Here is a 43,882-nt window from a genome sequence, read left to right on the forward strand (position 1 = left end):
ATTGTAATACCACGCTCACGCTCTTCAGGAGCATTATCGATTTGTGCGAAATCTTTAACTTCACCACCGTGTACTTTAGTTAATACTGCAGAGATAGCAGCTGTTAAAGTAGTTTTACCGTGATCAACGTGTCCGATAGTACCAACGTTTACATGCGGTTTTAAACGTTCAAATTTTGCTTTAGCCATTATGTAATGCCTCTGAGATAAATTAACAAAAATAAAATAAATTTAGTGAGATAGAAATCTTAAGGAATGGTGCTGATAGGCAGATTCGAACTGCCGACCTCACCCTTACCAAGGGTGCGCTCTACCAACTGAGCCATATCAGCAATCACTTAAAGATGGAGCGGACGGCGAGAATCGAACTCGCAGCTTTAGCTTGGAAGGCTAAGGTATTACCACTATACGACGTCCGCTTTTCTATCTTCATTATTGCAAAGTGGTGGAGGGAGGTGGATTCGAACCACCGAAGGCTGAGCCGTCAGATTTACAATCTGATCCCTTTGGCCACTCGGGAACCCCTCCAATACTTTTACAACAATTTTATTAATGGTGCCGACTGCCGGAGTCGAACTGGCGACCTACTGATTACAAGTCAGTTGCTCTACCAACTGAGCTAAGTCGGCACTACATTAAGTGGTGCGAATTCTAGTGGAATGTTTTCTCCCTTGCAAGCGTAAAAACAAAAAAAAACCATGTTTTTAACCATTTGATGTTTTTTTAATCGCCTAACGTTAAATGTTGCCACAAACTGGCGATATAAATTGCCATAAGCGAATTAGAATCGTTGCATGCCGATAAAGACTAGCTCATCAATAATGCAATGTTGCCTGTTTAATAAAGCCGCTATTTTTTTAGCATTACCGCCAGTAAGTAATACTTTATCTAATGAGACTTGTTTATTAGCTTGTTTGATACCTTGTTCAATAAAACCAAGTGTTGCTGCCCAGCAAGCATTATTGACACCGTCAGAGGTACTTTTACCAAAAGAAATATTGGCCTGATGCTCTTGAGTTGCCAGTACTTTTGAAGTATTTGATAAAAGACTATTAAATAATATATCAATACCTGGCAAAATCCACCCACCTAAATGTATGCCCTGACTATCGAGTAAGTCTATGGTTGTCGCTGTTCCCGCGTCAATAATAAGGACATTCTCATCTGGGTACAAAATATTAGCCGCCAGTAACGTCAACCATCGATCAATACCTAACGTTGTCGGTTGTTGATAGCTTGAAGTAACGCCAAAGCGTTTGCTTTCACTGTTTACTATGTGCAGTTCAATATTATGCTGCTGAGCATAGGCTATAAAGACCTCTATAATATAAGCTTCGCTAACACTCGCAACGACGATAGATATCACTGATTCAGTGATACTTGATAGCCACTTTTCATTAATGGTTTCATTTCTTTCACTTTGAATGATTGATAATTCACCTTGCTGCTCAAAAGTGTATTTGGTGCGAGTATTGCCAATATCAACTAATAATCTCATGTGTCAGCCCTCAAGCTAACTTCACCACCATAAATAGGACTAATTTGGCCATCAACTTCTAACAATAAAGCTCCTTGGTTATTAATGCCTCGACAAATACCTTTCTTTTCACGCGTGCCGGTGATTAGCCTTATCGGTTTATTGATATAATAATCTTGTTTGGCCCACTCATTGGCCATAGACAGCAACCCTTCATGTTGATGCTGCTGAAGCCTTAATGAGAGTTTAGAAATTAACGTTGCAGCCAAATCACTTCGGTCAATCGTATTAACCGCGTTATTTCCATGCTCGTTTGTACTTTGCATCATAGCTGTTTGTAAATCTGTCCAAGGTTGGTCGACTTGTTCTGCACTTTTTTGGGGCATATTAATATTTAAACCAATACCAATAACACAGTGACACGGTTCAAGAGCTTGCCCATCCAAATCAATAAGGATACCAGCAAGCTTAACCCCTCCAAAATAAATGTCATTGGGCCACTTTAACTGCACATCAATTTGATAAAGTTCTTTTACTGCATCGCTAACCGCTAGAGCCGACACGACACTTAATCCCATAGCTGCCGCCATACCTTGTTCTAAATACCAATACATCGACATATATATATGTGAACCAAAGGGTGAGATCCACTTACGACCGCGCCGACCGCGCCCTGCATCTTGATATTCAGCTAAACAGACTTGCAAATTATGATTTTGATTGGGTAAGCGACGCAATAAATAACTATTGGTTGAGTCAATAATATTATGCACTTCGACTTTGTTTTTCTGACCCAATGCGCTTAACTTATATTGAATTTCTTTTTCATCTAATAATGTTAACGGTTCAGATAATTTATAGCCTTTGCCGGTAACACTATAAATATCAAGCCCCATTTCAATTAGCGAGGCGATATGATTAGATATTGCTGCGCGACTGACTCCTAGCTGCTCACCTAACCATTGCCCAGAAACAAATTGTCCATCGGCTAAATATTGTATTAATTGCTCTCGTATTGCTTTGGCCATGATCAGCTTATAGCTCCTAAGGTAACTTCGCCCTGCTCACTGAGCATTCTTACTTCTGGTTGTAGCATAATGGCAAATAATGCTAATACGGTTTGTTGTACATGTAGGGCTAAATTTTTGATATCTGCCCCGCAGGCCGAATCAATATTGGTTAGCACTAGCGCTTGCTTATTATGCACAGCTGCACCGTTGAGTTGATAACCTTTCAGCCCTGCTCTTTCAATTAACCAACCTGCTGCTAGCTTAACAGTGCCATTATCTTGTTGAAAAGCGGCAATTTCTGGATAGTTATTTTTTAATAATAAAAACTGCTCAGCGCTAACCACAGGATTTTTAAAGAAGCTACCAGCGTTTGGGATAACCTTGGGATCAGGTAACTTAGCATTTCGTATGGCAATCACGGTATCCATAATAACCCTAGCATGACTATTTGGGGGCAAGGTGTTTAATCCTTGGTAATTCAGCTTAGCCTGCCAGTTTTTTGGAAAGCGTAAAGTAATATCCGTGATGATACCTTTATTTTTTAAAGCATTTTTAAAAATACTATCGCGATAATCAAATTGACATTGCGCCTGCGTTAACTGCTGTGATTTATTTTTAGCAAAATCAAACCAAGTTACACTTTCAATAAAATCAGCAATCTCAACGCCATAAGCACCAATGTTTTGTACTGGAGCAGCGCCAACACTGCCAGGAATAAGTGCTAAGTTTTCTAGACCGTTAATGCCTTCATCAATACAAAAGCATACCAAGTCATGCCAATTTTCACCACAAGCGGCATTGACCTGATAATATTCTTCTGTTTCATTAACATTAATCCCTAAGAACTCCGGCTTAATAATTACCGGTGTAACACCCTCGACAAAAAGCGTATTACTGCCCGCGCCTAAAATATAAAAAGGTGCGCTAGTCACCGCTGCTAATAATTGCAGATCTTGTTCACTATTTGGATAATAAATAATGGGTGTCGTTGCATAAACTGCAAAACTGTTATTTTTTTGTAGGGAAAATTGTTGGCGTGATTTCATATTATAAGCAGAAGTACTAGCTGGTAAAAACTTACTCTTATTCTACCGCAGTTTTCAATAAGCGGAAGAGGTTAATATTGAGAAAAATACTAACCTTGTTTGCGTACGAGTAGTTTTACAATATTATTAGCGCGTTCGTTGTAGTACTTGTTTTGGTATTTATCAGCATCAATGCTTTGGCTGTGGTTGATTATGATGCCCTCGAATATTGGCTGCATTGACTACTGACTGTGTTGACTGTGTTGACTGCGGATAGATAGAAGAACATTAACCTTGTTTACGTAACGGTAATTTAACAATGTTTTTTAACCCTGCTTGCGTACCGGAAGTTTAACAATGTTATTAGCACGTTCGTTGTAATACTTGTTTTGGTATCTATCAGCATCAATACTTTGGCTGTGGTCGATTATGATGCCTTCGAATATTGGCTGCATTGACTATTGATAGATAGAAGAACACTAACCTTGTTTACGTACAGGTAGTTTAACAATGTTATTAGCACGTTCGTTGTAATACTTGTTTTGGTATTTATCAGCATCAATACTTTGGCTGTGGTTAATTATGATGCCTTCAATGGGTGCATTGACTTGCTTTAGCATACGTAGACCTGTAGTAATTTGCTCTCGTTTCGTTTTTTCACCATGAACAACATACAAAACCGTTTCAACTAATTTAGAAATAATAGCAGCATCACTCACAGCATTTACCGGTGGTGTCTCAATAATAATTCGGTCATAAAAATTACCAAAAACTTTAATGAGCATATTAAGGCGCTTCATTGATAAAAAAACTAGCGGATTAGCCGGAGAAATACCCGAGGTTAAAATATCTAACTTTAAGTTTTTATCGCGGATAATACATTCATTAATTTGATGTGTTTTCGCTAATAAATTTGATAATCCTGGGCGATGTGGACTTAAATTCATATTTTTTGCTACGGTCGGATGTCGCATATCCGCTTCAATAAGCAAAACCTTTTCCATTTCACTAAACGAACGGGCTAAATGTAGTGCTATAGTCGACTTTCCTTCATTTGGCACCGAGGATGTTATCGCAATCACTTTAGCTGGCTTACTTTCGCCATTAAACAATAAAGAGGTTCTTAACGTGCGCACCGCTTCTGTAAAGCGATTATCTGTGTGATAGGGATCACTCTTTTTTTCAGCACTTGGCGCTTGAAATTTTGGTAAAATAGCGAGAACAGGTGCTTCTGTAAAGCTATCAAGTTTTCTACGTGAATTTAACGTATCCATTGATATCTCACGCATAATAATAATAATAGCAATAATCGCAAACGATAACATAAAACTCATAATCACTATGAGGGCTTTTTTGGGTGCGAACCTATCCGTGGGCATAATCGCTTTATCAATAAAGCGCACGTAAAAGTTTGCTTTATAATTACCCATAGCGTCAGTCTCTTTTAAACGGACTAAATAGTTATTATAAAGTTCTTTATTGGTATCAACTTCGCGTTGCAATTGTGAAAATTTATTTTGTAAACGGCTCAAGCGTAAGTAATCGACTTTCGCAATTGCCAAACGATTATTCGTTGCTTTAACTTTTTCAGAAGAGTTTAGGTAATCTTTTTCAATAGAGATTACAATTTCATCAACGAGCTCTACGATGCCTTTTTGCAATGACTCTAGCTCTGCTTGCACCGCTATACGTTTGGGGTGTTTGGGCCCGTAACGCTTAGAAAGCTCAAATATCTTACGCGCTGCTTTCTCATCGGCACGCCTTAATTGTACAAGGTCACTTTGCTGACTGATTTCCTGAAGTTCCAGAAGTTGCGTGGTATTTTTTCGACGTTTTTGCATACTTTGGTAGGTTACTTCTAAGTCATCTTTGATTTTTTCAGCTCGTATTGCTGAAGAAGTTAACTCGGTTAACTCAGAGCTCACTAAGCCAGCAACCCCTAAAATATCAACAATACCTTCCGCTTCACGGTATTCTTGTAGCGCTTGTTCTGATGTTTCAAGCTTTTTCTCTAACTCTTCAAGTTGGTCAACAAGCCACTGCGATGTTGACTCCTTTGACGCGCTATGAATTTCATCTTGGTATTGAAGATACGTGAGACCGATTTGATTAGCGACTTTTTGTGCTAATAGAGGTGAGTGAGCAGCAAAACTTATTTTAACAAGTTCGGTGCTCGCTATCGGAGCGATAGTTAAACGACTTTCAAAGATTGATATTAAGCTACTAACTGTTGGTCTACTAATCCGCTTTCCTATGTTAGCGAAGTAGCTTATTTTATCATTGTATTTACCACTATTAAATTCCTGGTGTTCAACCAAATTCAAACTAATAATAACGCGCTCAGCAAATTTTCGAGACTTTAATAATTCGTACTGAGTTTTAACTTGCTCTTTACTGGCGCTAGATTCATTAAAGGCGTCATTAATCGATAAAGTATTAGCGGGTTTATTACTACCTATTTGTAAAATAGCCGTAGCTTTAAAGGAAGGTTTGAGCAACGAAACATAAAAATAAACCATCAGTGAAACGAATAAAGTAAAAAAAACAATCTGCCATCGTCGAGACCAAAGCGGTCTTAAGACCTCTTTTAAATCTATCTCTTGGTTTGGGGCATTAAAATTTACGCTTTGATTATCGTTTAACATTACTGCTCATTATTATTTGCAAAACCACATATAAATACGGCTAATAAAATTTGTCAAAAATCCCTTCTCAGTTTTTATTTTTATTTTTATTTTAAAAAAAACTTTGTTCTATTTTTATAATATCATCAGGGTGGATCTCAGTAGCAATGTTCCCCTCTAACGTCACTTTAACACCGTTGACTAGTCGTGTAATTTTCCAATCGGAAGTCGACGCCCTATTAGATAATCCTCCAGCGATTGCGATGGCTTTATCCAAGGTCAAATAATCTTGATAAGGGTAACCTCCTGGTCGTGTAACTTGTCCGTGGATAAAAAACGGCCGATAAATAGACACAGAAACAGATACTTGTGGGTCAACAATATAATCTCCAAGTAAGCCTCTTCTTATCGTGGTTTCAAGTTTTTTAGTCGATAAACCTATTACCTGTATATCAGCTAAAAACGGAAAAGATATAAAACCCGATTTATCAATTTTCACATCAGTTGTTAAATCGTCTTCACCATAAACAACAATATGTATTTGATCGCCCGGACCCAGTAAATAATCACTTGCCTCACAAAAAAAACTACAGAGCACTAAAATTAGTGACAAAACATAGTAACGCATATTTTTTATCCAATACTAAATATTAACATTAAAGCCTAACGATAAGCTATTGCCTTGGTTGTTTAGCCTATCATCACTTGCTGTTAGTTCTTTAAAAGTAAAACCTGCAAATACAGTCAGCCAATCATTACGTTGATAATTCAACCTAACCTCTGAGTACAAATAATCTTCATTGATCGTTTGCTCAAGGTAAACGACCTTTTCTTGCTTATACCCAACAACCGCAGATGTCTGAAAATAATCAGTCAGTTGATGAGTAAGTTGTAAATTAGTACTGTCAACAACGCGATAGCTATCGACAATTCTGTTGGTTGTTTCATAATTTCGTTGGGTGTTTATATTCATTTGCATAAAATTCGTTGGCTGCCAATTAATATCAACTCGCCATTTAAAGCGAGTATCGCTGGCAAACAATGTTTCTTCAAAAGTTAATCTTTGATAACCAATTAATGCTTGCAGTTGAGTTATAGCCGTCGATTGCCACTTCATACCGACTAATAACGCATATATGTCTTTATTTAATGGGCTATTATTTTGAAAGTTTGATTGGGTATAAGCTAAATCTGTAGCAAAATATGTCTTTTCTGACAGTAAATAATCAAAACTAGCCGCAACACTTTGATCAACACGGTCGAGTGCCTTATTTTCGGCTCGTCTTGTTTTATAGCGAAAGTCTTCTTGACCGATTGAAAGTTTTAATTTCGCCACTGAATCAATTTGGCCATATAAATAGCCTATATTAGCGGCAAGCGATTTTTTATCATCTCCGCTTGTTATTGATTCTGCATTGCCTAAAGATAAGCCAGTACCGCGATATTCATAACTTTCCTGTAACTTAATATCTGCAAACAGTGTTTTGTTATGATCAAGCTTAAAGAAATAGCTTGGCTTAAATAATAAATTATTATGATCGTCTTCACTAAAGTTATTAAATTGGTAATGACTGACCTTTGTCGCTAATTGTATTAAATGTCGCGATAACTGTGTTTGAATAAAGACAGACGGTTCAATTTTTATGTAGCTGGTACTTTTTTCATCACTTCCTTGATTAAGAAAGTTACTTATTTGACCATATTCAGATAACAGTGTTGCTGTAAATTGATCTCCACTTTCTAGCGCGAAATCAGTTTCTGCTTTGAGTGCAAAAGAAGTCAGTAAAGTCATTGCAAAAGCAATGAGAAGAATGACAAAAAGTCTAAATATGACCATTAAAAAGTATAAACCTTACAAACAAATAACAAGCGCGACACACAATATGCCCTAAAAATAACGAATATGAAACATTACTGTTACATAAGTGCACAATTTTTGTGAATAAATGCTTTTATATTTACTTTGTTGCATATATAAACAAAAACAAATATTTAAAGCCCAGCTTAAAAACAAAAATGCCGCTTTTAAAAGCGGCATTTATTCTTATAAATAAACGTTGAATTGATAACAGCAAGACCTATTCACTAAATATGTTTGATGTATACCTTAGATTTTCGTTGGAAGTTATACAGCTGTTTTTTACCTTCAGGTAAATCTTCCATTGAACTCTCGATAAAACCTTGCTCTCGAAACCAATGACCACTGACCGTTGTTAAGACAAATAATGAGGTTAAGTGTTGATCAAAAGCTTTTACTTCTAAGGCATTCATTAAGCGCTCGCCTCTATTTCCATTGCGATAATCAGGATGAATTGCCACACAGGCTATTTCTCCTGAACTTGCTTCGGGATAAGGATACAAAGCAGCACAAGCAATAATAACATCTTCCTTTTTAAGTACCGTAAAGCGATCAATTTCAACCTCAAGTAGTTCTCTTGAGCGCTTCACCAGAATACCTTCCTCTTCTAAGGGGGCAATCAGTTCTAAAATACCACCGACATCATCGATGCTAGCGGTACAAACTTCTTCTTTATGATCTTTTGCAATTAAAGTGCCTGCACCATCGCGGGTAAATAACTCTTGTAGTAGAGCACTATCACTTTGGTAGCTCACGCAATGGCAACGCTCTATACCATTTTCTCCACTCTCGATTATCGCTCTTAATAATAATTGGCGAACATGACAGTCTTTATCATCCAATAATGTTTTTACTCGCCGTACACTACAGCTACGAATAAGCTCACCAGATTCATCAATTAAACCATCCTCTTGAGTAAAGGTAATTAATTTATCAGCTTTAAGGGCGAGTGCTGTTTTAGTCGCGACATCTTCAAGTGCTAAGTTAAACACTTCACCGGTAGAAGAGTAGCCAATCGGCGATAATACGACTATCGAGCCATAATCAAGCTGGGTATGAATACCGACCGCATCGATTCGTCTTACGCTACCGGTATATTTATAATCGACGCCATCACGTACCCCTATCGGTTTAGCAATGACAAAATTCCCGGTGCTAACACGAATTCGCGAACCATGCATAGGCGAGTTAACTAGGCCCATAGTGAGCAAAGCTTCGATATGTAAGCGCAATGAACCCGTAGCATCCTTTACTGCAACCAAAGTTTCAGCATCGGTTACTCTAATATTATTTTCGATATGGCGAGTAATGTTACGCTGATCCATACGCTCTTCTATCTGTGGTCTAGCGCCATGAACTAAAACGAGCTTAACACCCAAGCTACGCAACAAAGCAATATCATGAATAATATTGGCAAAATTTGGGTGAAGCACGGCTTCGCCACCAAACATAAGCACCACTGTTTTTCCACGGTGCGCATTAATATAGGGCGCTGCATTTCTAAACCATTTAACATAATTTTGTTCGTTATTACTGATGCTATCCATTTTCTAAGTTGTAACTACCTATTTGTTTACCCCAAACGCTAAGCGCTTAGGATCTTAATTAAAGTAAATATCTTGTCTAAATCAGTTATAAATGACTACTGAAATTATGCCTGTTGAGGCTGACTAAGTATGTATTCCATAGCGACTTCATCAGCAGGGTCTTTATGTGGGCTGGGTTCGCTATCTTCAATAATATTATCGGCTAGTGAACTTTTATCAATTAAGTTAAAACCAAGCTGCTGAAAATATTTTGGAATATAAGTTAAAACAATAATTTGCTCTAACTCCATTTGATAGGCAAACTCTAACAAATACTGAATAAGTGCTTTGCCTTGACCTTGCTGTTGAGCATCATCTTGTAAAACAACCGAGCGTATTTCAGCTAAACCTGTTTGATAGATATAAAGTGATGCACTGCCAACAACCTTACCGTCAAGCTCGGCAACAACAAAATTCTGAATATCATGAATAATATTGTCACGTGACCGCGGCAGTATTTCCCCTTTATCGGCCCAAAAGTTGGTCAGTTGATAAATACTGTCAACATCAGACATTCTTGCTCGACGAACGGACATAGCAGCAGCACGTTGCGCATTTAAACGCTGTTTTACTTGCTTTAATGCCCTTTGAATTCTTTGTTTGCCTGGCGCACCAACAACTTGCTCATTTAAGATAGCTTCATTGCCAGACTGAGTAGTCGCCAGCGCTTTTTCAACTTGTGAACGAGAAGTACCGCCGAGCGCTTCACGCTTATTAAGTGTCGATTCAATAGAAAGGTGCTGATAAACATCTTGCTCAATTCTATCACTGAATTCTTGTAGTTGGCTTATCGTTAAATCCTCTAAAGGTACACCTTTGTCAATAGCGGCTAAGACGACTTCACCGACAATATGATGTGCTTCACGAAACGGAATATCTTTACCGACTAAATAGTCAGCAAGTTCAGTGGCATTCGCATAGCCTTGTTGGGCCGCGGCTAATGTCCGAGAGCGATTTACTTTCAGACCATCAGCAACGAGTACTGCCATTTCCATACATTCTTGCCACGTATCAAGCGCATCAAATAAACCTTCTTTGTCTTCTTGCATATCTTTATTGTAAGCAAGTGCCAACGCTTTCATTGTGGTTAACATCCCCGTCAAGGCGCCAAAAACACGACCTGACTTACCGCGGATTAATTCACAGGCATCAGGGTTTTTCTTTTGTGGCATTAATGATGAACCAGAACTGACCAGATCACTCATTTCAACAAAGCCTGCTTCTCCTGAATTGTAGAAAATTAAATCTTCGGCAAAACGTGATAAATGCATCATTGAAATACTGGCTGAAGCCAACAATTCAATGACGTGATCGCGGTCAGAAACAGCATCAAGACTGTTCATGGTGGCGGTTCTGAAACCTAAGCGACTCGCCAGTGCATTTCTGTCAATAGGATAAGCGGTACCTGCTAAAGCGCCTGACCCCAATGGCGAAACATCTAAACGATAAAGCGCATCTTTTAAACGGCCAATATCACGGTTAAACATTTCTACATACGCTAAACACCAATGGCCAAAAGTTATTGGTTGCGCTCTTTGTAAATGGGTATAGCCTGGTAGTACCGTATCTTTTTCACGTTCCGCTAAATTCATCATCGCTTGTTGTAAATTAACAAGAGCAAACAGTAAATCACCGCCCTTTTCTTTACACCATAGCTTTAAATCAGTTGCGACTTGGTCATTACGGCTGCGCCCTGTATGAAGCTTCTTACCTAAGTCACCCGTTTTTTCAATTAGCTGGATCTCTACCCAACTATGAATATCTTCCGCATCAGACAACAATATTTGTTGAGGATTTTCTTCTACCGACGCTTTTAATTCTTGCAATGCTGCCGTTAAGCGAACCAGTTCATCTTCATTTATAACGCCTACTTCATGAATAGCTTGCGCCCAAGCTATTGAACCAACAATGTCTTGCACTGCCATGCGGTAATCTACCGGCAATGAGTCATTGAACTTCTTAAATTGTAAACTCGCCTTTTCTTTAAAACGTCCGCCCCATAAAGCCATGACTATTTTTCCTTATGCTTTAGCACAGTATCTTTTTGAGAAAGTGCAGTGATCCTGCTCGATAAGCTAAATAAACGAATAAATCCTTCGGCGTGTTTTTGGTCATAAACATCGTCAGCACCAAATGTAGCAAATGCCTCAGAATACAAACTATTTGGCGAACGACGTTGTATGACTTGCGCCATACCTTTATACAATTTAACAACGACATCACCGGTTAGTTTTTCGGCAAATGAGGCAGCAGAAGCCAATTGAGCCTTAGCAAGCGGAGTAAACCAGCGACCATCATAAATAACATGAGAAAATTCAAGGCCAATAGATTCGCGATATTTAAGTGACTCTTTGTCAAGAATAAGTGACTCTAAACCTTTATAAGCCGCCATCAAAATAGTACCGCCTGGCGTTTCATAGCAACCACGAGACTTCATACCAACCAAGCGGTTTTCGACAATATCGATTCTACCAACACCGTGGGCAGCCCCTTTAGCATTTAAGTACATTAACGCTTGATAAGCACCGGCACTATTTTCCTGGCCATTACCAGAGAAGTCTATACCATCAATAGCAACAAGCTCACCGTCAGCAAAGCTTAATTGTACTTTTTCAGGCTCATCAGGGGCATCAATAGGATCCACTGTCATAGTCCATACTTCTTTTGATGGCTCACACCAAGGGTCTTCTAGCTCACCACCTTCATGAGAAATATGCCAAGCATTAGCATCTCGACTGTAGATTTTAGTTAATGAAGCCGCACAAGGAATGTTACGTTCGGCAAGATAATCTAATAAGTCTTCACGCGAAACCATGTCCCATTCACGCCATGGGGCGATAACAGTAAGCTCAGGCGCTAGTGCAGCAAAACAAGATTCAAAACGAACTTGGTCGTTACCTTTACCGGTACAACCATGACACACCGCATCAGCACCCACTTTAAGAGCGATTTCTATGTGCGCTTTAGCAATAATAGGTCGTGCCATTGACGTACCTAATAAATACTGACCTTCGTATACCGCACCAGTTTTTAAAATGGGGTAAACATACTCTTTTATGTATTCTTCTTTAAGATCAACTACATAACATTCAGATGCCCCTGAAGCAATCGCTTTCTCTTTAACACCTTCAAGCTCTTCATCACCTTGGCCGACATCAGCACAAAACGCGATAACCTCACAGCCTTGATAATTTTCTTTTAACCACGGAATAATCGCTGAGGTATCTAATCCACCAGAATATGCTAATACTACTTTTTTGATTTGTTTTTTTGCTAAAGCCATTGTCTTATTCCTAACTAATCTTGATAAATTGTCATGCTGAATGTAAATCAGCTGCTGACCCATTAATTTCTACACTATTATTTAGCTAATAGCGTAACGAGTACGGCATTTTGCGCCCACATTCTATTTTCTGCTGCTTGGAAAACTACCGACATTTCACTGTCAAAAAGTGCGGTTGTTATTTCTTCCTCTAAGTGCGCTGGTTGGCAATGCATCACAATACTGGCGCCGCTGTCTTTCATCATTTGATGGTTCACTTGATAAGGGGCAAACGCCTCTAAGAGTGCAGCTTTTTTACTGGCATCTTCAAAGCCCATTGATACCCATGTATCGGTATAAATAGCATCTTGCTGTCCTAAAGCCTCAACATCTGATGTAAGTACCAACTTACTCCCTGACTTTTCTGCAAAAGCTTTCGCTTTACTAAATAATTGTGCTTCTGGTTCATGCCCCGCTGGACAAACCAAGGTAAAATCGACCCCTAGTATTGCAGCCATAAACATCAACGAATTAGACACATTGTTACCATCGCCTATATAAGCAAGTTTAACCTTGGTTAAATCTATACCTTTACCTATAACAAAATATTCTTGTAGAGTAACAAAATCAGCTAGTGCTTGGCACGGATGATATATATCACACAGTGCATTAATCACTGGAATAGTTGCGTGCTCAGCTAAACCTTCAATAGCGCTGTTTTCAAAAACACGCGCAACGATAGCGTCAGCATAGCAAGAAAGGTTTTTAGCGTAATCACTAACTCGTTCTCGCTCACCTAGTTTGCCATTTTGTTGGCCTAAATATAGCGCATGGCCGCCTAATTTGTTAATACCCATATCAAAACTAACGTGTGTTCTTAATGAAGGTTTCTCAAAAATCATCACTACAGATTTACCCGCTAAAGCTTCACTATAGTCGCTAGGATGGTTTTTAATCTTTATTGCTAAAGCAATCAGATCAATTATTTGTGTTTTAGTCAGTTGATCATCTGCTAAAAAGTTTTCTAATCTTGTGTGTGTCGGTGACATGATAAGTCCTATCCGAAAAATCGTTAAATTAAGTGTGACTTAACTGTGTTAATGTGGCTGAATGCGTGTGCCAATTGCATCACCCTTTATTAAATTGATGATTTGCTCAGGCGACTGCCAACTGGCAACCGCGATACTTCGTCGCAATTGGCTTGCTGCATGCAAAGCGGCATTAACTTTGGCGGTCATCCCGCCAGCAATAACACCTTGCTCTATTAAGGAATTTGCCTGAGCTTTACTTAGTGAAGCAATATATCCACCACGCGCATCTTTTACACCATTAACATCGGTTAGCAATAACAATTCGGCATTTAGTAACTGACAAATTGCGACAGCTGCATCATCCGCATTAACATTCACTAACTCACCATTGGCTAATGAACCGATAGAAGAGATAACCGGTAAAAAGTTTGCACTTAAAAGTGTATCGAGTAACTTACTATTATTTGCACTAGGCTCACCCACCATACCCAGGCCTTTATCGCTTAACTGACACGAAACCATATCACCATCGACCAGTGACAATCCAACGGCTTGCATGTGTAAACTTGCTGCAGTGGCAACAATCGTTTTATTAACACTACCTGCTAATGCACCCGCAATAAGGGGCATTTGCTCTTGAGGTGTAACACGTAAACCCTGTTTTTTCTCTGAAGTAAAACCAGCTTGGCTGAGTATTTCATCAACAACACAGCCGCCGCCATGCACTAGCACCACGGCTTGATTTTTTAATGTCGCGATAATTTTTAATAAATCAGCTAAAGCATCTTTTTTTTCAAGAATAGCGCCGCCAATTTTGATCACTAATGGCTTGTTAGTTTTAGACGTTACTGATGTGTTTATTGTCTTAGTCATTAACTCTTTCCCAAAGTTACATTGTGCAACAAACTATATTCACTCGCTAAACCCAGAGAAATATTCGCACATTGCACCGCTTGTGAAGCAGCACCTTTTAATAAATTATCGATAGCACAACTGACCACAACAACTTGTTTTTCTTCATCGACTTGCCAATGTAAATCAGCAAATGGTGTATTAGCTACATTGTCTATTTTCGGCCAAGCGCCGGTTAAGCGCACCAAGGGCTTATCTTGATAAGCGTTTAAAAAAGCTTCGTTAATATGTTTTGTCGTAATACCTGCTTTGATTTGCAAAGTGACCGTTGCCAATAATCCTCTTTTATAAGGTGCAAGGTGAGGATTAAAAATAACCGCGGCATTAGCTTCTTGGCTTATCTCGGGTTGATGCCTGTGCTGTAAAATATTGTAAGGTGTTAAGCTGACTTCATAAAAGCTTGTCGCTAATAAGGCTTTTCTACCCGCACCGCTGACGCCGCTGATCCCATTGACAACAATGAGAGAGTTTTCAAGATGGTAGTTATTTACGGTAATTGGCTTAAGTGATAATAAACTTGCTGTTGGGTAACAGCCAGGTACAGCAACTAATTGTGTATTAGCAATATCATCTTGTTGCCATTCGGCTAAACCATAAGTTGCTTGGGCAAGCGCCGATAAGTTTTTATGTTCAAAGCCATAGAATATTGGGTAATCTTCGCTATTTTTTAAACGAAAACCACCAGAGAGATCAAAAACCTTAACACCTTTCTCAACAAAAGCTTGTGCCCAGTCAGCACTAAACTCATGCGGAGTAGCAAAGAATACCGCATCAAGCTTTTGTACCGTATCATCGAACCAACCCTGTGAAAAACAGACTAAAGGTAAATCACATACGCCTAAGTAACGCGGATGTAATTGCGAAAAGGTCATATCTGCCGAGCTACTGTTTTCTGACACCAGTAAATATTCAATGGAAATTTTATCGTGCGCAGACAATAAATTAATCAGCTCTGCCCCCACATATCCACTTGCTCCAATAACCGCGACTTTCATACAACCTCATCTATTAATTTTTTTATTGACCTAAGGAAAGCAGAAAACAAATTATTTTCAATAGCCTTCTATATTTAGGTTATTTACACTAGAATAGGAAAATAACACCCAATGACTCGTTATGCAACAAATAAGCATAATTACCCATGGTTTTTTTATTTATTCATTTTTAACTGTGAGCCACTATGAAAAATTTGCCCAACTTTACTGATTCATTAACACAACTGATTGCCAGTGCTTCTATTAGCTCGACACAAGCGAGCTGGGATCAAGGAAATTTAGCGGTTATTCAACTATTGGCAAGTTGGTTTGAACAACTCGGTTTTAGTATCGACATTCAAGCGGTACCAGAAACGCGCAATAAATATAACTTGTTAGCAAAACTCGGTAGTGGAACAGGAGGATTGTTACTTGCAGGTCATAGTGATACCGTACCTTTTGATGAAAATCGTTGGCAGTCAGACCCGTTCAAAATTGTCGATAAAGATAATAAGTTTTATGGTTTAGGGACGTGTGATATGAAAGGTTTTTTTGCTTTTATTTTACAAGTTTGTAAAGGGTTAACCGCGCAACAGTTAAAAAAACCACTTTACATTTTAGCCACCGCAGATGAAGAAACCACCATGGCTGGCGCACGTTTTTTCACCAAAAACCAACAGATAAAACCCGATGTTGCTATTATTGGTGAGCCAACAAATTTGGTCCCTGTCATCATGCATAAAGGTCATATGTCCCATCGCATAACTATTCAAGGTCAATCAGGGCACTCAAGCAAGCCAAGTTTAGGCGTGAATGCGATAGAAATTATCCATCAAGTGATTGGCCAATTAATGCAACTCAAAGAAAAATTGGCTCTCAATTATAGTAATCAAGCCTTTGATGTAAAGGAGCCAACCCTTAATTTTGGCGCAATACACGGCGGCGACAATGCCAATAGAATTTGTGGTCACTGCGAGTTAGACATCGATATGCGTGCCCTACCCGGTATGACTGACAGCGAACTTATCTTATTACTCAGTGAAGCGTTAGAACCGTTAGCTGAAAAATACCCTAATAGAATTTCATTTAGTGAATTGGATCCAAGTTCACCCAGCTTTGAACAAAGCAAAAACAGTGACTTTATCACTATAGCCGAAGAAATAAGTGGTCATTCATGTTGTGCGGTAAACTATGCGACCGAAGCACCTTTCATTCAACAACTGGGTTGTCAAACTATCGTTTTAGGTCCTGGTTCAATTGATCAAGCACACCAGCCTAATGAATTTCTAGCGCATAGCGAAATTGATAAAACTGAACAACTATTACTGAAGATGATCGAAAGGTACTGTTTATAAAGGTAAAAAAAAGCAAAGCGATAATGCTTTGCTCTTTCATTTTTACTTAATTTAACCTTACAAAGGCTTAAGTGATGACTACACCATATCCGCAAACGGATTTTTACTGGGTAAGGCAATATTATTAGTAAAGCCGGTCATTGAGATATTTTCAGTGTTAATTTCAATATCATCATCACCTAAGACACCCACACCAAATTTATAAATTAATTCAAACTGTCCATTGTTGGCTTTTTCTTGATAGATACCTTGTTTCTCTTCAACCGCAGATAACTTTTCTTGGTAACGGGTCATTTCTGCTATGCTATATCGTTTTTTCAGCATAGAGAGCGTTACGTCAGGTGAAAGTAAAGTAGCCGTGGCATTATTACCGCCAAAACCTTTTGAATTGATGAAAGCAACATCCATCGCTTCACACTGCCAGTGATCAAGTGCAATATTTAAGCGCTCATTATGTACATCATCGGCAATCGATTTAATGGTCGTAATACCCGGCATAATATTATGAGCAAAAACACCTAGCGCCATAGTGATTTGGTCACCACTTGCTGGTGCTATAGTATGGCCAACATAAGCTTTAGGCGCCGCTACCGGCCAATTATGAATATCAAAAGTTTCTGCCAAACGGTGATAAATTAACGACTCGGTGATACGGTTTTGTGGGGTACTTGAACCATGAGCTAATATAAAGCTACGCTTTTGTACCGACTCTTCCCCTAAAATACTTTTTGCTAATGCCACTGACTTCGCCATGGTAATGTAATTACCAGGACCTGGAGCGGTAATAGATTTTTTAATACCATCGGCATTAATGAATACATCAGCAACCGAGCCCAAAGGTTTAGCGCCTAATTCAATGGCTAATTCGTCATCCATAATTACCAGAAAGTGTGCAGCTTCACCAATAGTAAAACCACAATTTTCACCAAACGGGCGACTGGTATTACGGTGGTCAGCTTGGCCATCAGTAATTCCATCAAGTTTTTTCAAACCTTCTTCATTAGCCAATGCGCTCATGTTACCGAAACCTTCAATAATTTCCGGTGTTATTGGGCTTTCACTACTGCCCACAATAGCAACACGCACTCGACCTGATTTAATATCTTGAATAGCATTACGTAAGTTATAAAGAAAACTTGCACAAGCGCCAGTCGAAGTCGAGGTGGTACCCACACTGCCGGTTACATAACCATTAATAAAATCAGCCGACATGGTGTTTAAGCCCAACGCTAAATTTTTAGTGGTAACACGATCGCCATGCAAACGATTTTGCAACATCCCCCCTAAACCTTCCGATTGCATTTGACCGAAAGCTGAAGAAGAATAAGTTCCCACGTGGTCTGGGCTTACTTTTTCTAAAATTTCATCCCAGCTAAAGCCTGTTGAATGAATAGCGTCTGCAGCACCAAAAATAGTCGTTTGTAGGCCACGTGGCTGATAACGACTATTATATAATGTCGACGGTTCAAAGCCGGTAGGTAATTGCCCTGCGGCTTTAATCGGATTATCGCGATAACTACTATGTTTAATATCTAAATTATCAGTAATTTCAACCTTTACGCGTTTATCTGCTAAGGGTGTTACTGTCCATGAGCGCGGTAAGGGCTTTGGTAATTCTTTTTCCTTAATTTCAAAAGTAATATTTTCAGTGCTCGGTGTTGCTACCATATTTGTGTGGCAATGCGTCGCGTCAGGGTCAAAGTGATTACTTTCAATTTTACGGATAAGGGTGCCATCAAGAATTTGCTGGCCAAAACGTGCTTCTACTTCACTTAATGCAACACAATTACCCTCAACGTCAACTAACTGACCTGCTTGGAAAGTTAAGATATTCATCAAAGTAGCAAGACCAACAAAAGTTTCTTGGCGTGCTTCTGCGGTTAATTTGTCGATAACAATACGACGAAAACCTTGATGAAATGAGGTGCGGCCAGCAGCGTTTACGCCGCCCATGCCAACAATAATAGGTAAAGCAGTCATTTATAATTCTCTTAAATACATGAGTCGTAATTCTTGTTGCTAGTGTAAAAAGAAATGCCAACAATTAATTGTCGTTTACAGCCACAAATAATACAATAACAGCCAAACGGTGCAAAAGTTATTAATATGCCACTAAAGACAAGCCAAAAAACAATCAATGTTGCCTTGGTTTTATATGATCATATGTTAGCAACCAGCGTAAGCTTACCTATTGAAATGCTTAGAGCAGGCGAAGCTTTTGCTCGAAGAGAAGATAGGCAATCGCCTAAACTCAGTATTGAAATGGTGAGCGAACTATTAGCCCCAGTGCGAACCAGAGCACTTATTAAGCTTTATCCCGATAAAGATATTGAGCATGCCCAAAGTCCAGATTATATTTTTATTCCTAGTCTTTGGCGCAATCCTAGGCCAATAATCAAAAAACAGCCCAAAATGGTAAGTTGGCTTAATCGTATGTGGCAAGAAGGATCAACGCTTATTGGCGGTGGTACAGGGGTTTGTTTTATTGCCGAGTCTGGACTACTTGACCATCATCCGGCAACAACACACTGGCATTATGTTGACCAATTCAAAAGGAATTATCCTAACGTTGAATTGAAACCAGATTTTTTTATTACCCAATCAGAACGTATTTACTGTGCGGCAAGTTTAAATGCCTTAGCTGATATTACCGTTCACGTTATTCATCAAACGTACGGTGAGACTGCGGCACAACATGTTGAGCGTAATTTCTCTCATGAAATAAGAAAACCTTATGAAGAACAACGTTATTTAGAAGGTGCAGTCGATCGACATCCTGATGAATTGATCACTCAAATTCAATTCTGGATGCGTACTAACCTATCATCAACATTATCGCTTACTGAACTAGCATTACAATTTGGTATCAGCCATAGAACCTTTAGTCGGCGTTTTAAAAATGCTACCGGCGTTAAAGCCTCTCATTATTGGCAGAAAATGCGTGTAGAAACAGTCAAGGATTTACTATCATCAAGTAATCTGTCTATTCAAGAAATCGCTTTTCAGGTGGGTTATCAAGAGCAAGGCCAATTAACTCGGCTATTTAAGAAACAATTAAAACTCACTCCAAGAGACTACCGAGCAATGGTGCGTAAAAAACTTTTTAATTAACCGCTAACGTCTGTCAAACAGGCTAAATTTTTGACAGTGCACTTTTATCAGTAACGGGTATAATCCATAACAGATAAATTAAAAGCATTGAAGTGCTTGTACTTTAATACAATAAGTCTCATGGTACGACCACTAGAAAATTACAAACGGAGAAAATACATGTCAATCGTGATCAGTGGTACAGGTCTATTTACACCACCACACAGTATTTCAAACGATGAATTAGTCACCGCATTTAATCAATATGTTGAAGACTATAATATTGAAAATGCCACTGCTATTAAGAGTGAGCAGTTAACGGCCTTAAAACCATCTTCAAGTGAATTCATTGAAAAAGCATCAGGCATTAAAAGTCGCTATGTTATGTATAAAGACGGCGCACTTGACCCTAAAACCATGATGCCACTTATTCCTCAGCGTAGTGATGAGCAATTATCAGCGCAAGCAGAAATGGCTGTTGGCGCCGCGAAACAAGCGATGGCTGCAGCAAATAAAACAGCAGACGATATCGATTTAATCATTGTTGCTTGTTCATACACACAACGCGCTTATCCTGCAATTGCCATTGAAGTACAAAAAGAACTGGGTTGTAAAGGTTGGGCTTACGATATGCTCGTCGCTTGTTCATCGGCAACCTTTGGTATTATGAATGCTTCAAATGCTTTGCATGGCGACACAGCAAAAACAGTGTTAGTGATTAACCCTGAACTCAATTTTCCACAAATTAATTTACGCGACCGCGACAGTCACTTTATCTTTGGTGATGTTGCAACGGCTATTGTTATTGAAAAACAAGCAACCGCCACGGCTGACCATTGCTTTAAAATATTAACTAAGAAGCCGATCACGACCTTTTCTAATAACATTCGTAGTAACTTTGGTCATATCAATAAATGTGATCCAGAAACCATGCTTGATAATGACAAAATGTTTGTTCAGCAAGGACGAAAAGTTTTTAAAGAAGTACTGCCAATGGTCTCTCAATTAATTACCGAGCAAATGGCAGAAGCAAATGTTGAAGCTAAAGATTTAAAAAGGTTATTTTTACATCAAGCCAATATCAACATGAATAACTTTGTTGCAAAGAAAGTATTAGGCCGTGACCCTATGGGCAATGAAGCGCCTATTATTTTAGACAAGTTTGCAAATACGGCTTCGGCAGGTTCTATTATTGCTTTTCACTTGAATCATGATGATATGGTTACTGGTGATAAAGCTTTAATCTGTTCTTTTGGTGCCGGTTATTCAGCAGGCTGTATCGTTATAGAGCATATTTAATTCTGCTCTGCGATTAAGTCACTGAGAAAAACCTCTGTGACTTAATCGTTAATTAACCTTTAACAAAACTCACTATGTAAAAAAGTAATTAGTTTTACTATCGATGGATGAGCAATTGTGTAGTATATCGTTTGTGATTCTCGGCGAGTTTTTACCAAGCCATCTTTTCTCAATCGAGCTAAATGCTGTGATAAACTCGACTGGCTCAAATCAATAAAACCATTAAGCTCTGATACCGACATTTCTTTCTCACCTAAATAGCAAAGTATCAATAATCTGTTTTCATTACTCATCGCTTTCAGTAACTCAGCGGCTTGAGTTGCATTACCACGCATTTCAGCTATGTCTATTTGAGTTTCATTATTCATCATCGGGGTCTTTATTGTCAGCAAAAAGTAAATATTGATTGATATTACATTAGACAGTGCTAATATAAAAGTACATTACGTTTATCTAATATAACAATTTTTCAGTTAAGGATCACTTTTGAATTACACCAGACTGCTACAACTCGCTATTGAGAAACCTAAACTTGTTTACACCTTAGTCTTATTGATGGTGGCGATAAGTCTGGCGATGATACCAAACCTGAAAATAGATACCGATCCTGAAAATATGCTGAGTAGTGATGCGCCAGCACGTGTTTTTCATAACCAAACAAAAACTGACTTTCAAATGCGCGATATGATAGTCGTTGGAATTGTTAGTGAAAATAGTATTTTTACTCCTAGTGCATTAAAGGTTGTTGAACAACTTTCAACAGAAATATTACAAATTGAAGGGGTTATTCAACAAGATTTATTATCCTTGAGTGTTGTTGACAATATTACCCAAGAAAAAAATAACCAGGGTGAAAATAACGGCATACGCTTTGAATATCTAATGAAGCAGGCGCCGTCTTCACTCGAGGGCAGCTTAGCCATTCAACAAGCCGTAAAACGTTTACCTATGCTTAACAACACCATAGTCTCTGGAGACGACAAAGCGATAGCGATTTACGTGCCTATTCAAGCCAAAGACATGAGTTATAATATTGCTGAAAAAATTCGTACTATCAGTGGCAATTTTCCCGCAGAGTTGGTGGCTAATGTAGACTTTCATATCACAGGTTTACCTGTCGCTGAAGACCAATTTGGCTATGAGATGTTTGTTCAAATGGGTGTTGCAGCCCCACTTGCTGGTTTAGCTATTTTTGCTTTACTTTGGTACTTTTTTCGCAATTTACCGTTAATCATTGCGCCTATGGTCGTCGCGATGGCAACGGTGATTATAGTCATGGGCTCACTCATCGGTATGGGCTTTACCGTTCATATTATGTCATCAATGATCGCTATATTCTTAATGCCAATTGCAGTGGTTGACTCAGTTCACATTCTTTCTGAATTTGCTGAAAAATATAAAAAAGGTGATAATGCCGGCAATGTTGTAAAAGGTGTCATGAAGCATTTATATACACCAATGCTTTATACATCAATCACTTCTGCAATCGGTTTTTATTCGTTAATGCTGACTCCTATTCCGCCGGTAAAAGTCTTTGGTGCTTTTATTGGTACCGGTATTTTATTGGCATTCGCGCTGACAATTATTTACGTCCCTGCTTATATCTCTCGTTTAAAACCTGAAACTTTAGCCAAATTGCATGACGCGATTGTGCGTATGGAGAAAAAAGGCAGATTAGCCAATGTATTAGAACGATTAGGCAGTTTTGCTACTCAAAAAACCAAGCTCATTCTTATCGGCTTTGTTGCCTTATTTTTAATTAGTATTGAAGGCGTTAGTCGTATTGAGATTAATGATAATCCCGTTAATTGGTTTAAAGCGGATCACGAAATAAGAATTGCTGACAAGGTGCTCAATGAACATTTTGCTGGTACTTATGATGCTTGGTTAGTGTTTAACAATAACAAGGGTGACAATAACAGCGAGGTAAACAAATTCAAAACAGTTCTGGCAACGTTTACCGCTGATTCAACTAGCGCTAAAAAAATTAATTCCTTTATAAATAAAGTTAACTCGGCTAAAAAAGAGTCATTATTTAATCAGAACTTGTTGGTTTTATTAGATGACCTAACGTTTTCTGCTCCTGATAAAGACCAAGGTATTATAGAGCAGCTAGTCAATATTGCTGATAGCGCTTTCAACGACAGCAAAGTATTTCTAGACCCCGCGTTATTAAACTGGCAAAGCGACTTTCAACAAGCATTACTAGCCACAGGTTTAGTCGGTAAAAGTAATGGCTTGGCTGATATCGTCAAAACGGTCAATCGTGAACTTTTCTCCGGTGAAGATAAAGACTTTACTCTGCCTGAAACGAGCAATGGCGTGGCGCAAACATTATTGCAATATCAGTCGTCACATCGTCCACAAGACTTATGGCATTTTGTCACTAAAGATTACCAAAAAAGTCTCTTATGGTTGCAAATGACTAGTGGCGATAATCAACACACCACCAAAGTTGTTAACTGGACAGAAACTTACATTACCAACAATCCCATGCCAAAAAATATTAGTTATCAATGGGCAGGTAAATCTTATTTAAACATTGTTTGGCAAGATGCGATGGTAAATGGAATGATCGACAGCCTATTGTCTTCATTTGTCATCGTTTTCTTGATGATGGTTTTACTGTTTCGCTCTTTCAAGTACGGTATTTTAGCCATGTTGCCGCTAACACTTACTATTTCGATGATCTATGGATTAATTGGCTGGATAGGTAAAGACTATGATATGCCTATCGCGGTATTGTCGGCGCTCACATTAGGACTATCTATCGATTTTGCCATTCATTTTCTCCAACGTTCACGAGAATTAGAGAAAGAACTGGGCAGTTTATCACAAGCATTAACCGCAATGTTCCAAGAGCCAAGCCGAGCAATATCACGCAATGCAATAGTTATTGCCGTTGGTTTTACCCCATTATTACTTTCACCATTAATGCCTTATATTACCGTTGGTTTTTTCCTGGCGAGTATTATGGCGCTATCGGCGTTAGTTACTTTAGTGTTATTGCCGGCATTAATGACCCTTTTTGCTGGTAAGCAAAACCTAAAAACTGAACGACTATAGGATATAAAGATGAAATATTTATCAAAACTATTGATACTGGTCTGCTCCCTTTCAAGTTTTGTTGGCCAGGCTGGCGATATAACCAATGCCAATGAAATTATTACTAAGGCAAACTTAGCCTCATATTATTCTGCTGATGATGGTAGTGCCCAAGCCCGTATGATTATTGTTGATGCGCAGGGCAATAAGCAGATGCGACAATTTACCATCTTGCGTAAAGACCAAACCGATCTAGGTAACCAAGACATCTTAGTGTTCTTCTCTCGCCCCACCGATGTCCAAGGCACGGTATTTCGTGTAGTAAAAAAAGTCACAAGCGATGACGACCGCTGGTTGTACTTGCCAGCACTAGATTTAGTAAAACGTATTTCAGCCGGCGATAAGCGTACTTCTTTTGTTGGCGCACATTTTTTTTATGAGGATGTTTCTGGCAGAAACCCAGCAGAAGATAACTTTACCCTGTTAAAAACTGATAACAACTTTTATACGATCAAGGCTCAGCCAAAAGATCTAAACAGTGTTGAATTTGATCATTATATCGTCAGTGTTGATAAAAACACTTTTTTACCGATGCAAGTTGACTTTTATAACAGCCAAGGTAAAAAATCACGTTCTCTACAAGTATTAAAAACTGAAGTTATTGATGGTTTTACCACGGTTATGCATTCAAAAATAACTCAGCATTCCGATGGTAGCTATACTGAAATGCAATTTAGGAATGTGAAATATAATGTTGGCTTACCCAATGATATTTTTTCTGAGCGCAGTTTACGTAACCCCCCGAAAGAGTGGCTGGATTAATAAGCTAACGATGATCGTATAAACTCATCCTGATCCGTTTCAGCGACTAACGTTTTAACTGCTGAAATTAGTTTAGTTGCTGAAATTAATTCAGTATCGGGATTATTATTTATATCACTAACAATAAATGGACAGAATTATTTTGCAAAAATCAGTAAAAAATTTCTATTTTATAGTGACCAGCCTTTGTGCCGCTAGCGCAATTTTTGCCGCTAATGTTCTCGCAAACGAAACAGATAATTGGGGAGATGAGTGGAGCGAAGCAGTGGTTTCACCTTGGAAATTTTCAGGTTTTGTTGAAGCGGGTTATGGCTATTTATTACAGGATAATATTGTTGAGTCAAACGCATCATTAAGTGAAATCACCACACGCGTTAATCTTGATTACAGTCATGAATCTTTTGAGCTGGTTTCAAAAGCAGAGTTAATTTATGACGATGTATTAAAAGATACTTTTTTGCAAGCACGCGAATTAAATATCCGTTTTAGTCCCTCTGATAAAACAGATGTTAAATTAGGGCGGCAAATTCTGACATGGGGGACTGGTGATTATATTTTCCTTAACGACTTGTTTGCAAAAAACTGGCAATCATTCTTCTCGGGACGTGATGACCAATATCTAAAAGCGCCTTCAGATAGTGCGAAAGGTACTTGGTATATTGGTCACTATTCACTTGATCTCACTTGGACTCCTGAGTTCACCCCTGATGTTTACATCACTGGCGAACGTTTTTCTTTTTATTCACCGCAAGCACAAGCCATTGTTGCACCCGCTGATAATTTTAGGGTAAAAGAAACCAAGAAAGCACAATTTTCAGCGCGCCTTGCGACTAACAATAATGGCGTGGAATATGCGTTGTATGGTTATAAAGGTTTTTGGCCAACTCCCGTAGGTATTACAGAAGATAACAGTCAGCCATCACAAGCTTATTTTCCAGAAATGAATGCTTGGGGAGCCAGTGTTCGATTGTCATTAGCCGGCGGATTATTTAATGCTGAATATGCAAGTTATAACAGTATTGAGGATAATAACGGCACTAACCCTTTTATTGCTAATGGTCAAAATAGGTTGTTAGTGGCTTTTGAAAGAGAAGTAATTAAAAACCTGACTGCTAGCGTTCAGTTCTATGTTGAGCAAACCAAACATTATCAGCAATTTATTAGCCATTCTGCTACGCCAGCAACAGAAGTTGATGAAAATCGTCAATTATTAACCTTTCGCTTAACCTACAGAACATTGCAGCAAAAATTAATTTATAGCGTTTTTAACTTTTATTCTCCCACAGACAAGGATGGTTATCTTAAACCTTCAATAACTTATCGCTATAGCGATCAGTGGTTATTCTCGGCTGGGGCGAATTTATTTTGGGGTGAAGAAAAGTATACTTTTTTTGGTCAACATCAACAAAACAGCAATGCTTGGCTTAGAGTAAAAGCCCACTTTTAAATGACGCCAGCACTAAAGGCTCAATGTCTACAGAATTAATCTGACAATAACTTACAGTTTTTCAGTATATCCTAACAATTAGATCACTGAAACTTACCCGTAATAATATGAGAATGGCTGTAAATCTTCTGTTGAGCTTATTATGAACAAAATTATCATCGTCATCTGTTTTAACATCTTGTTTTCTTTTAATAGTTACGCAATGAAATCTAATGATTATATTATTTCTATTAAGCATGCAACTAACGACAGTGACTATTACTCAAGTGTTGGCGTAGAGGTAATTCATCGTAAACTTAATAGTTATTTAGGTTTCTCGGTTAATAGCTCAATAGGCTATGCAAGGGTTACCGATACCTTTGATTATCAACATGGTTTTATTGCATGGGAAGGCGGTATAAAAATAGGTTACTTTTCTAACTTTAGTCTTTATGCTGAATTTGGCGTTGATCTGCTTGAGCTTGCCTTTAATGATCGAAGTGACGATGACTATTCATATAATGATAAGCGCTATAATACAGATTTCGAAAATGATAACTTTGACCATCATTACAATGATAACGATTCAGATGGTTATATAGGGATCGGTAGTTCGATGATGATTGAGCAAATAAAAGTTACAGCATTTGTTCGTTTTCGTGAAATAAGTGGTTATAACTGGCAAGCAAAAAACTATGCCTTTAGCGGCATTGAGTTAGCGGTAGTTTTTTAATTAAATTACCATCGTTTGTTTGCTTGTTTCTTTCTTTTCTCTACGGCAAAATAGTCCCTATAGATATTTACAAATAATAGAGAAAATAATGAGCGCAAATTCAGCAGCACAAAATCAAATAAAACAAATGCTAACCATGCAAGACGCGATGAATACGCGTGTTAGTGATACCTGGCAAGAAAATGGTTATGAGTGGTATCGCGCCATTTGGGTTGAGTGTGCTGAAATGTTAGACCATCACGGATGGAAATGGTGGAAACATCAAGAAATAGATATTGCGCAAGTGCAATTGGAGTTGGTTGATATTTTTCATTTTGGTTTAAGCTTACGTTTAATGACAGGCGAAACCGTTACAAGTATTACTGACACCTTATCAACAGAACTCACTGAAAGCTCAGGCGAAAAAGATTTTAAAATTGCCCTTGAAAACCTAGCGTCAGCCGCCGTTACTAACAAAAGTTTTGATGCGATTGCCTTAGCTGATTGTATGCGTTTGATGAATATGGACCTAGATGAATTATTTCGTCAATATGTTGGCAAAAACACCTTGAATTTTTTCCGTCAAGACCACGGTTATAAAGAAGGGACATACATCAAAGTTTGGCATGACGAAGAAGACAATGAAGTATTAGCTAATTTAGTTAATACCTTAGATGCCAGTGCAAGTGATTTTCAGCAACAACTTTATGCCGCACTTGAGGCAAAATACCCAGCATAATTATTCGCTCAAAACCTAACAAAGACTCTAGATAAATAATAACTAGAGTCTTTTATCCCCCACCATTTTTTCCATTCTAAAACAGTATGTTAGCTTGAAGCATACAGAATAAACTCTACTTTTCGAACGGTTATTAAAACAACTCTTTTATATTAAGATCTGTCGCATAAATTCCACCTAGCCAAGGGTTATTAAAAGAATCTAGTGAATTATGATCTGTGGCACAAATTCTGCTTACTCAACTGTTATTAAGAAGACCGTCAAGAATTTGAACCGCCGGAGCAGTGTATGGAATTAATTCTCTTTGCCATGATCAGCCTAATTGTTATTGTCGCTTTGTTAGCTAGCCGCTTAAACGACAATAGTTTTCCTTTTCCATTTGATAAAAAGCAAAGTCTTTTTACACCAGCAGAGAAGAATTTTCAAAATTTGCTCGAACAAGCCCTTGGTGGTAAATATCGTATTATTAATCGAGTAAAACTTGCTGATATCGTCACTGTTCGTCATGGTGTGTCGAACAGAGCAAGCCAAACAGCATCAGCGAATGCCGAAAGTAAATACTTAGATTTTGCTATTTGTGATCGGGAGAGTATGAGGCTATGCGGCGTTATTGATTTAGTTGATACCCAAGGCAAAGGCTATAAAATCAAAAAAGACTGGTTTGTCAGCGGCGCATTAGAAGCATCTTCAATTCCTCATATTCGTATAAAAGTGAAAGCTAATTATACTGTTGACGAGATCCGCGCTTGTATTTACAGTCGACTTTTAGGAAACAGACCTCCTGAGCCAAAAATTAAAGGAAAAATTATTCCTGCTCCTATGCTAAAGCCTCGACCCAATAGAAATAGAGAAGAAGTTGGCGCCTTGTCTCCTATTGCCGCTCGCGCGCAATTAGGCTCATCAACAACAGGTAATGCTATGTCGCAACGAATTCCTGCACCGCAAGTAGCCGCATTACCTCATTAAACTCTACAATAAAATCACCCCATTATTAAAATAAAAAGTCAGTGATTTACATCGCTGACTTTTTTTTTCGCTTAGATATAATTACCGTGCGTGGCTGTATTAATGCCATAAAGGCTAAGAGTGGCAATGTGATCGTAATATATTGTTGCCGTATAATCTTATGCCTATTCAACTCATACATAGAAAGACAGGATGTCTGAGAAAGGCCATCCTGAACATATACGCTCTTTGCCATCTCGATAACCGCTCCTGCGTTACTCTACTTCCTACATCCATGTAGTCACAGCACCGCGTTATAACGTTCATCCTGAACATAAATATACGACATCTGGGAATCTTCACGTTATAATTGTTTTATTAGATGTTATCAACGAATTGGAAATAAAATGAAAGCAGGAATAATTGGCGCAATGGAGCCAGAAGTTGCTATTTTAAAAGCAAAATTAACTCATGCAGTAACGATCGAACATGCAGGTTATACTTTTTATCAAGGGCAACTCAACGGCAGTAATGTCGTTATTGTACAATCGGGGATTGGTAAAGTGGCTGCAGCCTTAGCAACCGCCATTTTAATTGATAAGTTCCAGCCTGACTATATTGTTAATACCGGCTCTGCTGGTGGTTTTGAACAGTCATTAAAAGTAGGCGATATTGTCATTAGTTCAGAAGTTCGCTATCACGATGTGGATGTCACCGCTTTTGGCTATGAGATTGGTCAGTTACCCGGCAATCCAGCTGCTTATATTCCTCACCCGACACTTGTTAAGGCCGCACAGGCAGGTGTTGCTGAATTGGAAAATATCCAGACCTTACTGGGTTTAATCACTACCGGCGATACCTTTATGACAGCTGATGATGATATTGCCAAAGCCCGCGCTAACTTTCCGACTATGGCCGCGGTTGAAATGGAAGGAGCCGCAATTGCTCATACCTGTCATCAATTTAAGGTGCCTTTTGTGGTTATTCGTTCTATGTCTGATATAGCAGGTAAAGAGTCTCCTACCTCTTTTGAAGCTTATTTAGAAACAGCTTCGGTGAATTCATCTCAGTTAGTTGAAAATATGCTCGACGCATTGCAAGGTAAAAAGTTAACTTAAGCCCTAAGTTTAATCGATACCAACGCCACTAATTTTGTGATCTTGTTCGCGCAAGGAGAATATATCAAAGCAAGGCTGACGATTTTCTAATCACTAGCTATAGGCATTGAGTGCGACGCAGGTTTGGAGTATTTTAACCCGCACAAGTGAGCAATAATTTAATGGAATGGCTATAAATATGACTGCTAATAATCTAACAAACTTAATTGATATCAGCCCTTTCGCCTATTCAGTTGTCATGCTTTACGGTGTTATTTTGATTAAGCTTTTTACTGGCTATTTAGCGAGTCATCAACCCTTAAGGTTTTTTCGAATTTTTTGCGATCAACTCGCCAAAAAAGTCAATAAAAGTAGGAATACTGACCGTCAGTGTTTTATTTCTGGTTTAATTGCTATTGTAGTTAGCCTTACGCCTATAGTCATTATTCTTTGGTTATTTGAAGCTTTTGTTGAGGCCACCTGGCTTTGGCAGGGATTTTTACTTTATCTTGCCTTAGGCTGTTTACAACTAGGAAAAACAAGTAAAGAGATTGCCAAGTTAATTGTCGCCAACAAAAATTTCGAAGCTAAACAGTTATTAAACCCCTGGCTGTTACGTAATACCGAACAGCTTTCCTCTTTGGGCTTAGCAAAGAGCTGTATTGAGATGTTATTGCTTCGAGCGGTACAAAATTTATTCACCATTAGCTTGGTATTTTTACTTTTTGGTCCACTTACTGCTTTAGTTTGTCGATTGCTTATTGAGATGCATTACAGCTGGAATAACAAACAAAATAGTTTTCAACCTTTTGGCGACAGTGTTGCTTTTATTGTCAACATTATACAATGGCTACCTAGCCGTATTTTTTCATTAATCCTGCTTTTGGGCTGTATTGGCAAAAATTTTGTTTTATTTTTTCGGTTAAATCGCCGCTACTTTTTTCAATTAAATAATAGCTATGTGCTCAATTTATTTTCCTTGTCATTAGAGGTTAAACTTGGTGGTGTGGCTATGTATCAAAATATAAAATTACGTAAAACAAGTTACAACGATCACGGCAGGCAGCCTCAAGCTACTGATATTATTCATGCCAGTAAACGTATTAGCCAAGTGTTCTATTTTTGTTTTCTATTTTTAACACTACTGACATTATTTATTTACTCGTTCAATATCAATAGGTAACAAACATGTATGAACTTCTTTACTGGTTAGATTTATTTGGTATTGTTGTCTTTGCCTTATCGGGTGCATTAATGGCTGGGCGTTATAAGCTCGACCCTTTTGGTGTTGTCGTATTAGCCGCAGTAACAGCGATTGGCGGCGGTACCATCCGCGATATTACTTTAGATACGCCAGTATTTTGGGTTGCCAATCCGATTTATCTTTATGTTATTTTATTGACTGCCGTGTTGACAATTATCATTATTCGCCGTCCTAAGCGTATTCCAAAGCGCTTTTTACTGATTGCTGATGCGTTTGGTTTAGCATTATTTGCTGTTTTAGGTACTGAGAAATCATTAAGTTTAGGCGCTCCTGTATTTGTTGCTGTTGTAATGGGCACCATCACGGGTGTTGCTGGTGGGATGATCCGTGATGTTATATGTAATGTTATTCCAATGATCTTACAAAAAGAAATTTATGCTACTGCTGCGATTTTAGGTGGCTCTTTGTATGCGTTATTTCGATACTTGGCTTGGCCAGAAAATATCGCCATTATTTCTGCAATTCTTGGCGCATTAACGCTGAGACTAGCCGCTATTTATTGGCGAGTTTCACTGCCAGCGTTTCATATTGTTGAAAAAGAAGAAAATAAATAATGCCAGCTCAGTGTTTTTCAGATATCGATAAGTTGTTTGTTTCTGTTAGATAATTAAGAGATACTAAAGGCTAGATTTTAATCACTTTATAATTTCATTAAATGACTAAACCATTATTAACACTCATCGAACTATTTTATGACTGATAAAGATAAAATCATCGAAAAACTATCTAAAAAAATAGTCATGTTAACTCAAGAAAATGAGCTCATTAAAGATGAGCATAAAAAATTAACTGAGTATTTATCTGCAGCTCTAGATAGGACTGGTTTATTTATCTGGGAGCAACATATACCTAGTGGGCAGTTAAAAATATTAGATCAAGCGTTTGGTAGCATGTGCGGTTTTGAAACCAATGAAATTGAATCAACAGTATCCTCTTGGAAAAATAACTTACATCCAGATGATAAAGAAAAAGTTATCGCTGCATTTGAAGAACATTTAGCGGGAATAACACCCTACTTTCATATGATTTACCGTATGAAACACAAGGACGGAAGTGATGTATGGGTATCTGATCGCGGCAGAGTTATTGAGTTTGATGATGATAATAACCCTTTACGTATGACAGGAACACATACTGATATTACCCAAGAAAAACTTTATGAATTAGAGTTAGCTCAATATGCTAATTTAGATCCACTCACTAATTTACTGAACAGAAAAGCCCTTGAACATAATTTTGAAGTCTACACTAACACCAGTAAATATTGTGGTGGTGCCTTATTTTTTATTGATTTAGACGATTTTAAATCAATAAATGATATTTACGGACATAAAGTGGGCGATAAATTACTGCTACATGTTACCAGTAACTTTGAAGCCTTAGCGCCAACAGACGCCTTAATTGCCCGATTCGGAGGTGATGAATTCGCGATTATTTGTAAAACAACCGATAGACTAACCCTTGAATTATTAGCGCAGTCGATATTAACAATATTAGCTAAACCCACAGAAATTGAAGGGATAAAAATATCAATTAATTTAAGTATCGGTATATGCATTTTTGAAGAAAATAATGAAAGCTTTGCCAATATCTATGAAAGAGCTGACAAAGCGATGTATTCGGTGAAACGAAAAGGCAAAAATCATTATGCCTTTTGGGACGAAGACAAAGAAAGTTAAACGTCAAGTTCCTCTGCTTAAGCCTCCATTCCCCAGCCATCGTTATAGCCATTATACTTTGCAGCAAGTTGTTCAAGTTGTGCTTCTTGCGCGACAATCGCATCGTAACAAGGTAGCATTTTTACAGTGCAATCTAAATCCCAAACATTAGGTGTTTCATCAGGATGAATGACTAATTCCATTTCAGGTGCATGTTCTGCTAAATAATCAGCCATTGCTTGAGCTTGCTCTTTTTTTTCGAACAATTGAAAAAACACGACGGGATGAATAATAGACAAATCAATACCAGCATCTTGCATTTCAGCCAAAATTTGGCCTGTTTCATCATTTGGAAAGGTCATAAAAGTTATTATCTGGGTAAAAAGTACTTCATTATAAACCGCTATTTTCTTCAACTCCACAGGAGAGTTAATTATTAATGTTTGAGTAGCTGCATAAATTATTCTGACAACTCAATTGACTCTTTTGGGGGTAGTGAGGGCACCTTACCACTGAATTAGTCTCATCTGCTGTTTTCGCTAATAAAGAGGCGCCAATGGTATTAATAGCAAAGGCACATGCTAACTCTCCAAAGGTAATGTTAATTAGCACACATTGTTTTTTTGATGAGCAGGTTAAGTTTTCTAGCAATATTTTTTGTTTGACCGAGACAAAGGTCTTACTTGTTAATTGATTCGTCTTGGCAGCAACGTTTATAAGAGAGGTTTCAATAACCTTATTAAGCTTGTGCTCATTTCTTTTTTCTTTGCTTTTTTGAGCCGCCCTTTCCTGATCAAGCTGATGTTTTAACTGCGTTGTTGCTATTTCATGTTCTTTTAATAAATACCCTAGGCCTAATAAAATAGTGATAAAAATCACTACGGCTATCAATGTTATCGTTAACCATTTAAGCATTGTTAGCTTTACTTGCATCACGAGAATGAGGATATTTATCTATCATCGCATCAATAGCCTGATAAATTTTCAATTGAACTTCTCTACTATTATCAGTTTTAACATTAATTTTCAAAGGGTAAACACTTCGCCAAACTGAACGTTTTTTTTCAGGGTCGAGTACGTCAATAATCAAACTTCCCGGTTTAGTTTGCCACTGTTTTTTGTCGGCTTGCGCTTCTCCGCCACGCAAACAAAGAGAACAATAAAGCACCCCATTATTATAGGTTAACAATTCCTTAGTGTTTTCATTAACAAGATGATAAGTAACCACAATATCAGCATCATCTAGCGTATTATAAATAAAACCATTCTTATCTAATACTTGCTCTATGGCTAATTCAATACTGTTACGCGTGGTATAACTAATATTTTGAAACTGGCCAAATTCAGAGTTACGCTTATAAAAAGCGTAGCTGCTTACCTTTGAAAAATTAAAGTTAGTTTGATATTTTGAAATGGCCGGTTGGTGTACTGTACAACCTGATAGCATGAGTGCTGGTAAGCATAGCAAGGTTATTAAAAAAATAAGCTGAAAAGATACTGGCTGGCTATTTTTAATCAAGAATAAAAGGCATAAATAATAAAAAGGATAACTTAAGCCTACCCTGCTGAAAAAAAATTACAACTATTTGCGCAAGTAATAAAATGACCGCAGAATGTTTTGTGTAAATAACTTACATCAACACAGATAAATCAACTTGGATAAAATTAATGACCTTACCGCCAAATTCAGCTGCAAAGGTTTGCGCATCTTTTTGTTTACTAAAACTTACCGGTGTTTTAATTGAGCTCACAAAAAACCATGCGTTACGGGTATTGCTACAGATAAAAACATCAAAAACATTAATAGCAAACCATTGATTTTGAGTGTCCTCACGCTATTTTTAGCTATGACTTAACATTTTTTTATTTAATTTTAATTCAGTAACCCTAAAGGGACTACTGAGACAATATGTCGCATATATTAGATCACAGTTAAACAGTTATGTAGTTCAACAAAAAAATAAAAATACAGAACAAAGAGTTAAAGAAGCGCCAGCATAAGAAAAGGTAACAACTAGCGTCGTAGAATGTCTGGAGTGGCTGTAGAGTGATAACGGTGGTGTTTCACGATAATCGAGGTTAGTTTAGGCTCAGAACTCTACTCGCAGAGAGAAAGTCGACAACTAGTATCACTATCGTATATTGATATCTGGTGTAGTATTAATGTCGCCATCTTCGCTTATAGTTGCTGCTGTACCATTTTTTAAGACAAGAACAGCAGTACTGCCACTCGATGTAAACCGAGTAAAGCGGAGTTCATAGCCATATTTAGTTAAACTCAGTGCAGCAAAACGTTGAGCTAACGTTAATTTTTTCCAATTATTATCAGATTCAAATTCACTGTCATCGAAATATTGTCGCCGTTCGATTAAATTATTTCTCTCGGGTTTATTTTCCATAGTGCGGCTCAATACTGTATTTAATATTTGGTTCAACAAAATAACAACTCGACAACTTTAATGAGTGGGATTTATCGGTTAACAACCTTAACTCGACAAATTAATAGCACAAATCATTCCAAAATTAAAATACTTTTACTTAACAATAAGCTACAGACAAGGCGTTCTATGCTTACAACTAAATTTAATGTTAGTGTAAAAAAATTGACGAATGATTATTAAGTAATTAGCTGGGTTTTATTACCGAGACAATAAATGAAAGTCATTATGGTTTTAGGTGTAAAGCACATGACTCTTTAATGAACTACAAAAAAGCCAGTAATAAATACTGGCTGATACATAGATTATAAATATGTAAGGTTATTTTACTGTTACTTTAGCAAATTTACGTTTGCCAACTTGGTAAATAGCCGTAGTCCCCGAAGCAACACGCAGCTTACTGTCGGTAATTTTTTCACCTTCAATTTTAGCCGCTCCTTGTTTAATCATTCGCATGGCGTCTGAAGTACTCGCTACTAAGCCCGCTTCTTTTAGTAGGTTAGCAATAGCGATGTCACCACTGTCATCAGTTATCTTAACTAATTTATCCTCAATTTCATCAGGCATTGCGCCTTTTTGAAAGCGATTAATAAATTCTTGATGTGCTGCTTCAGCCGCAGCAGCATCATGAAAACGAGCAATTAACTCTTTGGCTAAATCGATTTTTACATCGCGAGGGTTCATTCCTTCAGCAATTTTTGTTTTATAAGCAGCAATCTCTTCCATTGGCCTAAAACTCAACAGTTCATAATATCGCCACATCAATACATCTGAAATAGACATTATTTTACCAAACATTTCTGTTGGGCTATCCGTTATACCAATATAGTTATTAAGCGACTTAGACATTTTCTGAACACCGTCTAACCCCTCTAAAAGAGGCATCATTAAGACCGTTTGCGGTCGTTGCCCCTCTGATTTTTGTAATTCGCGCCCCATTAACAAATTAAATTTCTGATCAGTGCCACCTAGCTCAACATCAGCCTCTAAGGCTACAGAATCCCAGCCCTGAACGAGAGGATACATAAACTCATGAATGGCAATAGATTGACCGCTGGTGTAACGTTTTTTGAAATCATCACGTTCCATCATACGGGCAACCGTCTGACGAGATGCCAGTTTTAACATACCAGCAGCGCCTAGCTTATCCATCCAGGTAGAGTTAAAAGCAACCGTTGTTTTAGCTGGGTCTAGAATTTTAAAAACTTGTTCTTTATAAGTTTCAGCATTTGCCAACACGTCTTCTCTTGTTAGTGCTTTACGCGTAACATTTTTACCGGTTGGATCACCTATCATGCCAGTGAAGTCGCCAATTAAGAAAATAACTTCATGGCCAAGCTGTTGAAACTGACGCAACTTATTAATTAATACCGTATGACCTAGATGCAAGTCTGGTGCTGTAGGGTCAAACCCTGCTTTAATTTTTAGTGGCTTTCCTGTTTTTAATTTTTCTAGTAATTCACTCTCTAGCAAAATTTCTTCTGCACCACGCTTAATTTCAGCAAACGCTTGGCTGACATCAGTCATCGACTTAGCTCCAAAAAATATAATCATAATTTATTACTCGATTCTACTGCAATAATGCCTTGGGTGAAAAGCCTTAAGTTAATATTTAGGGCAATTGTTCTATTTTTTAATTATTGCAGCTTGTTTTTCAAGGAAGAAGTGCCGCTGAGTCCCCGAGATCACTCACCTTTACGGCAATTAAATTTTACTCAAGGCTATTTTTTGATATAGTAAACGATAGCTATCGTATTAAGATACATGAAATTAGGTTGTAATCTGTTGAAAAACATAAAAAAATTCTATTTACAGTTGCCAAAACAGCATAGGGTAATTATTAGCTCATTCAGCATAATTGTGTTGTTGTTACTTCTTATTCCTTCAGAAAAGGCAACAGCCAGTCGTCAATCGACAGATACGTCACTGGAAATAGGTAAACGTTACGCATTAGTTTTACCTGAAGATCAAGATATCTCCTTAGACACACCTATTAGCAATATCGAACCATCAACAAATAAAGAAAGTATAGCCACGCCTATTAACAGTGACGAAGAGACACTAACTTGGAAAAAAGCAAAAGTACGCAGTGGTGACTCACTTGCCAAAGTATTTAAACGTCTTGGCTATAGCGCGAGAACAACATACGACGTTAGCTCAGCAAAAGGTGACTACAGTAAATTATTAAAAAAAATTAACGTTGGTGATGTCTTTAAAATAGGCCAAAACGCTGCAGGAGAGCTAGCAGTGCTGACCTACCCTTTATCAAAAACAGAAACCTTATATGTAAAATTAATTGATGATGGCAGTTACCAATCAAGTAAAGAAACCAAAACGGTAGAAATTAGAGAAACTATTGCCCACGGTGTTATAAAAAGTAATTTTTGGAATGCTGGTATTGAATCAGGTTTAAACGATGCACAAATAATTAACCTTGCTAATATTTTTGGTTGGGATATCGATTTTGCCTTAGATATTCGTGAAGGGGATAGTTTTCATGTTGTTTTTGAAAATCGATATGTCGATGGCGATCATATAGGTACAGGTAAGATTCTTGCCGCTGAATTTATTAATAAAGATGATCCTTTTCAAGCCATTCGCTTTACTGACGGCGAATATTATTCTCCTGATGGCAGAAGTATGCGCAAAGCTTTTTTACGTGCGCCGGTAAACTTTAGGTATATTAGTTCAAACTTCAAACCAAAGCGTTTTCATCCTATTCAAAAGCGCTGGAAGGCTCATCGTGGTACTGATTACCGTGCCAATAAAGGCACACCTGTTGTAGCCGCAGGTAATGGGAAAGTGACCCATTCAACCTATAACAAATATAATGGCAATTACGTATTTATTCAGCATGGCAATGGCATTGAGACTAAATATTTACACTTTTCAAAACGAAATGTTAAAAAAGGGCAACGGGTAAAACAAGGTGACGTTATTGGTTATGTAGGCTCAACTGGCATGTCAGAAGCATCGCATTTACATTATGAATTTTTACTTAATGGCGTACACCGTAATCCAAGAACGGTAAAATTACCTGATGCTAAACCCATTAATAAAAAATATGCTGCTGAGTTTTCGGTATTATCCAGCCAACGCTTAATGGAACTTTCTGGCTCTAGGCAAGCTTTGTTGGCGATGCAGACACATTAACCCTCTTTAGCCCAATAATAAATAGCGAGTATAAATGACAAAAGCTACGTTTTATATTGGGTTAATGTCTGGCACTAGTGCCGATGGCATTGACTTAGCCCTTGTTGACTTTACTAGTGGGAGTGCCGAACTAGTTGCTAGTTATTATCAAGCTTATGATAATGTCACTCGACAAAAAATCACTGAGCTTTATCTACCCAATCATAACGAAATAGACAGAGCCTTTTCACTTGATATTACCCTTGCCTATCAATTTAGTGAGGCAATAAACGCACTATTAGACAAAGAAAACTTAGTCGCTGCTGATATTATTGCTATTGGTAATCACGGTCAAACCATTCGACATCGCCCAACTCAAAGCTCTGCTATTGAAGCGCCTTTTACTTTACAAATAGGCTGTAATCAAACGTTAGCGGTATTAACCGGCATTAGAGTTATTGGTGACTTTAGAACAAAGGATATCGCCTTAGGTGGACAAGGTGCTCCTTTAGTCCCTGCATTTCATCAATTCTTATTACCTGCCACTGAAAAAGAAACCTTTTTAGTGAATATAGGGGGCATAGCTAATATCACTTTTTTGCCTAAAAAAAACTCGTCAAAAAGTGTATTAGGTTTTGATACCGGACCAGGGAACGCTCTTTTAGATGCATGGTGCTTTGAGCACTCAGGAAAGAGGTTTGACAATAATGGCGACTGGGGAAGGTCTGGAACGATTAACCAAACGCTATTAGTGCAGTTATTAAATGATGACTACTTTTTGTTATCAGCACCCAAAAGTACTGGCCGTGAATATTTTACCTTGCAATGGTTAGCGCGCTTTCTCGCCCCATTACAGATAAGCGCTGTCGACGTACAAGCAACCCTCACCGCCCTAACAGCTTGTTCTATAGCCGCCGACATTAAAAAAACATCAAATTCAGCCGATGTATATTTATGCGGAGGAGGAATCGACAATAATTTTTTTTATAAGCTTATAAAGCAAGAACTTAACAACTTTAATGTAAATAAGATACATTCACTAAAGCTGAATAATAACGCACTTGAAGCAATGGCATTTGCTTGGCTCGCATTCGCTTATGACAAAAAAATCTATGGAAATATCCCAGCAGTAACAGGGGCTAGAAAGTCAACAGTACTCGGCTGTGAGTTTTTTGCTTAATTCACTCTAGACCTAAGTAACTTTATCTTTATAATATAATGTCACCTGTTTAAGTAAACATACTCATTTAGCAGATTAATTGAACTAAATAATCAATTGTAAATCTAAATAACGTAGGGTTTATTTCTCAATGTCAACACAGCAATTTAGTCGAGGAGGTTCAATGGAATTTCATGATATTCATATTGGTATGAAATGCGGTAGTAAAAAAGGTAGTGGTACAGTCACCTGGATTGACGGGTCAACGCGCACTATTTATATGGCAAATACAGAAGAAAACAATAGCTTTGAAGTGGACTTCGAAGAAATTATAGAAGACCCTCAAGCACATAATAATACTGACGCCTATTATTAATCACTAAGGCAACCCATTACAGAAAATAAAAAGCCTCTTTTTTAAAGAGGCTTTTTATTCGATAATAAATATTTATTTCAAGAGGTTAATCGCCAACCTTCAAATTGGGTAAGTTAGTATTTGCAATCGTCGATAATACAAGTGAGACCATGAAAAAGAAGAATATTGTTGCACCTATCTTCGCTCGAAACACCTCATCATTGCTCTCTGAAACGTTAAAACTCCACCAAAAAACATGGTAAGCATAAATCAACACGTTGATCATAATTAAACACCGCCATTTTTTCAAATATAACGTCTAAATATTACATTTTAAATTGTGATAATTGCTGATTAAGCTCGTAAGCCAACTCAAGTAACTGTTCACTTATCTCTTTACCACGTATCGCATCTTTACTTGATTTTTCTGCAACGCCACTAATATTGACAACACTGACATTAATTTCGTCAGCCGCTAAATTTTGTTGCTGTGCTGCACTAGCAATTTGTGTGTTTAAATCATCAAGCTCTGTTATTTGCGACGTTATTTCTACTAATAAACTGGCTACATTCGTCACATCTTCTGCCTTTTCATTTGCCTTTTGACTGACATCATTCATAGAGTTAACCGCATTACTGGCATCGACTTGTAATCCCCTAATCGTTAACTGGATTTGGTCAATAGACTCTCTGGTACGCGTGGCTAATGAGCGCACTTCATCGGCAACCACTGCAAAGCCTCGCCCTTGCTCTCCGGCTCTTGCTGCTTCAATAGCTGCATTTAATGCCAATAAATTGGTTTGCTCGGCGATACTGGTTATTACTTCTAAAACACCCCCTACTTCATCAGTTTTATCGCTTAATGCAGCTATCATAGCGGTATTATCAATCACCTTATCACGCAATAAACCAATGCCATCTTTAGCATTTTTAACTAATTCCAAGCCTTGCGTTGCTTTTTCACGTACCGACAGTGAATTCTCAGCTGCGGTTTGAGTATTACGATGTACTTCACTCGCAGATGTATCTAGTTCATTAATTGCAGCGGCTACAGAGTCTGTGCCGTTCTTTTGTTCAAGAACAGCCGCACGCATTAAATTCGAGATTTCATCAACACTTTTTGCTGAATCAATTAATTTGTCTGTTGTTGATGAGATGGATAAAAAACTTGTTCTAAATTTTTGCATCATGCTATTTAATGCCACACTAACTGCCCCTAATTCATCATCATGGTATACTTTGATTTCTTGGTTCAAATCTAAATTGTGTTCTACATCGTTTATAGTTTTTCTAAGTCGTTTGAGGCGACTAAAAATCAATTTCTTTATGGTTAAACTTAATAACCAAAAGCTAACAACAGTGATAACTAACTGTAGGATCGCTGCTTGAGTTATAGAACTCATAATTTGCTGGTCAACTTTAGATAAATCATAGGTCACCTTTACCGCGCCTAATATTTCATTTTCTTTGACTTGATGACAGGTTAAACAGTTAGTACCACGGTAATCTGAACTGGCACGAATAGGCGAAATAAAACTCATCATTCGCTTACTGTCTTGTTCAAAAACATCAAACGCTTTAGTGCCGTTTATACCTTGTTGTTCAAAATCATCGACCGCTTTTTGATCAGCAAAACCATCACCAAAAATAGCCGTTAAAGCAGGCGCTCGAATAATACGTGCCTCAATAATTTCATCTTGGCTCAGTATTTTATTTTGTATTAACTGACGATTTACTATTGTGCCGGTTAACATCATAGTGTTCACAGAGTCAAAATAATTAAGTGCTAAACTTTCTAGATTGCGTTCAACAAGATCTTCACTGAGCTCTTTCTCATCATAATAAAAGAATATGACTGTGGTACTTAAAAACGCTATTGCGATAAGTACTAATGCAGCATTAATCTTTGCTGCCAATAATAGTGTAGAAAACATTGTGTTCATCAACCCGATAGTTAAAAGTCATCAAAGTGTAAATTATTATAATAATAAAACTTTGATTTACTTTATCAATCGAGCATATATTTTTATCTATTTATGATGGAAACAACTGTTTTATAACTCATCTCTTTACTTATTTATTATCTTCATAGATCGAGGGAAATTGTAGCGTTTGAATAAAGATGGAAACCGTTAAATACAATCGGAAACTGGAATTATTACGTTTAAGAGCAGTATCTGCCACAAAGCGGTCTAAATTTACGAATAAAAATCATCCGTCATAACGATCACTTTGATACGTTAGCTGACCTTTCACTAATTCGGTTTTATGACTCGTCTGTGCGCATTTCTGACATTAGCCTAATATTATTGGACTTACATTTTCTAATGAATAGCTATTTTTAAATAAACGACATTGACGGGGGCAAGCAATTTCATATTTTACAGTTTTTTACATAATCAGAACACTCTTTCAACACATAATTAAACAGTTGTTAGCTATATTGGCTGCAAGAATAAACTGCTTTATGCCAAGGGAAGTGGGAAGTATTATTTCGCTTTAGGTAAGTCAAGGAGGTTGTAGTGGCACTCAATATATTATTAACATTTGTTCTATTCTTATTAGTCGGTTGTAGCTCAGTACTAATCCAAAAGGTGTGGGTCGATGAGTTTATCGATACGGGAAGTATTACTAGCGATACTATTATGCAAGGTGGTGTCAAAATTGTAGGTAGTACTAATACTCTATATAGTAACTTAAACAGTAACGAGGTTATCGAATTAAATGAAGTTGTTAAGTCTACCTTTTTAGCTAAGCATAAACCTGAAAACTTTAAAGACTTAAATAAAGAACCACGTTTTTACTTAAATTATACAATTTTAAATAATAAGACTTCCCGCTCACAATCCGAAACAGATGAAAGTATTTGTTATAAAACCTATAGAGAAATGAAAATAAGACTTCATATTTTGGATAGAACTACTGAGGTTGCTACTTGGGGTGGAGTTATAAATAAAAAAACTTATAAAAAGAACTGTAATTCCAGATCTATCTCTGAAAATGAAAGCCTTGGAGGTTTTTTCTTTGAAACGCTTTTCTCTTCTGTTGTTGAGTCTGTTGTTGATTCTTCAATTGGAACATACCCAGAAGCTCCTAGTGTTGATTCTATCTCGAAGAAGATATTCTCTGACTTTCTAAAAAGGTTACCTGCATCGGCTCCTGCATCACAAGCGTAGTGATAATGTGGTATGCGTGCATATAATCGAGTAATCAGAGGTCTCTAAGACCTAGTCCAGCAGCATCATGCATGCTAGTCTGAACAGGGTGTTATCGATAGAAAATATAATCCAACTTGTCTAATAGGTTGTAATAGTTAATGTCTCTTTTGTGGCAAAAGTGACGGTTAATCAAATATCTCAAACTGCGTAATTTTTTAGCACTAATAAATATTAGTGCTAATTTTCCCTTGGTGCGTTTTGCTGACGCTAGCTACTGGTTGTTCTTTAGGTCACTAATTAGCCAAATATAGTCATTCAACCTTAATTATCTATACTTAGATTGTTTAGGTTATGTGCATGTTGTTTACGAATATCTAGCCAATAACACTTGATGATTACCGCTTTTCTTTCGAGGCAACAAGTACCTTTA

At 37.7% G+C, this 43,882-nt stretch carries 39 protein-coding genes and 4 tRNA genes; 17 read left to right on the plus strand and 26 right to left on the minus strand.

Annotated elements, in window-relative coordinates; all coding sequences use genetic code 11:
- From H4J66_RS02915 to argC, 17 genes are all read right to left on the minus strand, one after another.
- The coding region (locus tag H4J66_RS02915; RefSeq protein ID WP_259369046.1) for a GTP-binding protein at positions 1 to 188 on the minus strand (188 nt) is incomplete at its 3' end.
- 67 nt (positions 189 to 255) lie between these two features.
- Positions 256 to 331, minus strand: a tRNA-Thr gene (locus tag H4J66_RS02920).
- A 13-nt stretch (positions 332 to 344) separates the two neighbouring features.
- Positions 345 to 418, minus strand: a tRNA-Gly gene (locus tag H4J66_RS02925).
- 24 nt (positions 419 to 442) lie between these two features.
- Positions 443 to 527 (minus strand) — tRNA-Tyr (locus tag H4J66_RS02930).
- Between the two features lie 25 nt (positions 528 to 552).
- Positions 553 to 628: transfer RNA gene (locus H4J66_RS02935), tRNA-Thr, on the minus strand.
- 152 nt (positions 629 to 780) lie between these two features.
- Entirely contained in the window at positions 781 to 1,497 is a 717-nt protein-coding gene (locus tag H4J66_RS02940) for a type III pantothenate kinase (protein WP_182170384.1), read from the minus strand.
- The gene (birA, locus tag H4J66_RS02945) at positions 1,494 to 2,504 is read right to left on the minus strand and encodes a bifunctional biotin--[acetyl-CoA-carboxylase] ligase/biotin operon repressor BirA (RefSeq protein WP_182170387.1); all 1,011 of its coding nucleotides are present in this window, start codon (positions 2,502 to 2,504) and stop codon (positions 1,494 to 1,496) included. Before birA ends, H4J66_RS02940 begins: the two co-directional genes overlap by 4 nt.
- Before the next feature lie 2 nt (positions 2,505 to 2,506).
- The gene (murB, locus tag H4J66_RS02950) at positions 2,507 to 3,532 is read right to left on the minus strand and encodes a UDP-N-acetylmuramate dehydrogenase (RefSeq protein ID WP_182170390.1); all 1,026 of its coding nucleotides are present in this window, start codon (positions 3,530 to 3,532) and stop codon (positions 2,507 to 2,509) included.
- A 458-nt stretch (positions 3,533 to 3,990) separates the two neighbouring features.
- Complete coding sequence (locus H4J66_RS02955; RefSeq protein WP_182170394.1) at positions 3,991 to 6,156, minus strand: polysaccharide biosynthesis tyrosine autokinase; 2,166 nt, start codon at positions 6,154 to 6,156, stop codon at positions 3,991 to 3,993.
- Positions 6,157 to 6,247: 91 nt separating this feature from the next.
- Positions 6,248 to 6,763, minus strand: a complete 516-nt coding sequence (locus H4J66_RS02960; protein ID WP_182170397.1) for a polysaccharide biosynthesis/export family protein — start codon at positions 6,761 to 6,763, stop codon at positions 6,248 to 6,250.
- Between the two features lie 15 nt (positions 6,764 to 6,778).
- Positions 6,779 to 7,972 carry an outer membrane beta-barrel protein gene (locus H4J66_RS02965; RefSeq protein ID WP_182170400.1) on the minus strand — a complete coding sequence of 398 codons (1,194 nt, stop codon included), beginning with the start codon at positions 7,970 to 7,972 and terminating at the stop codon, positions 6,779 to 6,781.
- Positions 7,973 to 8,220: 248 nt separating this feature from the next.
- Positions 8,221 to 9,540, minus strand: a complete 1,320-nt coding sequence (argA, locus tag H4J66_RS02970) for an amino-acid N-acetyltransferase (RefSeq protein WP_070375633.1) — start codon at positions 9,538 to 9,540, stop codon at positions 8,221 to 8,223.
- Between the two features lie 104 nt (positions 9,541 to 9,644).
- Positions 9,645 to 11,588 carry an argininosuccinate lyase gene (gene argH / locus H4J66_RS02975; RefSeq protein ID WP_182170403.1) on the minus strand — a complete coding sequence of 648 codons (1,944 nt, stop codon included), beginning with the start codon at positions 11,586 to 11,588 and terminating at the stop codon, positions 9,645 to 9,647.
- 2 nt (positions 11,589 to 11,590) lie between these two features.
- The gene (locus tag H4J66_RS02980) at positions 11,591 to 12,862 is read right to left on the minus strand and encodes an argininosuccinate synthase (protein WP_182170406.1); all 1,272 of its coding nucleotides are present in this window, start codon (positions 12,860 to 12,862) and stop codon (positions 11,591 to 11,593) included.
- Between the two features lie 77 nt (positions 12,863 to 12,939).
- Complete coding sequence (locus H4J66_RS02985) at positions 12,940 to 13,890, minus strand: ornithine carbamoyltransferase (protein ID WP_182170409.1); 951 nt, start codon at positions 13,888 to 13,890, stop codon at positions 12,940 to 12,942.
- A gap of 48 nt (positions 13,891 to 13,938) precedes the next feature.
- Positions 13,939 to 14,745 carry an acetylglutamate kinase gene (gene argB / locus H4J66_RS02990; RefSeq protein WP_182170412.1) on the minus strand — a complete coding sequence of 269 codons (807 nt, stop codon included), beginning with the start codon at positions 14,743 to 14,745 and terminating at the stop codon, positions 13,939 to 13,941.
- A complete protein-coding gene (gene argC, locus H4J66_RS02995; protein WP_182170414.1) occupies positions 14,745 to 15,779 on the minus strand; it encodes an N-acetyl-gamma-glutamyl-phosphate reductase in 1,035 nt (344 codons plus the stop codon). Before argC ends, argB begins: the two co-directional genes overlap by 1 nt.
- A gap of 185 nt (positions 15,780 to 15,964) precedes the next feature.
- Between argC and argE the strand changes: the two genes are divergently transcribed.
- Positions 15,965 to 17,113 carry an acetylornithine deacetylase gene (argE, locus tag H4J66_RS03000; protein ID WP_182170417.1) on the plus strand — a complete coding sequence of 383 codons (1,149 nt, stop codon included), beginning with the start codon at positions 15,965 to 15,967 and terminating at the stop codon, positions 17,111 to 17,113.
- Positions 17,114 to 17,191: 78 nt separating this feature from the next.
- On the opposite strand, the gene H4J66_RS03005 is transcribed toward argE, so the two are convergent.
- Complete coding sequence (locus tag H4J66_RS03005; protein WP_182170420.1) at positions 17,192 to 19,093, minus strand: beta-ketoacyl synthase; 1,902 nt, start codon at positions 19,091 to 19,093, stop codon at positions 17,192 to 17,194.
- A 126-nt stretch (positions 19,094 to 19,219) separates the two neighbouring features.
- Between H4J66_RS03005 and H4J66_RS03010 the strand changes: the two genes are divergently transcribed.
- Positions 19,220 to 20,224, plus strand: coding sequence for a GlxA family transcriptional regulator (locus H4J66_RS03010; RefSeq protein ID WP_182170423.1), 1,005 nt, complete (start codon positions 19,220 to 19,222; stop codon positions 20,222 to 20,224).
- A gap of 159 nt (positions 20,225 to 20,383) precedes the next feature.
- Positions 20,384 to 21,502: a beta-ketoacyl-ACP synthase III gene (locus H4J66_RS03015; protein WP_182170426.1), complete on the plus strand. Its 1,119-nt coding sequence runs from the start codon at positions 20,384 to 20,386 to the stop codon at positions 21,500 to 21,502.
- Positions 21,503 to 21,561: 59 nt separating this feature from the next.
- On the opposite strand, the gene H4J66_RS03020 is transcribed toward H4J66_RS03015, so the two are convergent.
- Entirely contained in the window at positions 21,562 to 21,870 is a 309-nt protein-coding gene (locus H4J66_RS03020; protein WP_083277999.1) for a metalloregulator ArsR/SmtB family transcription factor, read from the minus strand.
- 118 nt (positions 21,871 to 21,988) lie between these two features.
- Here H4J66_RS03020 and H4J66_RS03025 point away from each other — a divergent pair, with 118 nt between their 5' ends.
- The 10 genes from H4J66_RS03025 (at position 21,989) to H4J66_RS03070 (ending at position 33,231) form a co-directional block, all read left to right on the plus strand.
- Positions 21,989 to 24,568 (plus strand): RND family transporter, encoded by a 2,580-nt coding sequence (locus H4J66_RS03025; RefSeq protein WP_259369047.1) that lies wholly within the window; start codon positions 21,989 to 21,991, stop codon positions 24,566 to 24,568.
- Positions 24,569 to 24,577: 9 nt separating this feature from the next.
- Entirely contained in the window at positions 24,578 to 25,369 is a 792-nt protein-coding gene (locus H4J66_RS03030) for an outer membrane lipoprotein-sorting protein (protein WP_182170429.1), read from the plus strand.
- A 142-nt stretch (positions 25,370 to 25,511) separates the two neighbouring features.
- A complete protein-coding gene (locus H4J66_RS03035) occupies positions 25,512 to 26,816 on the plus strand; it encodes a hypothetical protein (RefSeq protein WP_182170432.1) in 1,305 nt (434 codons plus the stop codon).
- Between the two features lie 202 nt (positions 26,817 to 27,018).
- Positions 27,019 to 27,528, plus strand: a complete 510-nt coding sequence (locus tag H4J66_RS03040) for a hypothetical protein (protein ID WP_182170435.1) — start codon at positions 27,019 to 27,021, stop codon at positions 27,526 to 27,528.
- Between the two features lie 88 nt (positions 27,529 to 27,616).
- Entirely contained in the window at positions 27,617 to 28,246 is a 630-nt protein-coding gene (locus H4J66_RS03045) for a dUTP diphosphatase (protein ID WP_182170438.1), read from the plus strand.
- A 288-nt stretch (positions 28,247 to 28,534) separates the two neighbouring features.
- Positions 28,535 to 29,212 carry a DUF2726 domain-containing protein gene (locus H4J66_RS03050; protein ID WP_182170441.1) on the plus strand — a complete coding sequence of 226 codons (678 nt, stop codon included), beginning with the start codon at positions 28,535 to 28,537 and terminating at the stop codon, positions 29,210 to 29,212.
- 386 nt (positions 29,213 to 29,598) lie between these two features.
- Complete coding sequence (gene mtnN / locus H4J66_RS03055) at positions 29,599 to 30,309, plus strand: 5'-methylthioadenosine/S-adenosylhomocysteine nucleosidase (protein WP_182170444.1); 711 nt, start codon at positions 29,599 to 29,601, stop codon at positions 30,307 to 30,309.
- Positions 30,310 to 30,487: 178 nt separating this feature from the next.
- Positions 30,488 to 31,471, plus strand: a complete 984-nt coding sequence (locus tag H4J66_RS03060) for a cobalamin biosynthesis protein (RefSeq protein WP_182170446.1) — start codon at positions 30,488 to 30,490, stop codon at positions 31,469 to 31,471.
- A 5-nt stretch (positions 31,472 to 31,476) separates the two neighbouring features.
- A complete protein-coding gene (locus H4J66_RS03065; RefSeq protein ID WP_182170448.1) occupies positions 31,477 to 32,106 on the plus strand; it encodes a trimeric intracellular cation channel family protein in 630 nt (209 codons plus the stop codon).
- 138 nt (positions 32,107 to 32,244) lie between these two features.
- A complete protein-coding gene (locus H4J66_RS03070) occupies positions 32,245 to 33,231 on the plus strand; it encodes a sensor domain-containing diguanylate cyclase (protein ID WP_182170450.1) in 987 nt (328 codons plus the stop codon).
- A gap of 17 nt (positions 33,232 to 33,248) precedes the next feature.
- On the opposite strand, the gene H4J66_RS03075 is transcribed toward H4J66_RS03070, so the two are convergent.
- The 6 genes from H4J66_RS03075 to tyrS form a co-directional block, all read right to left on the minus strand.
- Positions 33,249 to 33,572 carry a ribonuclease E inhibitor RraB gene (locus tag H4J66_RS03075; RefSeq protein ID WP_070375614.1) on the minus strand — a complete coding sequence of 108 codons (324 nt, stop codon included), beginning with the start codon at positions 33,570 to 33,572 and terminating at the stop codon, positions 33,249 to 33,251.
- Between the two features lie 67 nt (positions 33,573 to 33,639).
- The gene (locus tag H4J66_RS03080) at positions 33,640 to 34,125 is read right to left on the minus strand and encodes a hypothetical protein (protein ID WP_182170452.1); all 486 of its coding nucleotides are present in this window, start codon (positions 34,123 to 34,125) and stop codon (positions 33,640 to 33,642) included.
- Positions 34,118 to 34,657, minus strand: coding sequence for a DUF4136 domain-containing protein (locus tag H4J66_RS03085; protein ID WP_182170454.1), 540 nt, complete (start codon positions 34,655 to 34,657; stop codon positions 34,118 to 34,120). Before H4J66_RS03085 ends, H4J66_RS03080 begins: the two co-directional genes overlap by 8 nt.
- Positions 34,658 to 34,841: 184 nt before the next feature.
- Complete coding sequence (locus H4J66_RS03090) at positions 34,842 to 34,961, minus strand: nitrous oxide reductase accessory protein NosL (RefSeq protein ID WP_182170456.1); 120 nt, start codon at positions 34,959 to 34,961, stop codon at positions 34,842 to 34,844.
- Between the two features lie 381 nt (positions 34,962 to 35,342).
- On the minus strand, positions 35,343 to 35,609 hold the full coding sequence (locus H4J66_RS03095; protein WP_220463185.1) for a hypothetical protein: 267 nt from the start codon (positions 35,607 to 35,609) through the stop codon (positions 35,343 to 35,345).
- Positions 35,610 to 35,969: 360 nt separating this feature from the next.
- Positions 35,970 to 37,175 carry a tyrosine--tRNA ligase gene (gene tyrS, locus H4J66_RS03100; protein ID WP_182170476.1) on the minus strand — a complete coding sequence of 402 codons (1,206 nt, stop codon included), beginning with the start codon at positions 37,173 to 37,175 and terminating at the stop codon, positions 35,970 to 35,972.
- A gap of 237 nt (positions 37,176 to 37,412) precedes the next feature.
- Between tyrS and H4J66_RS03105 the strand changes: the two genes are divergently transcribed.
- The 3 genes from H4J66_RS03105 (at position 37,413) to H4J66_RS03115 (ending at position 40,315) form a co-directional block, all read left to right on the plus strand.
- Entirely contained in the window at positions 37,413 to 38,801 is a 1,389-nt protein-coding gene (locus tag H4J66_RS03105; RefSeq protein ID WP_182170458.1) for an OapA family protein, read from the plus strand.
- A gap of 34 nt (positions 38,802 to 38,835) precedes the next feature.
- Positions 38,836 to 39,960 carry an anhydro-N-acetylmuramic acid kinase gene (locus tag H4J66_RS03110; protein WP_182170461.1) on the plus strand — a complete coding sequence of 375 codons (1,125 nt, stop codon included), beginning with the start codon at positions 38,836 to 38,838 and terminating at the stop codon, positions 39,958 to 39,960.
- 130 nt (positions 39,961 to 40,090) lie between these two features.
- Positions 40,091 to 40,315: a hypothetical protein gene (locus H4J66_RS03115; RefSeq protein WP_259368664.1), complete on the plus strand. Its 225-nt coding sequence runs from the start codon at positions 40,091 to 40,093 to the stop codon at positions 40,313 to 40,315.
- Positions 40,316 to 40,620: 305 nt separating this feature from the next.
- Here the strand turns inward: H4J66_RS03115 and H4J66_RS03120 are convergent, their stop codons facing one another.
- Positions 40,621 to 42,228 (minus strand): methyl-accepting chemotaxis protein, encoded by a 1,608-nt coding sequence (locus H4J66_RS03120; protein WP_182170464.1) that lies wholly within the window; start codon positions 42,226 to 42,228, stop codon positions 40,621 to 40,623.
- Positions 42,229 to 42,816: 588 nt separating this feature from the next.
- On the opposite strand from H4J66_RS03120, the gene H4J66_RS03125 reads away from it, so the two are divergent.
- Positions 42,817 to 43,470, plus strand: coding sequence for a hypothetical protein (locus H4J66_RS03125; RefSeq protein WP_182170467.1), 654 nt, complete (start codon positions 42,817 to 42,819; stop codon positions 43,468 to 43,470).
- Positions 43,471 to 43,882 lie beyond the last annotated feature (412 nt).

This window comes from Colwellia sp. MB3u-55 (assembly GCF_014076785.1).
In the GTDB taxonomy this organism is placed as follows: Bacteria; Pseudomonadota; Gammaproteobacteria; order Enterobacterales; family Alteromonadaceae; genus Colwellia_A.

Coding starts and splice junctions, on each gene's coding strand:
- H4J66_RS03010 (WP_182170423.1), top strand. CDS start 19,220: ATGCCACTAAAGACAAGCCAAAAAACAATCAATGTTGCCTTGGTTTTA.
- H4J66_RS03015 (WP_182170426.1), top strand. CDS start 20,384: ATGTCAATCGTGATCAGTGGTACAGGTCTATTTACACCACCACACAGT.
- H4J66_RS03065 (WP_182170448.1), top strand. CDS start 31,477: ATGTATGAACTTCTTTACTGGTTAGATTTATTTGGTATTGTTGTCTTT.
- H4J66_RS03095 (WP_220463185.1), bottom strand. CDS start 35,609: ATGGAAAATAAACCCGAGAGAAATAATTTAATCGAACGGCGACAATAT.
- mtnN (WP_182170444.1), top strand. CDS start 29,599: ATGAAAGCAGGAATAATTGGCGCAATGGAGCCAGAAGTTGCTATTTTA.
- H4J66_RS02955 (WP_182170394.1), bottom strand. CDS start 6,156: ATGTTAAACGATAATCAAAGCGTAAATTTTAATGCCCCAAACCAAGAG.
- H4J66_RS02985 (WP_182170409.1), bottom strand. CDS start 13,890: ATGTCACCGACACACACAAGATTAGAAAACTTTTTAGCAGATGATCAA.
- birA (WP_182170387.1), bottom strand. CDS start 2,504: ATGGCCAAAGCAATACGAGAGCAATTAATACAATATTTAGCCGATGGA.
- H4J66_RS03030 (WP_182170429.1), top strand. CDS start 24,578: ATGAAATATTTATCAAAACTATTGATACTGGTCTGCTCCCTTTCAAGT.
- argA (WP_070375633.1), bottom strand. CDS start 9,540: ATGGATAGCATCAGTAATAACGAACAAAATTATGTTAAATGGTTTAGA.
- H4J66_RS02960 (WP_182170397.1), bottom strand. CDS start 6,763: ATGCGTTACTATGTTTTGTCACTAATTTTAGTGCTCTGTAGTTTTTTT.
- H4J66_RS03020 (WP_083277999.1), bottom strand. CDS start 21,870: ATGAATAATGAAACTCAAATAGACATAGCTGAAATGCGTGGTAATGCA.
- H4J66_RS02980 (WP_182170406.1), bottom strand. CDS start 12,862: ATGGCTTTAGCAAAAAAACAAATCAAAAAAGTAGTATTAGCATATTCT.
- H4J66_RS03085 (WP_182170454.1), bottom strand. CDS start 34,657: ATGCTATCAGGTTGTACAGTACACCAACCGGCCATTTCAAAATATCAA.
- H4J66_RS03110 (WP_182170461.1), top strand. CDS start 38,836: ATGACAAAAGCTACGTTTTATATTGGGTTAATGTCTGGCACTAGTGCC.
- argH (WP_182170403.1), bottom strand. CDS start 11,588: ATGGCTTTATGGGGCGGACGTTTTAAAGAAAAGGCGAGTTTACAATTT.
- H4J66_RS02940 (WP_182170384.1), bottom strand. CDS start 1,497: ATGAGATTATTAGTTGATATTGGCAATACTCGCACCAAATACACTTTT.
- H4J66_RS03075 (WP_070375614.1), bottom strand. CDS start 33,572: ATGACCTTTCCAAATGATGAAACAGGCCAAATTTTGGCTGAAATGCAA.
- H4J66_RS02965 (WP_182170400.1), bottom strand. CDS start 7,972: ATGGTCATATTTAGACTTTTTGTCATTCTTCTCATTGCTTTTGCAATG.
- H4J66_RS03070 (WP_182170450.1), top strand. CDS start 32,245: ATGACTGATAAAGATAAAATCATCGAAAAACTATCTAAAAAAATAGTC.
- H4J66_RS03115 (WP_259368664.1), top strand. CDS start 40,091: ATGTCAACACAGCAATTTAGTCGAGGAGGTTCAATGGAATTTCATGAT.
- tyrS (WP_182170476.1), bottom strand. CDS start 37,175: ATGACTGATGTCAGCCAAGCGTTTGCTGAAATTAAGCGTGGTGCAGAA.
- argB (WP_182170412.1), bottom strand. CDS start 14,745: ATGACTAAGACAATAAACACATCAGTAACGTCTAAAACTAACAAGCCA.
- H4J66_RS03120 (WP_182170464.1), bottom strand. CDS start 42,228: ATGTTTTCTACACTATTATTGGCAGCAAAGATTAATGCTGCATTAGTA.
- H4J66_RS03080 (WP_182170452.1), bottom strand. CDS start 34,125: ATGCTTAAATGGTTAACGATAACATTGATAGCCGTAGTGATTTTTATC.
- H4J66_RS03105 (WP_182170458.1), top strand. CDS start 37,413: ATGAAATTAGGTTGTAATCTGTTGAAAAACATAAAAAAATTCTATTTA.
- murB (WP_182170390.1), bottom strand. CDS start 3,532: ATGAAATCACGCCAACAATTTTCCCTACAAAAAAATAACAGTTTTGCA.
- argC (WP_182170414.1), bottom strand. CDS start 15,779: ATGAAAGTCGCGGTTATTGGAGCAAGTGGATATGTGGGGGCAGAGCTG.
- H4J66_RS03005 (WP_182170420.1), bottom strand. CDS start 19,093: ATGACTGCTTTACCTATTATTGTTGGCATGGGCGGCGTAAACGCTGCT.
- H4J66_RS03040 (WP_182170435.1), top strand. CDS start 27,019: ATGAAATCTAATGATTATATTATTTCTATTAAGCATGCAACTAACGAC.
- H4J66_RS03060 (WP_182170446.1), top strand. CDS start 30,488: ATGACTGCTAATAATCTAACAAACTTAATTGATATCAGCCCTTTCGCC.
- H4J66_RS03045 (WP_182170438.1), top strand. CDS start 27,617: ATGAGCGCAAATTCAGCAGCACAAAATCAAATAAAACAAATGCTAACC.
- argE (WP_182170417.1), top strand. CDS start 15,965: ATGAAAAATTTGCCCAACTTTACTGATTCATTAACACAACTGATTGCC.
- H4J66_RS03050 (WP_182170441.1), top strand. CDS start 28,535: ATGGAATTAATTCTCTTTGCCATGATCAGCCTAATTGTTATTGTCGCT.